This window comes from Serratia sp. BIGb0234, from assembly GCF_024809915.1.
GTDB lineage: Bacteria > Pseudomonadota > Gammaproteobacteria > Enterobacterales > Enterobacteriaceae > Serratia > Serratia liquefaciens.
This window is the reverse complement of sequence record NZ_JANUEI010000007.1, coordinates 173,015-226,999: the sequence shown is the minus strand read 5'-3', so window position 1 is coordinate 226,999 and position 53,985 is coordinate 173,015. Positions and strand designations below refer to the sequence as shown.

General features: G+C 54.3%; 69 protein-coding genes and 1 pseudogene (2 of these 70 only partly in view). 14 read left to right on the top strand and 56 right to left on the bottom strand.

Annotated features, from left to right (window positions below; translation table 11 throughout):
- The 38 genes from M2407_RS21955 to fkpA all read right to left on the bottom strand — a co-directional run.
- On the bottom strand, positions 1-951 hold the 5' portion of the coding sequence (locus tag M2407_RS21955) for a DNA-directed RNA polymerase subunit alpha (protein ID WP_002919219.1). It extends 39 nt beyond the left edge of the window; only the first 951 of its 990 coding nucleotides appear in the window; the start codon lies at positions 949-951; its stop codon lies off the left edge, out of view.
- Between the two features lie 25 nt (positions 952-976).
- Positions 977-1,597 carry a 30S ribosomal protein S4 gene (gene rpsD, locus M2407_RS21950; RefSeq protein ID WP_004951125.1) on the bottom strand — a complete coding sequence of 207 codons (621 nt, stop codon included), beginning with the start codon at positions 1,595-1,597 and terminating at the stop codon, positions 977-979.
- A gap of 30 nt (positions 1,598-1,627) precedes the next feature.
- On the bottom strand, positions 1,628-2,017 hold the full coding sequence (rpsK, locus tag M2407_RS21945; protein WP_004951128.1) for a 30S ribosomal protein S11: 390 nt from the start codon (positions 2,015-2,017) through the stop codon (positions 1,628-1,630).
- A 16-nt stretch (positions 2,018-2,033) separates the two neighbouring features.
- Positions 2,034-2,390: a 30S ribosomal protein S13 gene (gene rpsM, locus M2407_RS21940; protein ID WP_020837231.1), complete on the bottom strand. Its 357-nt coding sequence runs from the start codon at positions 2,388-2,390 to the stop codon at positions 2,034-2,036.
- Between the two features lie 146 nt (positions 2,391-2,536).
- On the bottom strand, positions 2,537-2,653 hold the full coding sequence (gene rpmJ, locus M2407_RS21935) for a 50S ribosomal protein L36 (RefSeq protein WP_002227352.1): 117 nt from the start codon (positions 2,651-2,653) through the stop codon (positions 2,537-2,539).
- Between the two features lie 33 nt (positions 2,654-2,686).
- The gene (gene secY / locus M2407_RS21930; RefSeq protein ID WP_004929740.1) at positions 2,687-4,018 is read right to left on the bottom strand and encodes a preprotein translocase subunit SecY; all 1,332 of its coding nucleotides are present in this window, start codon (positions 4,016-4,018) and stop codon (positions 2,687-2,689) included.
- A 7-nt stretch (positions 4,019-4,025) separates the two neighbouring features.
- The gene (gene rplO, locus M2407_RS21925) at positions 4,026-4,460 is read right to left on the bottom strand and encodes a 50S ribosomal protein L15 (RefSeq protein ID WP_020837232.1); all 435 of its coding nucleotides are present in this window, start codon (positions 4,458-4,460) and stop codon (positions 4,026-4,028) included.
- A gap of 3 nt (positions 4,461-4,463) precedes the next feature.
- Positions 4,464-4,643: a 50S ribosomal protein L30 gene (gene rpmD, locus M2407_RS21920; protein ID WP_004956161.1), complete on the bottom strand. Its 180-nt coding sequence runs from the start codon at positions 4,641-4,643 to the stop codon at positions 4,464-4,466.
- 6 nt (positions 4,644-4,649) lie between these two features.
- Positions 4,650-5,150 carry a 30S ribosomal protein S5 gene (rpsE, locus tag M2407_RS21915; protein WP_004956164.1) on the bottom strand — a complete coding sequence of 167 codons (501 nt, stop codon included), beginning with the start codon at positions 5,148-5,150 and terminating at the stop codon, positions 4,650-4,652.
- A gap of 14 nt (positions 5,151-5,164) precedes the next feature.
- The gene (rplR, locus tag M2407_RS21910) at positions 5,165-5,518 is read right to left on the bottom strand and encodes a 50S ribosomal protein L18 (RefSeq protein ID WP_020837234.1); all 354 of its coding nucleotides are present in this window, start codon (positions 5,516-5,518) and stop codon (positions 5,165-5,167) included.
- Between the two features lie 9 nt (positions 5,519-5,527).
- A complete protein-coding gene (gene rplF / locus M2407_RS21905; RefSeq protein WP_020837235.1) occupies positions 5,528-6,061 on the bottom strand; it encodes a 50S ribosomal protein L6 in 534 nt (177 codons plus the stop codon).
- Between the two features lie 14 nt (positions 6,062-6,075).
- Complete coding sequence (gene rpsH, locus M2407_RS21900; RefSeq protein WP_020837236.1) at positions 6,076-6,468, bottom strand: 30S ribosomal protein S8; 393 nt, start codon at positions 6,466-6,468, stop codon at positions 6,076-6,078.
- A 30-nt stretch (positions 6,469-6,498) separates the two neighbouring features.
- Positions 6,499-6,804, bottom strand: a complete 306-nt coding sequence (rpsN, locus tag M2407_RS21895; RefSeq protein WP_041415050.1) for a 30S ribosomal protein S14 — start codon at positions 6,802-6,804, stop codon at positions 6,499-6,501.
- A 13-nt stretch (positions 6,805-6,817) separates the two neighbouring features.
- Positions 6,818-7,357, bottom strand: coding sequence for a 50S ribosomal protein L5 (rplE, locus tag M2407_RS21890; protein ID WP_020837238.1), 540 nt, complete (start codon positions 7,355-7,357; stop codon positions 6,818-6,820).
- 14 nt (positions 7,358-7,371) lie between these two features.
- On the bottom strand, positions 7,372-7,686 hold the full coding sequence (gene rplX / locus M2407_RS21885) for a 50S ribosomal protein L24 (protein ID WP_020837239.1): 315 nt from the start codon (positions 7,684-7,686) through the stop codon (positions 7,372-7,374).
- 10 nt (positions 7,687-7,696) lie between these two features.
- Complete coding sequence (gene rplN / locus M2407_RS21880) at positions 7,697-8,068, bottom strand: 50S ribosomal protein L14 (RefSeq protein WP_020837240.1); 372 nt, start codon at positions 8,066-8,068, stop codon at positions 7,697-7,699.
- Between the two features lie 166 nt (positions 8,069-8,234).
- Positions 8,235-8,489: a 30S ribosomal protein S17 gene (gene rpsQ / locus M2407_RS21875; RefSeq protein ID WP_020837241.1), complete on the bottom strand. Its 255-nt coding sequence runs from the start codon at positions 8,487-8,489 to the stop codon at positions 8,235-8,237.
- On the bottom strand, positions 8,490-8,681 hold the full coding sequence (gene rpmC / locus M2407_RS21870; protein ID WP_004951169.1) for a 50S ribosomal protein L29: 192 nt from the start codon (positions 8,679-8,681) through the stop codon (positions 8,490-8,492). It lies immediately after the preceding gene.
- Entirely contained in the window at positions 8,681-9,091 is a 411-nt protein-coding gene (rplP, locus tag M2407_RS21865) for a 50S ribosomal protein L16 (RefSeq protein WP_004951171.1), read from the bottom strand. Before rplP ends, rpmC begins: the two co-directional genes overlap by 1 nt.
- Before the next feature lie 12 nt (positions 9,092-9,103).
- Positions 9,104-9,802 carry a 30S ribosomal protein S3 gene (gene rpsC, locus M2407_RS21860; protein ID WP_004951172.1) on the bottom strand — a complete coding sequence of 233 codons (699 nt, stop codon included), beginning with the start codon at positions 9,800-9,802 and terminating at the stop codon, positions 9,104-9,106.
- Between the two features lie 17 nt (positions 9,803-9,819).
- A complete protein-coding gene (rplV, locus tag M2407_RS21855) occupies positions 9,820-10,152 on the bottom strand; it encodes a 50S ribosomal protein L22 (RefSeq protein ID WP_002223844.1) in 333 nt (110 codons plus the stop codon).
- A gap of 14 nt (positions 10,153-10,166) precedes the next feature.
- The gene (gene rpsS / locus M2407_RS21850) at positions 10,167-10,445 is read right to left on the bottom strand and encodes a 30S ribosomal protein S19 (protein WP_004929772.1); all 279 of its coding nucleotides are present in this window, start codon (positions 10,443-10,445) and stop codon (positions 10,167-10,169) included.
- Between the two features lie 14 nt (positions 10,446-10,459).
- Positions 10,460-11,284, bottom strand: coding sequence for a 50S ribosomal protein L2 (rplB, locus tag M2407_RS21845; protein WP_020837243.1), 825 nt, complete (start codon positions 11,282-11,284; stop codon positions 10,460-10,462).
- 18 nt (positions 11,285-11,302) lie between these two features.
- Positions 11,303-11,605: a 50S ribosomal protein L23 gene (rplW, locus tag M2407_RS21840; RefSeq protein WP_004951179.1), complete on the bottom strand. Its 303-nt coding sequence runs from the start codon at positions 11,603-11,605 to the stop codon at positions 11,303-11,305.
- Positions 11,602-12,207: a 50S ribosomal protein L4 gene (gene rplD / locus M2407_RS21835; RefSeq protein WP_004929779.1), complete on the bottom strand. Its 606-nt coding sequence runs from the start codon at positions 12,205-12,207 to the stop codon at positions 11,602-11,604. The genes rplW and rplD overlap by 4 nt, the downstream gene beginning before the upstream one ends.
- A 10-nt stretch (positions 12,208-12,217) precedes the next feature.
- Entirely contained in the window at positions 12,218-12,847 is a 630-nt protein-coding gene (gene rplC, locus M2407_RS21830) for a 50S ribosomal protein L3 (protein ID WP_020837245.1), read from the bottom strand.
- A gap of 32 nt (positions 12,848-12,879) precedes the next feature.
- Positions 12,880-13,191 (bottom strand): 30S ribosomal protein S10, encoded by a 312-nt coding sequence (gene rpsJ, locus M2407_RS21825; protein ID WP_001181005.1) that lies wholly within the window; start codon positions 13,189-13,191, stop codon positions 12,880-12,882.
- A 385-nt stretch (positions 13,192-13,576) separates the two neighbouring features.
- Complete coding sequence (gene bfr, locus M2407_RS21820) at positions 13,577-14,041, bottom strand: bacterioferritin (protein WP_044554945.1); 465 nt, start codon at positions 14,039-14,041, stop codon at positions 13,577-13,579.
- Between the two features lie 74 nt (positions 14,042-14,115).
- Positions 14,116-14,310: a bacterioferritin-associated ferredoxin gene (bfd, locus tag M2407_RS21815; protein ID WP_013814795.1), complete on the bottom strand. Its 195-nt coding sequence runs from the start codon at positions 14,308-14,310 to the stop codon at positions 14,116-14,118.
- 130 nt (positions 14,311-14,440) lie between these two features.
- Complete coding sequence (gene tuf / locus M2407_RS21810) at positions 14,441-15,625, bottom strand: elongation factor Tu (protein ID WP_020828747.1); 1,185 nt, start codon at positions 15,623-15,625, stop codon at positions 14,441-14,443.
- A gap of 70 nt (positions 15,626-15,695) precedes the next feature.
- Positions 15,696-17,810 (bottom strand): elongation factor G, encoded by a 2,115-nt coding sequence (gene fusA, locus M2407_RS21805; RefSeq protein ID WP_020837250.1) that lies wholly within the window; start codon positions 17,808-17,810, stop codon positions 15,696-15,698.
- A gap of 97 nt (positions 17,811-17,907) precedes the next feature.
- A complete protein-coding gene (gene rpsG, locus M2407_RS21800; protein ID WP_020837252.1) occupies positions 17,908-18,378 on the bottom strand; it encodes a 30S ribosomal protein S7 in 471 nt (156 codons plus the stop codon).
- A 96-nt stretch (positions 18,379-18,474) separates the two neighbouring features.
- Positions 18,475-18,849 carry a 30S ribosomal protein S12 gene (gene rpsL / locus M2407_RS21795; RefSeq protein WP_004930426.1) on the bottom strand — a complete coding sequence of 125 codons (375 nt, stop codon included), beginning with the start codon at positions 18,847-18,849 and terminating at the stop codon, positions 18,475-18,477.
- A gap of 131 nt (positions 18,850-18,980) precedes the next feature.
- Positions 18,981-19,268 (bottom strand): sulfurtransferase complex subunit TusB, encoded by a 288-nt coding sequence (gene tusB, locus M2407_RS21790; protein WP_122080370.1) that lies wholly within the window; start codon positions 19,266-19,268, stop codon positions 18,981-18,983.
- 9 nt (positions 19,269-19,277) lie between these two features.
- On the bottom strand, positions 19,278-19,637 hold the full coding sequence (gene tusC / locus M2407_RS21785) for a sulfurtransferase complex subunit TusC (RefSeq protein ID WP_020837255.1): 360 nt from the start codon (positions 19,635-19,637) through the stop codon (positions 19,278-19,280).
- Positions 19,638-19,645: 8 nt separating this feature from the next.
- Positions 19,646-20,035 carry a sulfurtransferase complex subunit TusD gene (tusD, locus tag M2407_RS21780; RefSeq protein ID WP_401424200.1) on the bottom strand — a complete coding sequence of 130 codons (390 nt, stop codon included), beginning with the start codon at positions 20,033-20,035 and terminating at the stop codon, positions 19,646-19,648.
- Positions 20,029-20,757 carry a transcriptional regulator gene (locus tag M2407_RS21775; RefSeq protein ID WP_020837257.1) on the bottom strand — a complete coding sequence of 243 codons (729 nt, stop codon included), beginning with the start codon at positions 20,755-20,757 and terminating at the stop codon, positions 20,029-20,031. Before M2407_RS21775 ends, tusD begins: the two co-directional genes overlap by 7 nt.
- 401 nt (positions 20,758-21,158) lie before the next feature.
- On the bottom strand, positions 21,159-21,992 hold the full coding sequence (gene fkpA, locus M2407_RS21770; protein ID WP_020837258.1) for an FKBP-type peptidyl-prolyl cis-trans isomerase: 834 nt from the start codon (positions 21,990-21,992) through the stop codon (positions 21,159-21,161).
- A gap of 370 nt (positions 21,993-22,362) precedes the next feature.
- Here fkpA and M2407_RS21765 point away from each other — a divergent pair, with 370 nt between their 5' ends.
- On the top strand, positions 22,363-22,590 hold the full coding sequence (locus M2407_RS21765; RefSeq protein ID WP_020837259.1) for a SlyX family protein: 228 nt from the start codon (positions 22,363-22,365) through the stop codon (positions 22,588-22,590).
- 59 nt (positions 22,591-22,649) lie between these two features.
- Here the strand turns inward: M2407_RS21765 and slyD are convergent, their stop codons facing one another.
- From slyD to kefG, 4 genes are all read right to left on the bottom strand, one after another.
- Positions 22,650-23,246 carry a peptidylprolyl isomerase gene (slyD, locus tag M2407_RS21760; protein ID WP_020837261.1) on the bottom strand — a complete coding sequence of 199 codons (597 nt, stop codon included), beginning with the start codon at positions 23,244-23,246 and terminating at the stop codon, positions 22,650-22,652.
- A 121-nt stretch (positions 23,247-23,367) separates the two neighbouring features.
- Positions 23,368-23,571 carry a YheV family putative zinc ribbon protein gene (locus M2407_RS21755; protein ID WP_004951224.1) on the bottom strand — a complete coding sequence of 68 codons (204 nt, stop codon included), beginning with the start codon at positions 23,569-23,571 and terminating at the stop codon, positions 23,368-23,370.
- A gap of 14 nt (positions 23,572-23,585) precedes the next feature.
- Positions 23,586-25,394 (bottom strand): glutathione-regulated potassium-efflux system protein KefB, encoded by a 1,809-nt coding sequence (gene kefB, locus M2407_RS21750; RefSeq protein WP_048760541.1) that lies wholly within the window; start codon positions 25,392-25,394, stop codon positions 23,586-23,588.
- 2 nt (positions 25,395-25,396) lie between these two features.
- A complete protein-coding gene (gene kefG / locus M2407_RS21745) occupies positions 25,397-25,948 on the bottom strand; it encodes a glutathione-regulated potassium-efflux system ancillary protein KefG (protein WP_259219731.1) in 552 nt (183 codons plus the stop codon).
- Positions 25,949-26,081: 133 nt separating this feature from the next.
- Between kefG and M2407_RS21740 the strand changes: the two genes are divergently transcribed.
- Entirely contained in the window at positions 26,082-27,995 is a 1,914-nt protein-coding gene (locus M2407_RS21740; protein WP_020837266.1) for an ABC transporter ATP-binding protein, read from the top strand.
- Positions 27,996-28,026: 31 nt separating this feature from the next.
- Here the strand turns inward: M2407_RS21740 and tauD are convergent, their stop codons facing one another.
- The 6 genes from tauD to M2407_RS21710 form a co-directional block, all read right to left on the bottom strand.
- On the bottom strand, positions 28,027-28,875 hold the full coding sequence (gene tauD / locus M2407_RS21735) for a taurine dioxygenase (RefSeq protein ID WP_020837270.1): 849 nt from the start codon (positions 28,873-28,875) through the stop codon (positions 28,027-28,029).
- Positions 28,872-29,708: a taurine ABC transporter permease TauC gene (tauC, locus tag M2407_RS21730; RefSeq protein WP_129982623.1), complete on the bottom strand. Its 837-nt coding sequence runs from the start codon at positions 29,706-29,708 to the stop codon at positions 28,872-28,874. Before tauC ends, tauD begins: the two co-directional genes overlap by 4 nt.
- Positions 29,705-30,472 (bottom strand): taurine ABC transporter ATP-binding subunit, encoded by a 768-nt coding sequence (gene tauB / locus M2407_RS21725; RefSeq protein ID WP_020837273.1) that lies wholly within the window; start codon positions 30,470-30,472, stop codon positions 29,705-29,707. The genes tauC and tauB overlap by 4 nt, the downstream gene beginning before the upstream one ends.
- Positions 30,473-30,481: 9 nt before the next feature.
- Positions 30,482-31,477, bottom strand: a complete 996-nt coding sequence (tauA, locus tag M2407_RS21720; RefSeq protein ID WP_020837275.1) for a taurine ABC transporter substrate-binding protein — start codon at positions 31,475-31,477, stop codon at positions 30,482-30,484.
- A 226-nt stretch (positions 31,478-31,703) separates the two neighbouring features.
- Positions 31,704-32,486 (bottom strand): PhzF family phenazine biosynthesis protein, encoded by a 783-nt coding sequence (locus tag M2407_RS21715; protein WP_020837277.1) that lies wholly within the window; start codon positions 32,484-32,486, stop codon positions 31,704-31,706.
- A gap of 10 nt (positions 32,487-32,496) precedes the next feature.
- The gene (locus tag M2407_RS21710) at positions 32,497-33,099 is read right to left on the bottom strand and encodes a LysE family translocator (RefSeq protein WP_020837282.1); all 603 of its coding nucleotides are present in this window, start codon (positions 33,097-33,099) and stop codon (positions 32,497-32,499) included.
- A 119-nt stretch (positions 33,100-33,218) separates the two neighbouring features.
- Here M2407_RS21710 and M2407_RS21705 point away from each other — a divergent pair, with 119 nt between their 5' ends.
- The 3 genes from M2407_RS21705 to M2407_RS21695 all read left to right on the top strand — a co-directional run bounded on the left by M2407_RS21705 (position 33,219) and on the right by M2407_RS21695 (position 35,450).
- Positions 33,219-34,199 carry a hydrolase gene (locus tag M2407_RS21705; RefSeq protein ID WP_129941678.1) on the top strand — a complete coding sequence of 327 codons (981 nt, stop codon included), beginning with the start codon at positions 33,219-33,221 and terminating at the stop codon, positions 34,197-34,199.
- Positions 34,196-34,429 (top strand): YheU family protein, encoded by a 234-nt coding sequence (locus M2407_RS21700; RefSeq protein WP_020837285.1) that lies wholly within the window; start codon positions 34,196-34,198, stop codon positions 34,427-34,429. The genes M2407_RS21705 and M2407_RS21700 overlap by 4 nt, the downstream gene beginning before the upstream one ends.
- A 151-nt stretch (positions 34,430-34,580) precedes the next feature.
- A complete protein-coding gene (locus M2407_RS21695; RefSeq protein ID WP_020837286.1) occupies positions 34,581-35,450 on the top strand; it encodes a phosphoribulokinase in 870 nt (289 codons plus the stop codon).
- A gap of 36 nt (positions 35,451-35,486) precedes the next feature.
- Here the strand turns inward: M2407_RS21695 and M2407_RS21690 are convergent, their stop codons facing one another.
- Entirely contained in the window at positions 35,487-35,894 is a 408-nt protein-coding gene (locus M2407_RS21690) for an OsmC family protein (RefSeq protein WP_020837287.1), read from the bottom strand.
- Between the two features lie 379 nt (positions 35,895-36,273).
- Between M2407_RS21690 and crp the strand changes: the two genes are divergently transcribed.
- Together crp and M2407_RS21680 are read left to right on the top strand one after the other, a co-directional pair.
- A complete protein-coding gene (crp, locus tag M2407_RS21685) occupies positions 36,274-36,906 on the top strand; it encodes a cAMP-activated global transcriptional regulator CRP (RefSeq protein WP_004718520.1) in 633 nt (210 codons plus the stop codon).
- 54 nt (positions 36,907-36,960) lie between these two features.
- Positions 36,961-39,036: a YccS/YhfK family putative transporter gene (locus M2407_RS21680; RefSeq protein WP_142816265.1), complete on the top strand. Its 2,076-nt coding sequence runs from the start codon at positions 36,961-36,963 to the stop codon at positions 39,034-39,036.
- A 24-nt stretch (positions 39,037-39,060) separates the two neighbouring features.
- On the opposite strand, the gene M2407_RS21675 is transcribed toward M2407_RS21680, so the two are convergent.
- The 3 genes from M2407_RS21675 to M2407_RS21665 all read right to left on the bottom strand — a co-directional run bounded on the left by M2407_RS21675 (position 39,061) and on the right by M2407_RS21665 (position 42,622).
- Complete coding sequence (locus M2407_RS21675; protein ID WP_115060714.1) at positions 39,061-40,278, bottom strand: aspartate aminotransferase family protein; 1,218 nt, start codon at positions 40,276-40,278, stop codon at positions 39,061-39,063.
- Positions 40,279-40,409: 131 nt separating this feature from the next.
- Positions 40,410-40,985 carry an aminodeoxychorismate synthase component II gene (locus M2407_RS21670; protein ID WP_142816263.1) on the bottom strand — a complete coding sequence of 192 codons (576 nt, stop codon included), beginning with the start codon at positions 40,983-40,985 and terminating at the stop codon, positions 40,410-40,412.
- 110 nt (positions 40,986-41,095) lie between these two features.
- Complete coding sequence (locus tag M2407_RS21665) at positions 41,096-42,622, bottom strand: DUF853 domain-containing protein (protein ID WP_259219725.1); 1,527 nt, start codon at positions 42,620-42,622, stop codon at positions 41,096-41,098.
- A gap of 225 nt (positions 42,623-42,847) precedes the next feature.
- Here M2407_RS21665 and M2407_RS21660 point away from each other — a divergent pair, with 225 nt between their 5' ends.
- Entirely contained in the window at positions 42,848-43,117 is a 270-nt protein-coding gene (locus tag M2407_RS21660) for a hypothetical protein (protein ID WP_020837302.1), read from the top strand.
- A 56-nt stretch (positions 43,118-43,173) separates the two neighbouring features.
- A pseudogene (locus M2407_RS21655) lies at positions 43,174-43,341 on the top strand (type II toxin-antitoxin system RelE/ParE family toxin); the annotation flags it as partial.
- A 72-nt stretch (positions 43,342-43,413) separates the two neighbouring features.
- Here M2407_RS21655 and btsR read toward each other — a convergent pair.
- The 3 genes from btsR to ppiA all read right to left on the bottom strand — a co-directional run bounded on the left by btsR (position 43,414) and on the right by ppiA (position 46,555).
- Positions 43,414-44,139 carry a two-component system response regulator BtsR gene (gene btsR / locus M2407_RS21650; RefSeq protein WP_020837306.1) on the bottom strand — a complete coding sequence of 242 codons (726 nt, stop codon included), beginning with the start codon at positions 44,137-44,139 and terminating at the stop codon, positions 43,414-43,416.
- On the bottom strand, positions 44,139-45,824 hold the full coding sequence (locus tag M2407_RS21645) for a sensor histidine kinase (protein WP_046372487.1): 1,686 nt from the start codon (positions 45,822-45,824) through the stop codon (positions 44,139-44,141). Before M2407_RS21645 ends, btsR begins: the two co-directional genes overlap by 1 nt.
- Positions 45,825-45,985: 161 nt before the next feature.
- Positions 45,986-46,555, bottom strand: coding sequence for a peptidylprolyl isomerase A (ppiA, locus tag M2407_RS21640; RefSeq protein WP_020837308.1), 570 nt, complete (start codon positions 46,553-46,555; stop codon positions 45,986-45,988).
- Positions 46,556-46,912: 357 nt separating this feature from the next.
- Between ppiA and M2407_RS21635 the strand changes: the two genes are divergently transcribed.
- The 4 genes from M2407_RS21635 (at position 46,913) to tsgA (ending at position 51,007) form a co-directional block, all read left to right on the top strand.
- Positions 46,913-47,251, top strand: a complete 339-nt coding sequence (locus M2407_RS21635) for a PTS lactose/cellobiose transporter subunit IIA (protein WP_041415733.1) — start codon at positions 46,913-46,915, stop codon at positions 47,249-47,251.
- Positions 47,248-48,555 (top strand): 6-phospho-beta-glucosidase, encoded by a 1,308-nt coding sequence (locus M2407_RS21630; protein WP_198640140.1) that lies wholly within the window; start codon positions 47,248-47,250, stop codon positions 48,553-48,555. Before M2407_RS21635 ends, M2407_RS21630 begins: the two co-directional genes overlap by 4 nt.
- 96 nt (positions 48,556-48,651) lie before the next feature.
- A complete protein-coding gene (locus M2407_RS21625) occupies positions 48,652-49,629 on the top strand; it encodes a LacI family DNA-binding transcriptional regulator (RefSeq protein WP_115061143.1) in 978 nt (325 codons plus the stop codon).
- Positions 49,630-49,822: 193 nt separating this feature from the next.
- The gene (gene tsgA / locus M2407_RS21620) at positions 49,823-51,007 is read left to right on the top strand and encodes an MFS transporter TsgA (protein ID WP_020837315.1); all 1,185 of its coding nucleotides are present in this window, start codon (positions 49,823-49,825) and stop codon (positions 51,005-51,007) included.
- A gap of 60 nt (positions 51,008-51,067) precedes the next feature.
- Here the strand turns inward: tsgA and M2407_RS21615 are convergent, their stop codons facing one another.
- A complete protein-coding gene (locus M2407_RS21615; protein ID WP_020837317.1) occupies positions 51,068-52,336 on the bottom strand; it encodes a cytosine deaminase in 1,269 nt (422 codons plus the stop codon).
- Positions 52,337-52,639: 303 nt separating this feature from the next.
- On the opposite strand from M2407_RS21615, the gene nirB reads away from it, so the two are divergent.
- Positions 52,640-53,985: the 5' portion of a nitrite reductase large subunit NirB gene (nirB, locus tag M2407_RS21610; protein ID WP_259219722.1), read on the top strand. The gene runs 1,204 nt beyond the window's last position; 1,346 of the gene's 2,550 nt are visible here — the first part of the coding sequence; it begins with the start codon at positions 52,640-52,642; the stop codon falls past the right edge of the window.

Genomic DNA, 53,985 nt, shown 5'->3' with positions numbered 1-53,985 from the left:
GCGCATGCCCAGAGAAAGTCCACGGGAGGCCAGCACGTCTTTAATCTCAGTAAGAGATTTTTTACCCAGGTTCGGCGTTTTCAGCAACTCAACCTCGGTACGCTGTACCAGATCACCGATGTAGTGGATAGCTTCTGCCTTAAGGCAGTTAGCAGAGCGGACAGTCAATTCCAGATCGTCAACAGGGCGCAGCAGGATCGGATCGAACTCTGGTTTTTCTTCTTTAACTTCCGGTTGACGTACATCACGCAAGTCAACGAAGGCTTCAAGTTGTTCGGCCAGGATGGTTGCCGCACGGCGGATCGCCTCTTCAGGATCGATCGTGCCATTGGTTTCCATTTCGATTACCAGCTTGTCCAGGTCAGTACGCTGTTCTACACGCGCTGCTTCAACATTGTAGGCAATACGCTCTACAGGGCTATAGCATGCGTCAACCAACAGACGACCGATCGGGCGCTCATCTTCTTCCGAATGAATTCGGGCAGAAGCCGGCACATAACCACGACCACGTTGAACTTTGATACGCATGCTGATAGCAGCGTTTTCATCGGTCAGGTGGCAGATCACGTGCTGAGGCTTGACGATTTCGACATCACCATCATGGGTAATGTCGGCAGCGGTCACAGGGCCAATGCCAGATTTATTCAGGGTAAGAATAACTTCATCTTTGCCTTGAACTCTCACCGCCAGCCCTTTCAGGTTGAGCAGGATCTCCAGGATATCTTCCTGTACGCCTTCTTTGGTGCTGTACTCGTGCAGTACACCATCAATCTCAACCTCGGTCACCGCGCAACCCGGCATAGATGAAAGCAGAATACGGCGCAGTGCGTTGCCAAGAGTATGGCCAAAGCCACGCTCTAAAGGCTCAAGGGTCACCTTGGCGTGCGTCGAACTGACTTGCTCGATATCTACCAGGCGCGGTTTTAGAAACTCTGTCACAGAACCCTGCATTGTGTCCTCTCTTTGGTACTAAGCCTTACTTGGAGTAAAGCTCGACGATCAGGTGTTCGTTAATGTCCGCAGACAGATCGGTACGTTCAGGCATACGCTTGAACACGCCTTCCATCTTAGCAGCATCAACTTCAAGCCAAGTCGGCTTTTCACGCTGCTCAGCCAGCTCCAGAGAAGCTTTAACACGAGATTGCTTTTTAGCTTTCTCGCGGATGCTGACTACGTCATTCGGAGATACCTGATAAGAAGCGATGTTAACAACGCGACCATTTACCATAATTGCTTTGTGGCTAACCAACTGACGTGACTCTGCACGAGTAGCGCCGAAGCCCATACGGTAAACAACGTTGTCCAGACGACCTTCCAGCAGTTGCAACAGGTTTGCACCGGTGTTGCCCTTCAGGCGTGCTGCTTCTTTGTAATAGTTACGGAATTGACGCTCCAGAACACCGTACATACGGCGAACTTTTTGCTTCTCACGTAACTGTACACCATAGTCAGACAGACGCGGTTTACGCGCACCGTGTTGACCAGGCGGTTGCTCAATTTTACACTTGGTATCGATCGCGCGAACGCCAGACTTCAGGAACAAGTCTGTGCCCTCACGGCGGCTAAGCTTGAGCTTAGGACCCAAATATCTTGCCATTTTCTTTCTCCAACTAACCTAAAAGCAGCGTTATACGCGACGCTTTTTCGGCGGACGACAACCGTTGTGAGGGATAGGAGTCACATCAGTAATGTTAGTGATGCGGAAACCTGCGGCGTTCAGTGCACGAATAGTTGATTCGCGACCCGGACCCGGTCCCTTAACCATAACTTCCAGGTTCTTGATACCGTATTCTTTTACTGCGTCAGCACAACGCTCGGCTGCAACCTGAGCTGCAAACGGAGTTGACTTACGAGAACCACGGAAACCAGAACCACCGGCAGTTGCCCAACCCAATGCGTTACCCTGACGATCGGTAATAGTCACAATGGTGTTGTTGAAAGAAGCATGGACATGAGCCACGCCGTCAGAGACTTGCTTTCTTACACGCTTACGTGTACGAACAGGTGCCTTTGCCATTATTCAATCACCCTGATTATTTCTTGATCGGTTTACGCGGACCCTTACGGGTACGTGCGTTGGTCTTCGTACGCTGACCGCGAACTGGCAGACCACGACGATGACGCAAACCACGGTATGTACCAAGATCCATCAGACGCTTGATGCTCAGGGTAACTTCACGACGCAAATCACCTTCTACAGTGAATTTGGCGACTGCTTCACGCAGCTGTTCAATTTGCTCTTCAGACAGCTCACTGATCTTAACATGTTCAGCAATACCCGTAGCTGCACAGATAGACTGTGAGCGGGTTTTACCGATTCCGAAGATCGACGTTAAGGCGATTACGGTATGTTTATGATCAGGAATGTTAATGCCTGCTATACGGGCCACTATGCACTCCTACTATTTTATACGGCAACACCATTCTGAAAAGCCCGTTTTCAGGATACTCAAATAATGTTGCAGCTACATACAAAAGATTGGCTGGCTAATCTAGCCAGCTCAACCCAACTTTGCAAGAAAAATATGCGAGATAATCAGCCTTGACGCTGTTTATGCTTCGGCTCGGCGCTGCAAATCACACGAACGACACCGTTACGCTTAACGATTTTGCAGTTACGACATAATTTCTTGACGGAAGCACGAACTTTCATTTTTACTCTCCGTAACTTCTCAAACGCACCTGATTAGCGGTTATAGCCTTTCAGGTTTGCTTTCTTCAATGCAGACTCGTACTGACTTGACATCATCAGAGTTTGCACTTGAGCCATAAAGTCCATGATGACGACAACCACGATCAGTAGCGAGGTACCACCAAAGTAGAATGGTACTTTCATTGCATCACGCATGAACTCCGGGATCAGGCAGATGAAAGTAATGTACATCGCGCCCACCAGGGTTAAACGCGTCATTACTTTATCGATGTACTTCGCCGTTTGCTCTCCCGGACGAATTCCTGGTACGAAGGCACCGGACTTCTTCAGGTTATCTGCTGTCTCACGCGGGTTGAAAACCAACGCCGTGTAAAAGAAACAGAAGAAGATGATTGCAGACGCATAGAGTAACACATAAAGCGGTTGCCCTGGCTGCAAATACAGCGAAATCGTTGTCAGCCAGTTCCAACCGGTACCGCCCCCAAACCATGATGCAATCGTGGCCGGGAACAGAATAATGCTGGAAGCGAAGATTGCCGGGATTACCCCTGCCATGTTCACTTTCAACGGTAAGTGTGTGCTCTGTGCTGCATAAACACGACGACCTTGTTGACGCTTCGCATAGTTAACGACGATACGACGTTGACCACGTTCTATGAAAACAACGAAGAAGGTTACTGCAAACACTAATACTGCAACCAACAGCAACAGGAGGAAGTGCAGGTCGCCTTGCCGGGCTTGCTCAATAGTATGGGCCACTGCCGGCGGAAGTCCCGCTACAATACCTGCGAAGATAATGATCGAAATACCGTTGCCGATACCGCGCTCAGTAATCTGTTCGCCCAGCCACATCAGGAACATTGTCCCGGTAACCAGACTCACTACAGCAGTAAAGTAGAATGCAAAGCCTGGGTTTAACACCAGACCCTGCATACCAGGCATATTCGGCAGACCGGTAGCAATACCGATCGACTGGAATATGGCCAACACCAGCGTACCGTAGCGGGTGTACTGGCTAATCTTGCGACGGCCAGCCTCCCCTTCTTTCTTGATTTCTGCTAACGCTGGATGAACCACCGTTAACAGCTGGATAATGATCGATGCCGAAATATACGGCATGATCCCCAGAGCAAAGATAGAAGCACGGCTGAGGGCACCACCAGAGAACATGTTAAACATTTCAATGATAGTGCCTCTCTGCTGCTCAAGCAATTTGGCAAGCACAGTGGCATCGATACCAGGAATCGGAATAAAAGAGCCGATACGGAAGACAATCAGCGCGCCGATGACAAACAAAAGTCTGCGCTTCAGCTCGCCGAGCCCGCCTTTAGCACTTTGAAAATCTAATCCTGGTTGCTTAGCCATCTGCTACTTATTCCTCAATTTTACCGCCAGCAGCTTCGATAGCAGCACGAGCGCCTTTGGTGACACGCAGACCACGCAGGGTAACCGGACGAGCGATTTCGCCAGAAAGCATAACTTTCGCGAATTCGATCTGGGTACCAACAACGTTAGCGGCTTTCAGCGTGTTCAGGTCGATTACGTCGCCTTCAACAAGAGCCAGTTCAGACAGACGAACTTCTGCCGTGATCATAGCTTTGCGCGAGGTGAAGCCGAATTTCGGCAAACGACGATATAAAGGCATCTGACCACCTTCAAAACCACGACGTACGCCACCGCCAGAACGTGAGTTCTGACCTTTGTGACCACGACCAGCGGTTTTACCCAGGCCAGAACCAATACCACGACCTACACGCTTCGGCGCATGCTTGGCACCTTCAGCCGGAGACAGAGTATTTAAACGCATCTGTTACTCCTCAACTTTAACCATGTAGGAAACCAGGTTGATCATACCGCGTACAGCAGGAGTATCCTCGCGCTCTACGGTGTGACCAATACGACGCAGACCCAGACCGAGCAGTGTAGCTTTATGCTTCGGCAGACGGCCAATGGAGCTGCGAACTTGTGTTACTTTGATAGTCTTAGCCATGGTCAATTACCCCAGAATGTCTGCAACGGATTTACCACGCTTGGCAGCGACCATTTCAGGGGACTTCATATTTGCCAAAGCATCAATAGTTGCACGAACCACGTTGATCGGGTTGGTGGAACCATAAGCTTTAGCCAATACGTTGTGCACCCCAGCGACTTCCAGGACGGCGCGCATTGCACCACCGGCAATAATACCGGTACCTTCGGAAGCCGGCTGCATGAACACACGGGAACCCGTATGAGCACCTTTAACAGGGTGCTGCAGGGTGCCGCTGTTCAGCGCGACATTCATCATGTTGCGACGGGCTTTTTCCATCGCTTTCTGGATCGCTGCCGGAACTTCGCGTGCTTTGCCGTAGCCAAAACCAACGCGACCGTTACCATCACCAACTACTGTCAGTGCGGTAAAGCTGAAAATACGGCCACCTTTTACGGTTTTAGATACGCGGTTTACCGCGATCAGCTTTTCCTGCAGTTCGCCAGCTTGTTTTTCGATGTGAGCCATCTTAAACCTCTTCCTTAGAACTGAAGGCCAGCTTCACGGGCAGCATCTGCCAGTGCCTGGACTCGACCATGATATTGGAAACCGGAACGGTCAAAGGAAACTTTAGAGATCCCTTTTTCCAACGCGCGCTCAGCCAGAGTTTTACCTACGGCAGCTGCTGCGTCTTTGTTACCGGAATACTTCAGTTGCTCAGTGATAGCTTTTTCTAAAGTAGAAGCGGCTACCAGTACTTCAGAACCATTTGGAGCAATTACCTGTGCGTAAATGTGACGCGGGGTACGATGTACCACCAGGCGGGTTGCACCCAGTTCTTTGAGCTTACGGCGTGCGCGGGTCGCACGACGGATACGAGCAGATTTCTTATCCATAGTGTTACCTTACTTCTTCTTAGCCTCTTTGGTACGCACGACTTCGTCGGCGTAACGGACACCCTTGCCTTTGTAAGGCTCAGGACGGCGGTAGGCACGCAGATCTGCAGCAACCTGGCCAATAACTTGTTTATCAGCGCCTTTCAGCACGATTTCAGTTTGGCTTGGGCATTCAGCAGTAATACCTGCTGGCAGCTGGTGATCGACTGGGTGAGAGAAGCCTAAGGCTAAATTCACCACGTTGCCTTTAACAGCAGCACGATAACCAACACCTACCAGTTGAAGCTTCTTGGTGAAGCCTTCGGTAACACCAACTACCATTGCGTTCAGCAGAGCGCGCGTAGTACCCGCTTGGGCCCAGGCGTTAGCAAAACCTTCGCGCGGAGCGAAAGTCAGTGCGTTAGCTTCTTGCTTCACTTCAACGGCGTCGTGGACAGTACGAGTCAGCTCGCCGTTCTTACCCTTAATCGAAATAACCTGACCGTTGAGTTTTACCTCTACGCCGGCAGGAATGACGACGGGTGCTTTTGCAACACGAGACATTCTTTCCTCCCGAATTAAGCTACGTAGCAGATAATCTCGCCACCAAGACCTGCTTGGCGAGCTGCACGATCGGTCATAACACCTTTAGAGGTAGAAACAACAGCGATACCCAAACCGGCCATAACTTTTGGCAGCTCATCTTTTTTCTTATAGATGCGCAGACCTGGACGGCTGATTCGCTGAATGCTTTCTACCACTGCCTTGCCCTGGAAGTACTTCAGTACCAGTTCCAGAACAGGCTTGGCGTCGCCTTCGATTTTGAAATCTTCAATAAAACCTTCTTCCTTCAGCAGGTTGGCAATTGCCACTTTCAGCTTGGAGGAAGGCATGGTGACCGCAACTTTGTTCGCGGCTTGACCGTTACGGATACGGGTCAGCATATCCGCGATCGGATCTTGCATGCTCATCTGTCTTTACTCCCGTGATTCAATTGGTAATTACCAGCTAGCCTTTTTCAAGCCAGGTACTTCACCGCGCATAGCGGCTTCACGTAACTTGATACGGCTCAACCCGAATTTGCCCACATAACCATGTGGACGGCCAGTTTGGCGGCAGCGCTTACGCTGACGAGACGGGCTGGAATCACGCGGCAGAGTTTGCAGCTTGAGAACAGCATCCCAACGTTCTTCGTCGGACGAGTTCACACCAGAAATGATAGCTTTCAGTTCCTCGCGTTTTGCGCGGTACTTTTCAGCCAGTTTCACGCGAACGACTTCGCGTGCTTTCATTGATTGCTTAGCCATCAGTAACCCTGCCTTACTTACGGAACGGGAAGTTAAAAGCAGCCAACAGCGCGCGGCCTTCATCATCAGATTTCGCAGTAGTGGTAATGGTAATATCCAAGCCACGAACGCGATCGACTTTGTCGTAGTCGATTTCTGGGAAGATGATTTGCTCACGCACACCCATGCTGTAGTTACCACGGCCATCGAATGACTTAGCGGACAAGCCACGGAAGTCACGGATACGTGGAACAGCAATGGAAATCAGACGCTCAAAGAACTCCCACATGCGCTCGCCACGCAGAGTTACTTTACAGCCGATCGGATAGCCCTGGCGGATTTTGAAGCCTGCAACAGATTTGCGGGCTTTGGTGATGAACGGTTTTTGACCGGAGATTGCTGCCAGATCAGCTGCTGCGTTATCCAGCAGTTTCTTGTCAGCGATCGCTTCACCAACACCCATATTCAGGGTGATCTTCTCGACCCGAGGGACTTGCATGACAGAAGCGTAGCTAAACTCAGTCATGAGTTTTTTAACTACTTCGTCTTTGTAGTAATCATGCAGTTTCGCCATCGTATTACTCCAAATTACTTGATAGTTTCGCTGTTAGACTTGAAGAAACGGACTTTTTTGCCGTCTTCGAATCTAAAGCCTACACGGTCAGCCTTACCGGTAGCCGTATTGAAGAGAGCAATGTTAGAAACCTGAATTGCAGCTTCTTTTTCAACAATGCCACCTGGTTGGTTCAGGGCCGGAACCGGCTTCTGATGTTTCTTAACCAGGTTGATACCTTCAACAATGACCTTGCCAGCAGACAGGACATTTTTTACTTTACCGCGTTTACCTTTGTCTTTCCCGGTAAGCACGATAACTTCGTCATCACGACGGATTTTCGCTGCCATGGTTCGCTCCTTAGAGTACTTCTGGTGCCAGAGAGATAATTTTCATGAACTTCTCATTACGCAGTTCACGAGTTACCGGCCCAAAAATACGCGTACCGATAGGTTGCTCGCTGTTATTGTTCAAAATAACGCATGCATTACCATCGAAGCGAATGACAGAACCGTCCGGGCGACGTACACCCTTCTTGGTGCGCACCACTACCGCCTTCAGCACATCGCCTTTCTTCACCTTACCGCGAGGAATTGCTTCCTTGATGGTAATTTTGATGACGTCGCCGATGCCTGCGTAGCGACGGTGCGAGCCACCTAGAACCTTGATACACATTACGCGACGTGCACCGGAGTTGTCGGCCACGTTCAGCATAGTCTGTTCTTGGATCATGTTAGTGCTCCGCTAATGTCAACTACAACTTTAGGACCTATTACTAGGTCGTTGAAAAGCCCCATAACCGAGGGCGCAGCATTATAACACCGCTTCCAGAGTATGGGTAGAAAAAATAAACGGCTCATTTTCTGAGCCGTTTATTAAGTTAGAGCCAGCTACTCTATTACAGAATCGCTTTCTCTACAACGCGAACCAACGTCCAAGACTTAGTCTTAGACAGTGGACGGCATTCGCGGATTTCTACCACGTCACCGATACCACATTCGTTGTTCTCGTCATGTACGTGCAGCTTGGTCGTACGCTTGATGAATTTCCCGTAGATCGGGTGCTTCACCGTGCGCTCGATAGCAACAACCATGGATTTCTCCATTTTGTCACTAACAACACGACCCTGCAGAGTACGGATAATATCAGTCATTTACACACCCGCCTTTTCAGTCAGTAAAGTCTTAACGCGTGCGACATTACGACGCACTTGTTTCAACAGGTGAGTTTGTTGCAGCTGGCCACTTGCCGCCTGCATGCGCAAGTTAAATTGCTCACGCAGCAGGTTGAGCAGCTCAGTGTTCAGCTCTTCAACGCTTTTTTCACGCAGCTCTTGTGCTTTCATTACATCACCGTCTTAGTTACAAAGGTGGTTTTGATCGGCAATTTAGCTGCAGCCAGCTTGAATGCCTCACGGGCGACCTCTTCTGGTACACCGTCCATTTCGTACAGGACTTTCCCAGGTTGGATCAGGGCAACCCAATACTCCACGTTACCCTTACCTTTACCCATACGCACTTCGAGCGGCTTCTCGGTAATTGGTTTGTCCGGGAATACACGGATCCAAATTTTACCTTGACGCTTAACTGCACGAGTCATTGCACGACGAGCTGCTTCGATTTGACGAGCAGTCAGACGGCCACGGCCAACAGCTTTCAGACCGAAAGTGCCGAAGCTAACATCCGTACCCTGCGCCAGACCACGGTTGCGGCCTTTGTGCATCTTACGGAATTTTGTACGCTTTGGTTGTAACATCAGCGACTCTCCTTACTTGCGGCCTTTACGCTGCTGCTTTTTAGGTTGAGCAGCCGGTTCCGGTTGTTCAACTGCAGCCATACCACCCAGGATCTCACCTTTGAAGATCCATACCTTAACGCCGATTACACCATAAGTGGTGTGCGCTTCAGATGTGTTGTAATCGATATCCGCACGCAGTGTGTGCAACGGAACACGACCTTCACGGTACCATTCGGTACGCGCGATTTCAGCACCGCCAAGACGGCCGCTTACTTCAACTTTGATACCTTTAGCGCCAAGACGCATTGCGTTCTGTACAGCACGCTTCATAGCACGACGGAACATAACGCGACGTTCCAACTGTGAAGTGATGCTGTCAGCAACCAATTTAGCGTCAAGTTCCGGTTTACGGACTTCGGCGATGTTAATTTGCGCAGGAACGCCAGCGATATCCGCTACGACCTTACGCAGTTTTTCGACATCTTCGCCTTTCTTGCCGATAACGATGCCTGGACGAGCAGTGTGAATAGTCACACGGATGCTCTTCGCAGGACGCTCGATAACGATGCGAGAAACGGAAGCTTTCGCCAGTTCCTTAATCAGGAATTGACGAACTTTAAAGTCGCTGTCCAGGTTGTCAGCGAATTCTTTGGTATTCGCATACCAAGTAGAGTTCCAAGGTTTGACAATACCCAGGCGAATACCATTAGGATGTACTTTCTGACCCATTGCTAGTCTCCAGAGTCTCAGCGATCGGACACAACCACAGTAATGTGGCTGGTGCGCTTCAGGATGCGATCTGCACGACCTTTTGCACGCGGCATAATGCGCTTCATGCTTGGGCCTTCGTCTACGAAGATTTTCGTGACTTTCAGATCATCGATGTCAGCGCCATCGTTGTGTTCTGCGTTAGCAATGGCAGACTCCAGCACTTTCTTAACCAGACCAGCAGCTTTCTTGTTGGTGTAGGTCAGAGTTTCCAGAGCTTGCGACACTTTCTTACCGCGGATCAGGTCTGCAACAAGGCGAACCTTCTGAGCAGAAGAACGAGCGTGGCGATGTTTAGCGATAGTTTCCATCTCTTCCTCCTACCTTAGCGCTTTTTAGCTTTTTTATCAGCCGCATGGCCGCGATAAGTACGAGTCGGCGCGAATTCACCCAGTTTGTGACCGACCATTTCATCGGAAACGAACACTGGTACGTGCTGACGACCATTATGGACAGCGATGGTCAAACCGATCATGTTAGGAAAGATCGTTGAACGACGGGACCAAGTGCGCAAAGGCTTCTTGTCACCGCTTTCCACCGCTTTCTCTACCTTCTTCAGCAAGTGCAGGTCAATAAAAGGACCTTTCTTGAGAGAACGTGGCATGGCTTATCCTCTAATTATTTTTTGCTACGGCGACGTACGATGAACTTATCAGTACGCTTGTTGCTACGGGTCTTCTTACCTTTGGTCTGAACGCCCCACGGGGTTACCGGGTGCTTACCAAAGTTACGACCTTCACCACCACCGTGCGGGTGATCTACCGGGTTCATCGCCGTACCGCGAACGGTAGGACGAACACCACGCCAACGTGCAGCACCTGCTTTACCCAGAACGCGAAGCATATGTTCAGCGTTACCGACTTCACCCAGGGTGGCGCGGCAATCAACTGGAACTTTACGCATTTCGCCTGAGCGCAGACGCAGAGTTACGTAGGAACCATCACGTGCAACGATCTGAACGTAGGCACCAGCAGAACGAGCCATCTGGCCGCCTTTACCTGGTTTCATTTCTACGTTGTGAACCGTTGAACCCACTGGGATGTTGCGCATTGGCAGGGTGTTACCTACCTTGATTGCAGCATCAACGCCAGATTGGATCTGGTCACCAGCTTTCAGGCCTTTCGGCGCCAGGATGTAACGGCGTTCGCCGTCTTTGTACAGAACCAGCGCGATGTTCGCGGAACGGTTCGGATCGTACTCCAGACGCTCAACCACTGCAGCCACACCGTCTTTGTTGCGTTTGAAGTCAACCAGACGATAATGTTGCTTGTGGCCACCACCGATATGACGGGTGGTGATACGGCCATTGTTGTTACGACCACCGCTTTTGCTCAGTTTCTCAAGCAGCGGGGCATAAGGTTTACCCTTGTGCAGCTCAGGGTTAACCACTTTAACAACGTGGCGACGACCCGGAGATGTAGGTTTACATTTAACAATTGCCATTGTTCTTACTCCTCCGACTTACTCTGCGCCGCCGATGAAGTCCAGGTTCTGGCCTTCTTTCAGGGTGACGTAAGCTTTTTTCCAGTCGCTACGACGACCAACACGCTGACCGTGACGTTTCACTTTCCCTTTAACTACCAGGGTGTTCACGTCTTCGACTTCGACTTCAAACAGTTTCTGCACTGCAGCTTTGATTTCTGCTTTGGTCGCGTCTTTGGCAACTTTGAGTACGATGGTGTTGCTTTTTTCCATCGCAGCGGATGCTTTTTCAGATACGTGCGGTGCACGCAGCACTTTCAGCAAACGTTCTTCACGGATCATGCCAGCATCTCCTCAACTTGCTTCACAGCATCAGCAGTCATAACCACTTTGTCGAAGGCGATCAGGCTAACCGGGTCGATACCTGCTACATCGCGCACGTCAACCTTGTACAGGTTGCGAGCAGCCAGGAACAGATTCTCATCCAGTTCACCGGTCACGATCAGCACATCTTCCAGAGCCATATCTTTCAGTTTCTGTGCCAGCAGCTTAGTTTTAGGCGCTTCTACAGAGAACTTCTCGACAACGATCAGACGATCTTGACGTACCAGTTCGGACAGGATGCTTTTCAGCGCGCCGCGGTACATCTTTTTGTTTACTTTCTGACTGTGGTCCTGAGGCTTAGCAGCAAAGGTCACGCCACCTGAACGCCAGATCGGGCTCTTTACAGAACCTGAACGCGCACGGCCGGTACCTTTCTGGCGCCACGGTTTTTTACCGGAACCAGTCACTTCAGCGCGGGTCTTCTGAGCACGGGTACCTTGACGGGCACCTGCTGCATAAGCAACAACAACCTGGTGTACCAGCGCTTCGTTGAAATCACGACCGAAGGTAGTTTCGGAAACAGTCAGCGCGCTTTGCGCGTCTTTCAATACTAATTCCATTGCTATCCCCTTACGCCTTCACAGCTGGTTTAACGATCAGGTTGCCACCGGTTGCGCCCGGTACAGCACCCTTAACCAGCAGCAGGTTGCGCTCAGCGTCAACACGTACTACGTCCAGGCTTTGAACGGTTACACGCTCGTCACCCAGGTGGCCAGCCATTTTCTTGCCTTTGAACACTTTGCCCGGAGTCTGGTTCTGACCGATAGAACCCGGAACGCGGTGAGACAAGGAGTTACCGTGGGTAGCGTCTTGGGTACGGAAGTTCCAGCGCTTAACTGTGCCAGCAAAACCTTTACCTTTAGAAGTACCGGTAACATCGACTTTTTTAACTTCAGCGAAGATTTCTACGCTGATGTTTTGACCTGCAGTGAACTCTTCACCTTCTGCAAGGCGGAATTCCCACAGACCACGGCCAGCTTCAACGCCAGCTTTAGCGAAATGGCCCGCTTCCGGTTTGGTCACACGGTTAGCTTTTTTGCTACCAGTGGTAACCTGAACGGCACGGTACCCGTCGTTTTCCAGGTCTTTAACCTGAGTCACGCGGTTCGCTTCAATTTCAATCACGGTTACTGGGATAGAAACGCCATCTTCAGTGAAGATACGAGTCATGCCCACTTTTTTACCGACTAAACCAATCATTGTTTCAACCTCTCAATCGCTCAATGACCTGATTAACCCAGGCTGATCTGCACGTCTACACCGGCAGCCAGATCCAGACGCATCAGAGCATCAACGGTTTTCTCGGTTGGCTCAACGATGTCAACCAGACGCTTGTGAGTGCGAATCTCGTACTGATCACGCGCGTCTTTGTTAACGTGCGGAGAGATCAGAACGGTAAAGCGCTCTTTGCGAGTTGGCAGCGGGATCGGACCACGGACTTGCGCACCAGTGCGCTTTGCAGTCTCGACGATTTCCGCGGTTGATTGATCGATAAGACGATGATCAAACGCTTTCAGGCGGATACGGATTCTTTGGTTCTGCATGAGACCAGAGCTCCAATTATTTATAAACGTAAATAATTACTCCTCACACCCATTTCGATTGATGGGGGAGTGTAATCGTCAACATATAACCCCCATATCGGGAGTATTGTTCGAAGAGCAGAAAGTCCTGCCTATCGACTGATTCGCTAAAATCAGGCTTACCAAGATTAGGTAAGCCCGCGCATTATACGCAAAACAGAGCGAGAAGCAAGGCACAGATGGAAATATGCTCAGGATATCGGCATTTTTTACCGGCGGGTAACTAACGGGTGAAAACCGAGGGGGAAATTCGTCGGGATTAGGGTAAAGCTTTGTCGCTGCTCCCCTGCCCTGCCGGAGAAACTCATGCCGGCAGGAGAACATCGTTGTAAAAGGTATTTATTGCCTACAACTGAGCTTGGGCATAGTTCTGGATACCCAGACGCGCTATCAAATCCAGTTCAGTTTCCAGCCAGTCGATATGTTCTTCTTCATCGGCCAGAATTTCTATCATCAGGTCACGGCTGACATAGTCATGGATAGAATCAGCATAGGCGATGCCTTCACGCAGATTCTTGGCGCCATCCAATTCCAGGGCCAGGTCCGAACGCAACATTTCTTCGATATCTTCGCCAATGTTCAGCTTGCCGAGATCCTGCAAATTCGGAAGGCCTTCCAGAAACAGGATACGCTCGATATAACGATCGGCATGCTTCATTTCGTCGATCGACTCGTGGTATTCCTTTTCATTGAGGCGTGTTAGCCCCCAGTTCTTGAACATTCGGGCGTGCAGGAAATATTGATTGATGGCAACCAGCTCGTTACCGAGCAGTTTGTTGAGATGAGCAATGATCTTTTTATCGCCTTTCATAGGTAAATCCTCCTGGCCAGTTCTAAAAGTGTAGAAGCTGTAAGCCAAGAGTCAAAAAATAACCTTACCTTTAGTTAGGCAACTTCGTGCATTGGGATAATGGTTCCGCTTTCCTCCACCATAATCTGTCTTGCCTGACGAATGCACTTTCCGCAATCGGTACCAATCGGCACAAGTTCACGCAGTTGTTTCATGGTATGCGGGTTGTGCTGACGCACGGCTTTACGGATCGCTTTGTCAGTCACGGCATTACACAGACATACGTACATAAGAGACTCACTTCTTAACCAATTCTGTAAGTCTAAATAGGAATGCTTTTTATTTCAATTAAGATTTGAGCAAATTGCATAAAAAAAGGGCACCGAAGTGCCCTCTTTTGTGTCGAAAAATTATTCGCGATTAAGCGATAACTTTAGCAACAACACCAGCGCCAACAGTACGGCCGCCTTCACGGATTGCGAAACGCAGGCCGTCGTCCATCGCGATTGGGTGGATCAGGGTAACAACCATGTTCACGTTGTCACCTGGCATTACCATTTCAACGCCTTCTGGCAGTTCGATGGTACCGGTCACGTCAGTTGTACGGAAGTAGAACTGTGGACGGTAGCCTTTGAAGAATGGAGTATGACGACCACCTTCTTCTTTGCTCAGGATGTACACTTCTGAGTCGAACTTGGTGTGTGGCTTGATTGAACCTGGTTTAGCCAGTACCTGACCACGTTCGATGTCTTCACGCTTGATACCACGCAGCAGAACACCAACGTTCTCACCAGCACGGCCTTCGTCCAGCAGTTTGCGGAACATTTCAACGCCAGTACAGGTAGACTTAACGGTGTCTTTGATACCAACGATTTCAACTTCTTCGCCAACTTTAACGATACCGCGCTCAACACGACCGGTAACAACGGTACCACGACCGGAGATGGAGAAAACGTCTTCGATTGGCAGCAGGAACGGCTTGTCGATAGCACGCTCTGGTTCTGGGATGTAAGAATCCAGGTAACCAGCCAGCTCGATGATTTTAGCTTCCCACTCAGCTTCGCCTTCCAGTGCTTTCAACGCTGAACCACGAACAACTGGCAGGTCATCACCAGGGAAGTCGTAAGCAGACAGAAGTTCACGAACTTCCATTTCTACCAGTTCCAGCAGCTCTTCATCATCAACCATGTCACATTTGTTCATGAATACGATGATGAAAGGAACGCCAACCTGACGACCCAGCAGGATGTGCTCACGGGTCTGAGGCATTGGGCCGTCAGTCGCAGCAACAACCAGGATAGCGCCGTCCATCTGAGCAGCACCGGTGATCATGTTTTTAACGTAGTCGGCGTGCCCTGGGCAGTCAACGTGCGCGTAGTGACGAGTCGGGGTGTCATACTCAACGTGAGAAGTGTTGATGGTGATACCACGAGCTTTTTCTTCTGGCGCGTTATCGATCTGGTCGAAAGCACGTGCAGAACCGCCGTAGGTTTTAGCCAGAACGGTGGTGATTGCTGCAGTCAGGGTAGTTTTACCGTGGTCAACGTGGCCGATAGTACCAACGTTAACGTGCGGTTTGGAACGTTCAAATTTTTCTTTAGACACGGCTATATTCCTTACTCTTATGCTCTCCCCTCATGGAGAGAGCACTGATCAATGTGTTAAACCCGAAAGCTTATTTACCACGGGCTTCAATAACGGCCTGAGCGACGTTGTTCGGCGCATCATCGTACTTCAGGAACTCCATGGAGTAAGAAGCACGGCCTTTGGTCAGAGAACGCAGTTGAGTTGCGTATCCGAACATCTCGGACAACGGAACTTCAGCGTGAATCTGAACGCCAGTAGCGTTGGATTCCTGACCTTTCAGTTGACCACGACGACGGCTAAGGTCACCGATGACGTCACCAGTGTTCTCTTCCGGCGTTTCAACTTCAACCTTCATGATAGGCTCAAGCAAAACAGGTTTTGCTTTCTTAAAGCCATCTTTAAAGGCGATAGAAGCGGCCAGTTTAAACGCCAATTCGGAGGAGTCAACATCGTGGAAAGAACCGAAATGCAGACGCACACCGAGATCAACTACCGGATAACCAGCCAGTGGACCAGACTTAAGCTGCTCCTGGAGGCCTTTATCAATGGCAGGGATGTATTCCGTTGGGATCACACCGCCTTTAATGTCATTGATGAACTCGTAACCTTTCGGATTTGAGCCCGGCTCCAGTGGGTACATGTCGATCACAACGTGACCATACTGACCACGACCACCAGACTGCTTGGCGTGTTTACCTTCGATATCGGTAACTTTCGCGCGAATCGCTTCACGGTAAGCAACCTGAGGTTTACCCACGTTAGCTTCAACGTTGAATTCACGCTTCATGCGGTCAACCAGGATATCCAGGTGAAGTTCACCCATACCTGCGATGATAGTCTGACCTGATTCTTCGTCAGTCCATACGCGGAATGATGGGTCTTCCTTCGCCAGACGGCCCAGAGCCAGACCCATTTTTTCCTGGTCAGCTTTGGTTTTTGGTTCAACTGCAACGGAGATTACCGGCTCAGGGAACTCCATACGCTCCAGAATGATCACGTGGTTTGGATCACACAGAGTGTCACCGGTAGTCACGTCTTTCAGACCGATTGCTGCAGCGATGTCGCCCGCACGAACTTCTTTGATCTCTTCACGCTTGTTAGCGTGCATCTGAACGATACGGCCCAGACGCTCACGAGCAGCCTTCACTGAGTTCAGAACGGTGTCACCGGAGTTAACGATACCGGAGTACACGCGGAAGAAGGTCAGGTTACCCACGAATGGGTCGGTAGCAATTTTAAATGCCAGAGCAGCAAACGGCTCTTCATCGCTAGCGTGACGCTCAGCCGGAGTATCTTTACCGTCGTCCAGGATACCGTTGATTGCAGGGACGTCAATTGGGGATGGCAGGTAATCAATTACCGCATCCAGCATCGCCTGCACGCCTTTGTTTTTAAAGGCAGAACCACAGGTAACCAAGATGATTTCGTTGTTCAGCACGCGCTGACGCAGAGCAGTCTTGATTTCTTCCTCGGTCAGCTCTTCGCCGCCCAGGTACTTGTCCATCAGCTCATCTGAAGCTTCAGCTGCAGATTCAACCAGGTTCTGGCGCCATTCTTCAGCCAGCTCTTGCATGTCAGCAGGGATGTCTTCGTATTCGAAGGTCACGCCAGCATCAGCTTCGTTCCAGTTGATCGCTTTCATTTTCACCAGGTCAACAACACCGGTGAATTTCTCTTCTGCGCCGATAGCCAGCTGCAATGGCACTGGATTCGCGCCCAGACGAGATTTGATCTGACCAACAACTTTCAGGAAGTTAGCACCCATGCGGTCCATTTTGTTAACGAACGCGATGCGTGGAACTTTGTATTTGTTAGCCTGACGCCATACAGTTTCAGACTGAGGCTGAACACCACCTACAGCACAGTAAACCATTACAGCGCCATCAAGAACACGCATGGAACGTTCTACTTCGATGGTGAAGTCAACGTGTCCTGGGGTGTCGATGATGTTTACGCGGTGCGGCTCAAACTGCTTGGCCATACCAGACCAGAAAGCAGTAGTCGCTGCAGAAGTGATGGTAATACCACGCTCCTGCTCCTGTTCCATCCAGTCCATGGTGGCAGCGCCGTCATGAACTTCACCGATTTTGTGGTTTACACCGGTGTAGAACAGAATACGTTCGGTAGTGGTCGTCTTACCGGCGTCGATGTGGGCGCTGATACCGATATTACGGTAGCGCTCAATGGGTGTTGTACGAGCCATTTGATTCCTCTATTGCCTTAGGCGTTCAAGTTCGGTTAACCCAAGCGGGTTGGCTTCTTGAAGCGCCCGCTTGGTTAGCATAACTACTGCGTGGCAATTACCAGCGGTAGTGGGCGAACGCCTTGTTAGCTTCGGCCATACGGTGAACGTCTTCACGCTTCTTAACAGCAGAACCTTTGTTCTCAACTGCATCAGAAAGCTCGTTCGCCAGGCGCAGAGCCATGGATTTATCACCGCGTTTACGAGCAGCATCAACGATCCAACGCATTGCCAGAGCATTACGACGGACCGGGCGAACTTCAACTGGCACCTGATAAGTAGAACCACCAACGCGGCGAGACTTAACTTCTACAGTCGGGCGAACGTTGTCGAGGGCTACTTCGAAAGCTTCCAGGTAATCTTTACCAGAACGCTGAGCCAGGGTCTCCAGCGCGGTATAGACGATTGCTTCTGCAGTAGATTTTTTACCATCTACCATCAGGATGTTTACAAATTTGGCCAACAGTTCGGATCCGAACTTAGGATCTGGCAGGATTTTACGTTGGCCGATTACGCGACGACGTGGCATGGAAATACTCCGTTGTTAATTCAGGATTGTCCAAAACTCTACGAGTTTATTTTGACATTAAAGTGAAAATGTTTGGCCTTACTTAACGGAGAACCATTAAGCCTTTGGCTTCTTCACGCCGTACTTGGAACGAGCTTGCTTACGGTCTTTAACACCGGAGCAGTCAAGTGCACCACGAACGGTGTGGTAACGCACACCTGGCAAGTCTTTTACACGACCGCCACGGATCAGGATCACGGAGTGTTCCTGCAGGTTATGACCTTCACCGCCGATGTAGGAGGTAACTTCAAAACCGTTAGTCAAACGCACACGGCATACTTTACGCAGTGCGGAGTTTGGTTTCTTAGGAGTGGTGGTATATACGCGAGTACATACGCCACGTTTCTGCGGGCAGGCTTCCAGCGCTGGAACGTTGCTTTTAGCAGCCTTCACAGAGCGTGGTTTGCGTACCAGCTGATTAATTGTTGCCATTAAAAAGCTCCTGGTTTTTGCTTCGTAAACACGTGATAAATCCCCTCGTATGCACTACTGGCAAAGTACGAGGACGCAGAATTTTATGGCTGAGTAGTAGAGGTGTCAAGAAATATACAACATCACTCTCATCACCAGGCCATTTGGCTGCGATGTTTTTCGGTTAATTCAACGAAGTGATTATAGCCGATGACAGTGATTTTGTGTGAAAAATGACCAGACACCCCTCTGGCATCCAGGTCGTTCTGCAGCGCATAAAGGGATATGGGGGCATTGAGCAGCAATTCAAGGTGCACGCTACCGGCCAGGCCAGCCAGCACGCCATCCTGCAACAACAACAGGTCATCACCCGGTGCGGTCAAACGCAGCAGCGCGGGCAAATCACATTGAGTGGGGGAACGGCTAAGGGTATACAGCATCAGGATTTCCTAAAATGTCATCACCACGTCATAGCTGGCCAGTTGGCGACTCAGCGCATCCGGTGCCAAAATCTCGGCGTCCAGCACCCAGTCGGTCACCTGGCTCAGGCCGCGTTCCTGTAGCGATGCCTGGCAAAGATAACACTGTTCAACGTCATACAGCGGCAGCACGCCAAAAGTGGCAATGTAATTGCGCGCCAGAATTTTTTCCGGTTGCTGCCCCGGCATAATCTGCAACACGCCGTCACCGATAAAAAACACGCCCAGATCTTCGCTCAGCGCCGAAGTGGCTAACAACGCATCCAGACCTTCCCTGCCGCTGGCGCTGCCGTGTGGACTCTGGGTAAAAACAAAAGCGACTCGTTTCATAAACTCTCTCAGAACTGCACCAGGCGGTCACAGCTCAGCGAAGCCTCCGCCAGCGCGCCCAGCCCGCTAAGGGTAAAACCCGGCTGAAGATTGGCGCAGGGCAATCCTTGCTGTGCGGCTTCCTGCTCATCGGTCACACCGCGCCGCAGCGCCGCAGCCACGCAAACGTTGAGCTCAATGCCATGCTGCTGTGCCAACTGCACCCAACCCCGTACCAAATCGAATTCATCGCTGGCCGGTGCAGTCAGTTGATTGGCGTTCAACACCCCTTCACGGTAAAAAAACACGCTGGAGAGGCGGTGTCCCTTGACCAGCAAAGCCTGCGCGAACTGATAGGCGCTGCTGGCCTGTTGAGTGCCGTAAGCCGGACCGGTGACCAAAAGGCAGTAATTCAGCATCCGCGCTCAGTTCCCAACAGATCGCCGCTTTTGAACTGGCGGATGTACAGATACACGGTGTGTTTTGAGATATTCAGACGGTCCGCCACCTGATTAATGGCGTCCTTGATATCAAAAATGCCCTTCTCATAGAGATTCAGCACTACCTGGCGGTTTTTGGCATTGTTGGAGACATTACGATCGGCATTAACTTCCTCAATGGTAAACTCCAGCGTCTGCGCCACCAGATCGTCAACGGAAGACGCAAAGTTGACCGAGGGTGCCACGTCCTGAGTTTCCGGCGGCATAAAGGTCTGCATCACCTGGGAGAAAGGCACGTCGAGGTTCATGTTGATACACAACAAACCGATCACCCGCTGCTCGCGATTGCGGATGGCGATAGTCACCGACTTCATCAACACGCCGCTCTTGGCACGGGTAAAATAGGCCTTGGACACGCTGCTGTCATCGCCGGCCATGTCATGCAACATGCGCAGCGCGAGGTCAGTGATCGGCGAACCGATCTGCCGCCCGGTATGCTCACCGTTCGCAATCCGTACCGCCGAACATTTCAAATCTTCCAAAGCATGCAGCACGATTTCACAGTGCCCGCCGATCAACATCGCCAGGCCGTCAACAACCGCTTCGTAAGACTTCAGGATTTCATGATCCGTCTGAGTAAACGGACGTTCATTCAGCAAATCAAGTTCGCTGGCTTCGCTGGATAAAAGCGAATTAGACATCGAAAATACCACCCTCAAAGATCGCCTGTGCCAGGGGGCGCAGCTAAAACTGCTCGTGCGGGTTCCTTTCCACAGGCGGCACACCCTTGAAGTTACGCGGGATGGGCTGGCTGATATCAGTCTGAAACAGCACGACGAGCGTCCGCAGGCCGAGATGACCAGGAACAGTTTTAGGTACACGCCCTAAGGGGCAGGCGCATGACTCATAAGTCCGGATTATTAGTCTAGCAAAACAGCCAGAGTAAAGTCCTTGCGTTTGCGCGTGGTATTGACGTTAAGCCCGATGCCCGGCAGGCGTCAAGCGATCAGTGGGCAGGAAGCGAAAGTTAGCGCTGATTTGGCGGATTAAAATGAACACCGCCGCGAGGGAAGCTCGCGGCGGTGTGGGGACTCAGACAGGCTTATTGCGCTTTGGCGTCTGCCGCTGCGTCAGCCGGCTTCTCAGCCTTGGCATCCGCTTTAGGAGCGGCTTTCACATCCAGCAGTTCAACGTCGAACACCAGTGTGGAGTTGGCCGGGATGCCCGGAACGCCAGTTTTACCGTAGGCCAGCGCCGGTGGGATAACCAGCTTGATTTTGCCGCCTTTCTTGATGTGTTTCAGGCCTTCAGTCCAACCTGGGATCACGCCGTCCAGACGGAATGACAGTGGCTCACCACGGGTGTAGGAGTTATCAAACTCGGTGCCGTCAGTCAGGGTGCCTTTGTAGTTTACTACAACGGTATCGCTGTCTTTAGGCGCAGAACCGGTACCTGGCTTCTCTACCTGATACAGCAGGCCGGACTCGGTTTTCTTCACGCCTTTTTCTTTCGCGAAGGTGTCGCGGTACTTGGTGCCTTTCGCTTCGTTATCTTTCGCGTCCTGCTCCATCTTCGCCTGAGCGGAAGCCTTCACGCGCGCTTCAAAGCTCTGCAGGGTTTTTTCGATATCTGCGTCGTTCAGCTTGCTCTTGTTGGCGAAAGCGTCCTGAACGCCTGAGATCAGCTGGTCTTTGTCCAGTTTGATACCCAGTTTTTCTTGCTCTTTCAGCGAGTTGTCCATGTAACGGCCCAGGGATGCGCCCAGTGCGTAAGCCGCTTGCTCGTCATCGTTCTTGAACTTGCCGGTGCTTGGTGCTGCGTCTGCGGCTTTAGCTGCTTCTGCCGGTTTAGCTGCATCGGCAGCCATGACCTGGGTCGCATTCAAAGCAAAAGCCATGGTGGTTGCCAGAAGCGTGACTTTAAACAAAGATTTCATCCATTTCTCCAGTGTCTGAAGCGGTGCCCCAAACAATCATTAAGTAAGATAACCGGGCTACTATAGCTGTCCGAAACAAAACAAAACAGTCACACAGGTAACCAATCGAGTCAAAGTGTGACTCCAGCTTTAAACAGAAGTTTCGTTTAATGTGCTACCCATATGATAAGTCAGATTTTTCCTGCGCCCGTGGTATCCACAGTAACAAAAACCGCCACACCGAGCGCTCTATTTTTCAGCACTTTACACAGTGCACCCGCGTTTTCCGTCTGCCCCCGCACACGGCGGGGTGAAATAGCGCAGCGCAAAGCCGTCGGCAGCTGTTACCATAGCGTCAGATTCAGGATTTAACCGCGTCAGAGGTAGCATCATGCACAACGCCGATATCCAAAGCCTGTTACTGCGGCTTGAAGAACTGGAAAGTCGTCAGGCCTTTCAGGAAGTCACTATTGAAGAGCTCAATCAGACCGTGGTGAAACACCAGCTTGAAATGCTGAAATTGCAGGATCACCTGCGCGTGCTGACCGACAAGCTGCGATCGACCCAAACGTCGATGATCGCGTCGCAGTCGGAAGAAACGCCGCCGCCACATTATTGATAAGCCATAAAAAAGGGCAGCCTGAGGGCCGCCCTTTTTTTGCCGTTACTGCGCCGCGATTAGTGGCAGCCGCAACCGCCGTTACCACAACCGCCTTTCTTGGCCTGACCGTGATCATGCGCGTGGTCATGGTCGTGATCGTGGCCATGGCCGCCGCAGCAACCTTCACCGTGTTCGTGGTGATGATCGTGCTCGCCGTGTACGTGGCCGTGCGCCAATTCTTCAGCGGTAGCTTCGCGGATCGCGACAACTTCTACGTTGAAGTTCAGGTTCTGACCAGCCAGCATGTGGTTACCGTCAACCACTACGTGATCGCCGTCCACTTCGGTGATTTCGACCGGCACTGGGCCCTGATCGGTGTCAGCCAGGAAACGCATGCCAACTTCCAACTCGTCAACGCCCATAAAGACGTCTTTCGGCACGCGCTGCACCAGGTTTTCGTCGTAGTTGCCGTACGCATCGTTAGCGCCAACGTTAACGTCAAAACGATCGCCCGCTTCGTGGCCTTCGAGTGCTTTTTCCAGACCTGCGATCAGAGAACCATGCCCGTGCAGATAGTCCAGCGGCGCACTCACCGGAGACTCATCAACCAACACACCGTCTTCTGTACGTACTTGATAAGCCAGGCTGACCACCAAGTCTTTTGCTACTTTCATGATATCTCCTACCGTTGGATACTTGGACGCAGCCGTCATGAGGCCGCGCCTTTACCGGACAGATTGTATCGGAAATCTGCCCCGCTGTACCCTCCAGCATAAAAAAACGCGCTCGATAACGCTATTCCGGATGGAAAATACCGATCACCTGCTCCTGCGGCCGGACGTGCTTTTCCACCTGCTGTTCGGTCTGCCGCTGATGATGGCCGCACTTGACGCATTCCACCACTTCGACCTGGTCTTCACGCCAAACGGCCAGCGTATCCATAGCCTTACAGCTTGGGCAGACCGCCCCGGCGATAAATCTTTTCCGTGTTGCAGACATCTCAGTGCTCCAAATTATTCGTATTCATCCCAGCCGTCGAACTGGCGACTCTCTTTTTGCATTTCCCGGTGGAAAAGTTCTTCCAGCTCGCGCCGCGCTTCCTTCACGCGGGAAATTTGCGCCACATCACCGTGATGCGGCGGCATCAGCTCACGCAACATCCGCATATCCAATCGACGGAAGTGCTGCTGTGCGCGATAGGCCTGATGAGGATGCATGCCCAGTTCCATCAGTGCCTTGCGCCCCAGTTCCAGCGCACTGGAAAAAGTTTCGCGACTGAACTGCTTGACCCCTGCCTGCAACAACTCATGCGCTTCCACACGGCCGCGCGCCCGCGCCAAAATACTCAGCTCGGGAAAATGCTGCTGGCACAGGCGGACAATTTCCATGGTGTCTTCCGGCTCATTACAGGTGATCACAATCGACTTTGCCTTCGCCGCGCCGGCCGCACGCAGCAGCTCCAGCTCGGTGGCGTCACCGTAATACACCTTATAACCATAGCGCCGCAGTACGCCGACGGCGCTGACATCGCGCTCCAGGACGGTAATGCGCATCTTGTTGGCCATCAGCAGGCGGCCGATCACCTGGCCAAAACGTCCGAAGCCCACGATGATCACCTGCGGATCGTCGTCTTCCACATACGGGGTCTCTTCGTCCTCATCCCGGGCGTTATAACGGCGCACCAGGATGCGATCGATAATTTGCATCAGCAGCGGCGTAGTCATCATCGACAGGGTCACCACCACCAGCAACAGCGCAAGCTGATCGGGCTGCAACACCTTCTGCGCCCCCGCCGCCGAAAACAGCACGAAGGCAAACTCTCCGCCCTGACTGAGTACCCCGGCAAACTGCAAGCGCACCGAGCTGCGCAGGCCAAAAATGCGCGACAGCGAGTACAGCACCCCTGACTTAATCGCCACCAACAGCACCACGCCCAGCAGCACTTCGGCCAGATGGGTATAGAGTACGCCGATATTCAGCGCCATGCCCACCGAGATAAAAAACAGCCCCAGCAGCAGCCCTTTGAAAGGCTCGATGGAGATTTCCAGCTCGTGGCGATATTCGCTTTCGGCCAGCAGCACGCCGGCGATAAAGGTCCCTAGCGCCATAGAAAGACCAAGGGCATCCATAAACATCGCCGCCCCCAGCACCACCAGCAGGGCGGCAGCGGTGAAGATTTCGCGAACTCCGGAAGAGGCGATATAGCGAAACAGCGGACGCAGCAAGAACCGTCCGCCGATCAGCATGCCGCCGAATGCTGCCACCTTGAGTGCAATTTGTGCCCAATCATCGCTGCTGCCGCCGGCTCCGGCCAGGATCGGGATCAGCGCCAACGCCGGGATCACCGCCATATCCTGGAACAGCAGCACCGAGAACCCCAACTGGCCGCCTTCGTTGCGGTTCATGCCCTTCTCGCGCATCAGTTGCAGCGCCATCGCGGTTGAGGACATCGCCAGCCCGATACCGCCAATCACGGCGGCCTGCCAGGCAAAATGCGTCAGATAAAGCAGCGCGCCCAGCACGGCGGCGGTGATCAGCACTTGCCCGGCACCGACGCCAAAGATTGAGCGCCTGAGTTCCCACAGCTTGCTCGGGTTCAGTTCCAGCCCGATGATAAACATCAGGAATACCACGCCCAATTCGGAAAAGTGCAGGATCTCGTCGACGTCGCGAATGAAACCCAATCCCCAGGGGCCAATGGCAATACCGGCAATCAGGTAACCCAGCACCGCGCCAATCCCCAGGCGTCGGGCAATCGGCACCGTGACCACGGCGGCGAACAGAAACAGTAAAATTGCGGTCAGTAACGTTGAGCCTTCCATGTTTACCTTCCTCCGTGCGGCAACGGGTTACGCAGCCAGTCGCCATACGCCGTGGCATGGTTTTCCAGCACTTCCGGCTTTTGACGGCGCGCCCAATACACCAGCATCGGCGTCAGCCAGTGCATATGACACATGGCGGCGGTCAACTCAAACGGCCGCAGAATATCTTCCATCGGGTAGCGGTTATAACCGCCGGTACGATAGGCCCCCTCCGGTTCCCCGGTGGTGATCACCGAACGCCAATACTTTCCCGCCAGCGCATTGCCGCCCATGCCGCTGGCAAAACCACGCGACAGCACGCGGTCCAGCCACTCTTTCAACAGGGCCGGACAACTGTAGGTATAGAGAGGATGTTGAAAAACAATGACCTGATGTTCACGCAGCAGTTGTTGTTCGTGGTGAATATCGATAAAAAAATCAGGATAGTGCGCGTATAAATCGTGCACGGTGACATGTTCCAACTGCTGTGCCGGTCGAAGCAAAACCCGATTCGCGACCGAGTCCTGGGATTCCGGATGGGCATACAGCAGCAAGACCTTGGGCAGCTGCGACATCATTCCCCTCCAAAGCGTCGTCAGGGTAGCGGTTTTCCGTTACCATGCTCCGCAAAGACTAATAATAGGACAGTCTGTGTCCTGTTAACTTAGAATCCATTCAATTTAACATACTCTGAACATACGGCGCTTTATGATTGTATTCTCCTCGCTACAAATCCGACGCGGCACCCGCGTCCTGCTGGACAACGCCACGGCGACGGTTAATCCAGGTCAGAAGGTCGGCCTGGTGGGTAAAAACGGCTGTGGCAAATCTACGCTGCTGGCCTTGCTAAAGGGTGAGATGGCCGCAGACGGCGGCAGCTACACCTTTCCAAGCAACTGGGCCCTGGCCTGGGTAAACCAGGAAACGCCGGCGCTCGACGTGCCGGCACTTGAGTATGTTATCGACGGCGACCGCGAATTCCGCCAGCTTGAAGCCGACCTGCAGCTGGCAAACGACAAAAACGACGGCCACGCCATCGCCACGCTGCACGGCAAGCTGGATGCCATCGACGCCTGGACCATACGCTCCCGCGCCGCCAGCCTACTGCACGGCCTGGGGTTCTCCAACGAACAGCTGCTAAATCCAGTCAGAGCCTTCTCGGGCGGCTGGCGTATGCGCCTGAACCTGGCGCAGGCGCTGGTGTGCCGTTCTGATCTGCTGCTGCTCGACGAACCGACCAACCACCTGGATTTGGACGCGGTGATCTGGCTGGAGCGCTGGTTGAAAGGCTACCCTGGCACGCTGGTGCTGATTTCGCATGACCGCGACTTCCTGGATCCGATCGTCGATAAAATTCTGCATATCGAACAAGAGACCATCAACGAATACACCGGCAACTACTCCTCGTTCGAACGTCAGCGTTCGACCAAGCTGGCCCAGCAGCAGTCGCTGTACCTGAACCAGCAAGAGAAAGTGGCGCATCTGCAAAGCTATATTGACCGCTTCCGCGCGCAGGCCACCAAGGCCAAGCAGGCGCAGAGCCGTATCAAGATGCTCGAACGCATGGAACTGATCGCCCCGGCCCACGTGGATAACCCGTTCAGCTTCAGCTTCCGCCAGCCGGAAAGCTTGCCAAACCCGCTGCTGCGTATGGAGAAGGTCAGTGCCGGCTACGGCGACAAGGTGATCCTGAACTCGATCAAGCTGAATCTGGTGCCCGGCTCACGCATTGGCTTACTGGGCCGTAACGGCGCCGGCAAATCGACCCTGATCAAAATGCTGGCCGGTTCGCTTGAACCGTTGAGCGGTGAAATTGGCCTGGCAAAGGGCATTAAACTGGGTTACTTCGCCCAGCATCAGTTGGAATTCCTGCGGGCCGATGAATCGCCTCTGCAGCACCTGAGCCGCATCGCCCCACGTGTGCTGGAACAACAGCTGCGCGATTACCTTGGCGGCTTTGGTTTCCAGGGCGATAAGGTCACTGAAGCCACCGAGCGGTTCTCTGGCGGCGAGAAAGCGCGGCTGGTATTGGCGCTGATCGTCTGGCAGCGCCCCAACCTGCTGCTGCTCGATGAACCGACCAACCACCTGGATCTGGACATGCGTCAGGCGCTGACCGAAGCGCTGATCGATTTCGAGGGTGCGTTGGTGGTGGTCTCGCACGACCGTCACCTGTTGCGCTCTACCACGGACGATCTCTATCTGGTGCATGATGGCCAGGTGGAAGTGTTCGAAGGCGATCTGGACGACTATCAGCAATGGCTGAGCGACCTGCAACGTCAGGAAAACCAGCAGGACGCCCCGGAGAAAGAGAACAACGGCAACAGTGCGCAGGCACGTAAAGACCAGAAGCGTCGCGAAGCCGAGTTCCGCAGCCAGACTCAGCCACTGCGCAAGCAAATTGCCAAGCTGGAACAACAGATGGAAAAACTGGGCGCCGAACTGGCGGCGGTAGAAGAGAAGCTGGCGGACTCCGCGCTGTACGACATCAGCCGCAAGGCCGATCTGACTCTCTGCCTACAGCAACAAAGTCAGGCCAAGTCCGCCTTGGAAGAAACGGAAATGACCTGGCTGGATGCGCAGGAGCAGTTGGAACGCTTTACGCAAGAGTTCGAATCCTAAGGGCTACGGGGCGGCCTGCCGCCCCTGCATGTCACCCCTTGTAAAAGGGTTTATCCCCCAAGATGGTCGCACGGTGCATAATGCGCCGCTGTGGCAGATAATCCGCGTTGGCGTAATGTTGCGTCACGCGGTTATCCCAAATGGCGATGTCATTTTCCTGCCAGCGCCAGCGCACCTGGAACTCCGGCTTGGTAATGTGAGCAAACAGGAAGTTCAGCAGCGCGTCACTTTCCTTCGGTGCCAAATCAACAATTCTGGTCGTGAAACCTTCGTTGACGAACAGCGCCTGCCGGCCGCTGACCGGGTGGGTACGTACCACCGGGTGCAACAGCGGTGGGTTTTTCTGTACCGCCAACTGCCAGCGCTGATGTTCCTCTTCGCTGCCGCGGTGCTTGTATTCCGGGAATGATTTGGTGAAGTCATGCTCCGCCTGCAGGCCCGCCAACAACTGCTTAAAAGGGGCAGACAAGGCTTCATAAGCTGCGATACCGCTGGCCCACAGCGTATCACCGCCGGTGGTAGGCAGTGTTTTCGCGGCCAAAATCGCCCCCAGCGGTGGGTTTTCGATAAAGGTCACGTCGGTATGCCAGTTATCGTTGTCCGGCGGATTATTGTCATGGGTATCCAGCACGATAATCTCTTTCACATCGGCGGCTTGCGGGTAAACCGGATGGATGTGCAGATCGCCAAAGCGGCCGGCCAAATTACGCTGTTGCAACGGCGTGATCGGCTGATTGCGCAAGAACAGCACCTGATGTTTGAGCAACGCGTGGTAGAGCTGCTCGAATTGACCGTCGCCCAGCGGGCGCGCCAAATCAACATTCTCCACCAGCGCACCGATATAAGGCCCCAACGGGGTGATACTCAAACGTTCGTTCATTGCTGTACTCCATGCCACGGGGTCAATCGGCGCTGCAAGGCACGCAGCCCCAGTTCCAGCCCAAATGCAATAATCGCAATCACACCGATACCGGCCAGCACCACATCGGTGGCCAAAAACTCTCCGGCGGATTGCACCATAAATCCCAGACCGCGCGTGGCGGCAATCAGTTCTGCTGCGACCAGCGTCGACCAGCCGACCCCCAGCCCAATACGGATACCGGTTAAAATCTCCGGCAAGGCGCTCGGCAGCACCACAAAACGCAGCACCTGCCAGCGGTTGGCGCCCAGCGCGCGCGCCGCGCGCGCCCGAACCTGAGCCACGCTACGCACTCCCGCCACGGCGGACAGCGTCACCGGGGCGAAAATCGCCAGATAAATCAGCAGGATCTTCGAAGTTTCACCGATGCCGAACCAAATCACCATCAGCGGTAAATAGGCCAGCGGCGGCACCGGGCGATAAATTTCAATCAGCGGATCGAGAATGCCGCGTACCGTATCGTTCAGCCCCATGGCAATACCCACCGGCACCCCGATAATCACCGCGGCCAGCAACGCAACCAGGATGCGCCCCAGGCTGGCGGCCAGATGCTGCCATAGCGTGGCATCCATAAAACCCTGCGGGCTGGCTATGGTGATCAACTGATGCAGCACCTGCTGCGGCGCCGGCAAGAACAACGGGCTGATCAGGTTCAACGCGGTCACGCCCCACCAAATAGCCAGCACCACCAACAGGGTGGTGCTGCTCAACCAGACGTTGCGTGGCACGCTAAAGCGTCGCGGTGCCGCAGCCTTCGGCTGGGCAACCTCTTTAAGGGCAGAATGCAGGCTCATAACAAGGCCTCACGCTGTTGGAAGACTTTACCCAGCACGTATTCGCGCTGGGCGATAAATTCAGGATCAGACTTGATCGAACGGCAAGGCTCACCGTCGGCATAGCGTTGGCCGAAATTCAGCGCCAGACGCTCCACCACCTGCCCCGGCCCCGGCGACAGCAGCAGCAGCTCACTGGCAAGGAACACCGCCTCTTCAATATCGTGGGTAATCAACAACACCTGCTTGCCGGTATCCCGCCAGATGGTCAGCAGCAGTTCCTGCATTTGTTCACGGGTGAAAGCATCCAATGCACCGAACGGCTCATCCAGCAACAGCAAACGCGGATTGGCCGCCAGTGCGCGAGCTATGCCCACGCGCTGGCGCATGCCACCGGAAAGCTGCCAGATGAAGTGCTGATCATAACCGGCCAAACCGACGCGCTGTAACATCTGCAGCGCCACTTCACGACGCTGCGGCTTGCCGACTCCGGCCAGCTGCAAGCCAAATTCGACGTTATCCACCACGTTACGCCACGGCAGTAAACCTTCATGCTGGAACACCACGCCCCGCTCGGCTCCGGGGCCTTTTACGGGAACTTCGTCAAGCGTGATGCTGCCAGCTGAAGGCTCGATAAACCCGGCGATCAAATTCAGCAGCGTGGTTTTGCCACAGCCCGAAGGGCCAAGCACCACCACCAGTTGTCCAGCGTCAATCTGGAACGAGACGTCGCGCAGCGCAGGACGCCCCTGGTACTCTGCTGAAAGATGGTTAACGTTTAGCATTCTGCTCCCTTACGACTGCGGCGCAGCCTGCACCTGTTTCACAAAGCGATCGGTGACATAGGCACTGTAATCGCTGTCGACCTGGGGAATTTTGCCCTGCTGTTTGAGGAACTCGGCGGTGTCATGAATGGCTTTGTCCACCGGCTGACCAAGCTGGGTGATCTGTTCGGCGACCGGCAGGTAAGTATTGCCCTGCACCAGCACCGGTATCTGCTCTTCCGGCACGCCGCTCAACCGGGACAGCGTGCTGAGGTTGCCCTTGTCCTTCAGCCACTGTTCCGGCTGCGCCAAATAGGCTTTTTGGGCGTTCAGTGCGCTGGCGGCAAAGGCCGTCACCACTTCAGGATGCTTCTCGGCAAAGTCCTTGCGCACTACCCAAACGTCGAGCGTCGGGGCGCCCCATTGTCCGACCTGGGCGGAATCCGTCAGCACCTTGCCCTGTTTGGCCAACTCATTGACCACCGGAGCCCAAACATAGGCGCCATCGATATCACCGCGCTGCCAGGCCGCGGCGATGGCCGGCGGTTGCAGATTGAGGATTTTGACCTGCTCTGGCTTGATACCCCAGTGCTTCAGAGAAGCCAACAGGCTGTAGTGCGTGGTTGAGATAAAGGGTACGGCGATGCGCTTACCGATCAGATCCTGCGGGCTTTTAATCTCTTTTTTCACCACCAGCGCTTCGGAACTGCCGAGCTGGGAGGCGATCAAAAACACTTCGATAGGCAGTTTTTGGCTGGCGGCCACCGCCAATGGGCTGGAACCGATGTTGCCAATCTGGACATCCCCGGAAGCCAATGCGCGCAGCACGCTGGAGCCACTGTCGAATTTGCGCCAGTCAACGGTAGCGCCGGACTGTTTGGCGAAGCTGTTTTCCGCCTGCGCCACCTTGGCGGGTTCCGCCGAAGTCTGGTAGGCCACGGTCACGTCCACCGCATAGGCGCTGGCTGTGCCGAGTGACAACGCCAGTAGTACCGCGCTGCGTAATGCAAAGAGTTTGCTCGCCATGATCGCTCCGTTGATAAAAGTCTGTTCAGTTGCTGACAGTTTTATCCGAGCGTTGGCGAGCTATAAAAGAATAAAAAACTCTGCGTTATTACTTATGGGAATATTTAATCAAATCATCCCGATGTGGCGGAATCCCTCCAGGGAATCTTTTAGGGGCCCGCGTCAGTGTTCTCACATTAAGATAAAAAGTCACGGGCGGTGGCTGGTTGAAACGAACCCCATCTGCTTACAGGCTCAGTTCGCCACGCAAAAAAATCTGCGCATAGCCGCCTATCAGGGTACGGTCGCCTTTCAGTTCGCAGAACAGCTCACCGCCGCGCGCCGAAATCTGCCGCGCGTGTAATTGATGGCGGCCGAGACGGGCGCTCCAGTAAGGCATCAACGTGCAGTGTGCAGAGCCGGTAACCGGATCCTCACCGCCGTCCAGCGTGAAATAGCGCGAAACGAAATCCACCGTTTCGCCCGGTGCGCTGGCGATCACCGCGCGCCCGGCCAAAGTAATCAACGCCGGGATATCCGGCTGCAACGCTCGCACCTGCGCTTCGTTTTCCAGCACCACCAGCAGCGCATTGGCTTGCCACACTTCCTGCGGTTCAACGCCCAATAGCGCGCTCAGCCCGGCAGGCGTCGCGATTTTTTGCGGCGGTCGGGACGGAAAATCTAGGATCAAGCGTTCGCCATCTTCGGCGTCGCGCTTAACGTACAAATCACCGCTTGCCGAACGGAAACGGATATCCTGCAACGCCGGATTGACCGCGCTGAACATCACGTGCGCCGCCGCCAGCGTGCCGTGGCCGCACAGATCCACCTCACGATGGGGAGTAAACCAGCGAATGGCCGACATATCGCCATCGTCCCAGACGAAGCTGGTTTCAGGCAGGCTCAGCTCATTGGCGATCGCTTGCATCTCGGCGGTCGACAACGGCTGTTTCAGCAGGCATACGCCGGCCGGATTGCCGCGAAGCCCTTCGCCGGTGAAGGCCACTACGTGGAAGTAATTTTCTGCCATCCGCAACTCCTTAATGCCAGATGAGTAACACACAGGCCGCCGTCAGCAGCCCCATAGACAGATTAAAGATGATCCAGGCCTTTTTGCTGCGTAACAGGCGGCCAATCACCGTGCCGAAGCCGAGCCAAATCACCCCGGCAACGATATTCACCACCAAAATGCCCAGCGAGATCGCCACAATCGACGTGTTGTACCTGTCGCCTGCCAGGCTAAAACTGGCCACCGCCCCCAGCGCCATCAGCCAGGCCTTGGGATTAAGGAACTGCAACAGCCAGCCCTGATACAAGCGTATCGGTTTGGGCGGCGCCACGTCGGTCTCCAGCTTTTCATAGGCGGCAGTGGCCACTTTCCACGCCAGCCATAACAGGTACAGGCTGCCGAGGATTTTCAGCACCAGGTGCAGCGCAGGATAAACCAGGATCAGGCTGCCGACCCCGAACGCCACCAGCAGCAATATACTTTGCATCCCCAGCATGATGCCTATCATCAACAGCAGCGAGCGCATAAAACCAAAATTGGCGCCGGAGGTGGTCAGCAACATATTATTAGGGCCTGGCGTGATTGCGGCGACCCACAGGAAGCCTAACATCGAAAGAAATAAACTCGGTTCCATGAGGTGGGTGCTCCTCACCCAGGGTGATTTTTTGCAGTATTATTGTCAGTTCAGGATAGTGAAGCTAACAGCGCACTATTAATCCCACAATAGCCGCCAATAAGATTTTTACTCAGGTTATGCATGAATCCTTTCGCCCTTTGACCGGGGCCAGTAATCCGCATCTGCAGACGCTGCTGCCAAGGCTGGTGCGCCGCCGCGTGCAGCTAAAACCACATTGGCAACGGCTGGAATTGCCCGACGGCGACTTTGTCGATCTCGCCTGGAGCGAAGATCCGGCTCAGGCTGCCGGCAAGCCGCGCGTGGTGCTGTTCCACGGACTGGAAGGCAACTTCTACAGCCCCTACGCTCACGGTCAACTCAACGCCTGGCGTGAAAAAGGCTGGCTTGGCGTGGTGATGCATTTTCGCGGCTGCAGCGGCGTGCCGAACCGCAAGCAGCGCATCTATCACTCCGGAGAAACGGAAGATGCGCGTTTCTTCCTGCAGTGGCTGCGCGCAACCTACGGTGAAGCCCCCACCGCCGCGGTCGGGGTCTCGCTCGGCGGCAACATGCTGGCCTGCTACCTGGCACAGCAGGGGGCGGACAGTCTGCTGCAGGCGGCTGTCGTGGTTTCAGCACCGCTGATGCTGGAGCCCTGTTCGTGGCGTATGGAACAAGGCTTTTCGCGCGTTTATCAGCGCTATCTGCTTGGGCAACTCAAACAAAATGCCACCCGCAAGCTGCTGCACTACCCTGACACGTTGCCGCTCAAGCTGCCGCAGCTCAAAGCGTTGCGCCGGATCCGCGACTTTGATGACGCCATTACCTCGCGCATTCACGGCTTCAGCGACGCCAGTGATTATTATCGCCGTTGCAGCGCCCTGCCGCTGTTGCCGGCGATCCAGACGCCGTTATTGATCATCCATGCCAAAGACGATCCCTTTATGACCGACGAAGTGATCCCCGAGGTCACCACGCTGCCGCACAACATTGAGTATCAGTTGACCGAGTTTGGCGGCCACGTCGGTTTTGTCGGCGGCACCTTGAAACACCCCCAAATGTGGCTGGAATACCGTATTCCATCCTGGCTTTCCCCTTATCTGGACACAACCACGTGATTATCCCCTGGAAAGAACTGGAAACTGAGACCCTAAACAGCCTGATCGAGTCCTTTGTGTTACGCGAAGGCACCGACTACGGCGAGCACGAACGCTCGCTGGAACAGAAAGTGGAAGACGTGCGCCGCCAGTTGAAAAACGGCGAGGTGCTGCTGGTTTGGTCAGAACTGCATGAGACCGTCAACATCATGCCGCGCGGCCAGTTCCGCGCCGGGCAGGAAGAAATTTAGTGGCGTTCGGTTCTATGACTGACGGAAAAAATCAGGTAACAATGGGTTATTGCAAACCAACGCGCGGAATTTTGCCCTTGGCGAAAGGGCGTCAAACAGACCAATAATCATATCTGACGCCTGCGCATTTAACACGGAGTGACCTACCACCATGTCCGCCAAACATCCTGTTATCGCAGTGACCGGCTCCAGCGGGGCCGGCACCACCACCACCAGCGTGGCGTTCCGTAAAATCTTTCAGCAGTTGAACATCCGCGCCGCCGAGCTGGAAGGCGACAGTTTCCACCGCTACACCCGGCCGGAAATGGACGCGGCGATCCGCAAAGCGCGCGATCTCGGCCGCCATATCAGCTATTTCGGCCCCGAAGCCAATGACTTCGGCCTGCTGCAACAAAGCTTTCTCGACTACGGCAAAAACGGCACCGGTCGCTCACGCAAGTATCTTCATACCTACGATGAAGCGGTACCCTATAATCAGGTTCCCGGCACTTTCACCCCATGGGAAGCCTTGCCGGCGCCGACCGATGTGTTGTTCTACGAAGGGCTCCACGGTGGCGTCGTGACCGAACACATCGACGTGGCCAAACACGTCGATCTGCTGGTCGGCGTAGTACCGATCGTGAACCTGGAATGGATCCAGAAGCTGATCCGCGATACCGGTGAACGCGGTCACTCCCGCGAAGCGGTAATGGATTCGGTGGTTCGTTCGATGGAAGACTACATCAACTACATCACGCCGCAGTTCTCACGTACCCATATCAACTTCCAACGGGTGCCGACGGTAGACACCTCCAACCCGTTCGCCGCCAAGGCTATCCCTTCGCTGGACGAGAGCTTTGTGGTGATCCACTTCCGCGGGCTGGACCAGATTGACTTCCCTTATCTGCTGGCAATGCTGCAGGGATCTTTTATCTCGCATATCAATACGCTGGTGGTGCCGGGTGGCAAAATGGGGCTGGCGATGGAACTGATCATGGCGCCGCTGGTGCAGCGACTGCTGGAAGGAAAAAAAATCGAGTAATCTACGGGGCGCGGTACAACCGCGCCCCTTTATCCGTTACGCCAGGTCGCGGATTTCAAAACTGTGGGTCACGCTGGCGGCTTTGCTCAGCATCAGTGAAACCGAACAGTACTTCTCAGCTGACAGGTTGACCGCACGTTCCACGATCTTGTCGCTCAAATCTTTGCCGGTCACGATAAAATGCAGGTTGATGTGGGTAAACAACCGTGGCGCTTCTTCGCGGCGTTCAGAGGTCAGCTTCACCTCGCAATCACGCACGTCGTTGCGTCCTTTTTGCAGGATCGACACCACATCGATAGCACTGCAGCCCCCTACTGACATCAGCACCATTTCCATCGGACTGGGCGCTTTATCACCAGCGTTGCCGTCCATCAATACCTGATGGCCAGACGCGGATTCACCCAGAAACGTCAACCCTTCCACCCACTTAACTCTTGCCTGCATGCTGGTCACTCCGGTTAATTTCTTAAAATCAGAGTACGCTTTCGCATAGAAACTGGCAACGGAACCTGATGCTAATCATGCTGAAGCGAGACAACACGAGACACCCGCCTCACTCTGTGCTACAAACAGAGCCGCAATAAATCTTTCCGGGACACTGATTTCAGGGAAACTCCCAGGGAAAGGCTCCTTTACCGGTATGTTAACAGAATGTAGCTTGCAGCTCTCCCGGCAAGTTAATATGCTAGAGCGACAGCGTATATTTATGACACGCCTCAAAACCTGCTGATAGCCACCATTAAAACAACGGCGACAGCACGTTTTACAGGGAACTCTGACCCCTGTGACACAAGGCAGCGATAACAACAGAGGATAACAGCGAATGGTTCTCGGCAAACCGCAAACAGACCCTACTCTCGAATGGTTCCTGTCTCATTGCCATATCCACAAATATCCATCCAAAAGTACGCTGATTCACCAAGGTGAAAAAGCCGAAACGCTTTACTACATCGTCAAAGGCTCCGTCGCGGTGCTGATTAAGGATGAAGAAGGTAAAGAGATGATCCTGTCCTACCTTAACCAGGGGGATTTCATCGGCGAGCTTGGATTGTTTGAAGAAGGTCAGGAGCGTAGCGCCTGGGTTAGGGCGAAGACCGCCTGTGAAGTGGCTGAAATTTCCTACAAGAAATTCCGCCAGCTGATTCAGGTAAACCCGGACATCCTGATGCGCCTGTCTGCCCAGATGGCAAACCGCCTGCAGATAACCTCTGAGAAAGTGGGTAACCTCGCCTTCCTGGACGTTACGGGCCGCATCGCGCAAACCCTGCTGAACCTGGCGAAACAGCCTGATGCCATGACCCATCCGGATGGCATGCAGATTAAAATCACCCGTCAGGAAATTGGCCAGATCGTCGGTTGCTCTCGTGAAACCGTGGGTCGTATTCTGAAAATGCTGGAAGATCAAAACCTGATCTCCGCTCACGGCAAAACTATTGTCGTTTACGGCACCCGTTAATCACTGAAAAAACGGCGCGATAATTCGCGCCGTTTTTTTATGCCCCGATTTATCATGTGGCGCCGACTGATTTATCATCCGGAAGTCAACTATGCACTGCGACAAACGCTGGTGCTGTGCCTGCCGGTTCTGCTCGGGCTGCTGATCGGCCAACTGCAATACGGCCTACTATTTTCCCTGGTTCCCGCCTGCTGCAACATCGCCGGGCTGGACACGCCCCACAAACGCTTCTTTAAACGCCTGATCGTCGGCGGCTCGCTCTTTGCGCTTAGCAGCCTGCTGCTGCAACAGGCACTGCTGTGGCAAGTACCGCTGCCCGCATTGATGCTCGGTCTGGCACTGTTGCTTGGCGTCAGCGGCGAAATCAGCCCACTGCACGCCCGCCTGCTGCCCGCCGCGCTGGTTGCCGCCATCTTCTCCCTCAGCATGGCCGGTACGGTGCCGCTTTGGCACGCGCCGGTGTTATATATCGTGGGTACCGCCTGGTACGGCCTGTTTACCTGGTTCTGGTTCAAGCTGTGGAAAGAGCAACCGATGCGCGAGTCGCTCAATCAGCTCTATCTGGAGCTGGCGGACTACTTCGAAGCCAAATATTCGCTGTTGACCCAGCACACCGATCCGCAGACCGCCTTACCACCGCTGCTGGTGCGCCAGCAAAAGGTCATGGACCTGATCACCTTGCTGTATCAGCAGCTTAATTTTCTGCCCCATGCCAGCAATCTCGAACAAAAGCGCCTGCAACGCACCTTTCAGGTCGCGCTGGATTTGCAGGAACATATCACCGTCAGCCTACACCTGCCGGAAGAGGTCCAAAAGCTGGTAGAGCAGAGCCAGGCCGAAGCCATTATCCGCCGCAATGCACAGGTGATTGCCAATCGGCTGCGCACGGTAGCGCACGATATCCTCTATCATCAGCATTCTCAGCGTTTCAACATGGAGCATGAGCTGGCAGCCCTGGAAAAAGTGGCGGCGCAACACCCGGACAACCCGGTCGGCCAATTCTGTTATTACCACTTCAGCCGCATCGCCCGCCTGCTGCGCACCCAGCACCCACTCTACCGACGCGATCTGATGGCCAATCAAAACCGTCTGCCATTCTGGCCCGCGCTGGTCAGTTACCTGTCGTTCAAATCCAACGCCCTGCGCAATGCGGCTCGGCTGGGAGTCACCCTGGCGGCGGGCAGCAGCCTGGGCATGATTTTCAATCTGCCAAAACCTTACTGGATCTTGCTGACCATCATGCTGGTGAGCCAAAACGGCTACAACGCCACCCGGGTACGCATCCAGCACCGTGCGCTCGGCACCCTGGTTGGGTTGGTGATTGCCGCCGGATTACTGCAACTGCAGTTGCCCGAGGCTGAGACGCTGGGCGTGATGCTGGTGATCACGCTGCTGGCCTATCTGGTTTCACGTAAAAATTACGGGCTGGCGGTAATTGGCTTTACGGTGACGGCGGTTTACACCCTGCAACTGTTGGCACTGAACGGCACCCACTTCCTGGTACCGCGCCTGATCGACACGCTGATCGGCTGCGTGCTGGTGTTCGGCAGCACCATCTGGCTGTGGCCACAGTGGCAAAGCGGTCTGCTACGCAAGAACGCCCATCAGGCGTTGGAAAACGATCAACAGGCGCTGCGCCTGTTGCTGGAAGAGCAAGAACCCGATCCCAGCGCGCTGGCTTATGCCCGCATGCAGGTCAATCAGGCGCACAACGCGCTGTTCACCTCACTCAATCAGGCGATGCAGGAGCCGGGATTTGAATCGAGCTACCTGGCAGATATGCGCCTGTGGGTTACGCACAGCCAGTTTATTGTCGAACACCTGAATGCGATGACCATTCTGGCTCGCGAGCACTATATGCTGACGCCAAAGCTGGCGGAGGAGTATCTGCAGTCTTGTGAAATCGCGCTGCAAAGCTGTCAGCAGCGGCTTGAATACGACGGGCCGAGCAGTGGCAACGGCATTATGCAGCCACCGGATTTGCAGCCGGATATGCCGGTGACTGAAATGGAACGCCATCTGCGGCGGATTTTGTCCCACCTGAGCGTCATGCACACCATCTCGTCACTGGCCTGGCGCCAGCGTCCGCACCATGGTATCTGGCTGAAGCGCAAACTGCGCGATCAATAAGGGCACCCTCGGTGCCCTTATGCATTAAGCGCCAATCACGTCCTGCACGGCCAGTTCAAACAGCGCCATCCCTTCGTCAATATCCTCGGTTGCTACCACCAGCGAAGGCGCAAAACGGATCACATTTGGCCCGGCATTGAGGATCATCAACCCGCGTGCAGCGGCGGCAGTCAGGAAATCACGCGCCTTGCCGTGGTAATTTTTCGTCAATTCGGCACCAATCAGCAGGCCCATGCCGCGAATATCGCTGAAAACACCATATTTCTCGCCAATCTGTTTTAACGCCTGCACGTACAGTCCATGACGCAGTTCAATGCCACTGAGCACTTCCGGTGTATTGATCACGTCCAGCGCCGCCTCCGCCACCGCGCAGGCCAACGGGTTGCCGCCGTAGGTGGTGCCATGGGTGCCCACCTGCATCACCGAGGCAATCTCTTCGGTGGTCAGCATCGCGCTAACCGGGAAACCACCGCCAAGCGCCTTGGCGGTGGTCAGGATGTCTGGCGTCACGCCATAGTGCATATAGGCGAACAGTTTGCCACTGCGCCCCATGCCACTTTGCACTTCGTCGAATACCAGCAGCGCCTGATGCTGGTCGCACAGTTCGCGTACACCCTTGAGGAAGTCGGCGTCTACCGGGGTAATCCCCCCCTCACCTTGGATCGGCTCCATTACCACCGCGCAGGTATGGTCGTCCATCACCGCTTTCACCGCGGCCAAATCGTTGAACGGCACGTGTACGATATCAGCCGGTTTCGGCCCAAAGCCGTCGGAATATTTGGCCTGTCCGCCGACGGAGACGGTAAACAGCGTGCGGCCGTGAAACGCGTTATAGAACGCGATGATTTTGGTTTTGTACGGACTGTGGCGGGTAATCGCATAATGACGCGCCAGTTTGAAGGCAGCTTCGTTAGCCTCTGCGCCGGAATTGGCGAAAAACACCCGATCGGCAAAGGTGGCGTTAATTAGCTTGGTCGCCAGGCGCAGCGCCGGTTCGTTGGTGAACACGTTGCTGGTATGCCACAGGGTTTCGCCCTGCTGTTTCAGCGCCTCAACCAACGCCGGGTGGCAGTGCCCCAACGCCGTCACCGCAATGCCGCCGGAGAAATCGATGTACTCTTTCCCTTGCTGGTCCCATACGCGGCTGCCTTTGCCCCTGACCGGGACAAACTGAGCAGGTGCATAAACAGGCAGGATAACCTGATCAAAGGTGCTGCGGGTTACTGCAGATTTTTCGGTCATTATGGGGTCCACCCTGAAAGTAACTCAGTTTTTTAATGGCAATTGAATGAAAATATAATCACAAAATATGCATAAAAAACCATTAAAGGGCAAACGCAAATCACCTTGGCGACTAAAAAAAATCTAAATAATTAACTTTTAAGGAAATTATCCAACAGCTGATGCCCCTGTTCGCTGAGAATGCTTTCTGGGTGGAACTGTACCCCTTCCAGCGCCAACTGCCGGTGGCGGATGCCCATGATCTCATCACGTACGCCGTCGCGTTCGCTCCAGGCGGTAACTTCAAAACAGTCCGGCAAAGTAGCAGCTTCAAGCACCAACGAATGGTAACGGGTAACGGTCAGCGGGTTGTTCAACCCGCGAAAAACACCGCTGTCGAGATGGCGGATCGCCGAGGTCTTGCCGTGCATCACCTCGCGGGCGCACACCACCTTGGCACCGAATGCCTGCCCCAGCGCCTGGTGCCCCAGACAAACGCCGAGGATCGGCAGCTTGCCGGCAAAATGTTGGATGGCGGCTAATGAGATACCGGCTTCATTCGGGGTACAGGGCCCAGGAGAGATCACCAGACGCTGCGGCGCCAGCCTTTCGATATCGGCCAGTTGCAGCTCGTCGTTACGCTTCACCAGCACCTCCGCGCCTAATTCGCAAAAGTACTGGTAAAGGTTATAGGTAAAAGAGTCGTAGTTATCGATCAACAGCAGCATAGTGTTTCCAACAGACATCATCGCAATCGCAGGGGCGAATATGCCGCCCCGATTTACACGGGCGCAGTATACAACGCCCTCACGATACTGCCGCTACCGATAATTTCAGCTTACTTCTTGCGACCGCCCATGATCGAGCCCAGCACGCCGCGCAGGATCTGTCGACCGAGATCGCGTGCCATGCTCTTGGCGGCGGTTTGAACTATGCCGTCGCGCTTGCCGCCGCGTGGGCCGGTAGAGCCGAACAGAATATCGTTCAGGCCGCCCATCAGGCCGCCACCCGCCTGCTGCTGCGCCTGGGGTTGCTGCGCCGGTTGGCCCGCTTGCGGTGCACCGACGGTGGCGAAACCTTCCGCAGACAGCTTCTCGTAGGCGGACTCGCGGTCCACCATATCCTCATAACGACCGTACAGCGGCGATTTATTGATCGCACTGTTCAGCCCTTCCGCCCCCAGCATGCCCATCTTGGATTCCGGCGCGATCACCATCGCCCGTTCCACCACGTTTGGCCGCCCTTTTTCGTCGAGGAAAGAAACCAGCGCCTCGCCGACACCTAGCTCGGTGATCGCCGTTTCCGCATCGAAGACCGGATTGGCGCGCATGGTTTGCGCCGCGGCTTTCACCGCTTTCTGATCGCGAGGGGTAAAGGCGCGCAGCGCGTGCTGCACGCGGTTGCCTAACTGACCGAGCACGCTGTCCGGAATGTCGAGCGGGTTTTGGGTAACAAAGTAGATGCCGACACCTTTGGAACGGATCAGGCGTACCACCTGTTCGATTTTCGTCAGCAGCGCCGCCGGTGCGTCGTTGAACAGCAGGTGAGCTTCGTCGAAGAAGAACACCAGCTTCGGCTGCTCCGGATCGCCCACTTCCGGCAGGTGTTCGAACAGCTCGGCCAGCAGCCACAGCAGGAACACCGAATAGAGTTTCGGCTGATTAATCAGCTTGTCCGCTGCCAGCAGGTTGATGATGCCGTGGCCGTTGGCGTCGGTTTTCATCAGGTCATTGATGTCCAGCATCGGCTCGCCGAAGAACTGGTTTGCCCCCTGCTCTTCCAGCGTCAGCAATCCGCGCTGGATAGCGCCGACCGAAGCCGAAGAGATATTGCCATATTGGGTTTGGAACTGTTTGGCGTTGTCCCCAACGTACTGCACCATGGCGCGCAGATCTTTCATATCCAACAGCAGCAGCGCATTGTCGTCGGCTATTTTGAACACCAGTTGCAGCACGCCGCTTTGAACTTCGTTCAAATCCAGCAAGCGGGCCAGCAGCAACGGCCCCAGATCGGAAACGGTGGCGCGGATCGGGTGGCCCTTCTCGCCATAAATGTCCCACGGAATAATAGTGCAGGCCTGCGGCTGCCAGTCAGTGACGCCAATTGCCGCCAAACGCGCCTGCAGCTTCTCGGAAGGCACGGCTTCGGTACCAATACCCGACAGGTCTCCCTTTACGTCAGACAAAAAGACCGGCACACCAATGCGCGAAAACTGCTCGGCCATTTTTTGCAGCGTCACGGTTTTACCTGTCCCGGTCGCTCCGGTGATCAGACCATGGCGGTTCGCCAATGCCGGCAGGATAACCAGATCCTGTACCGGTTTCCCGTCTTTCATCGCTTTGGCGATAATCCGTGCTTCACTCATTTTCTTTTCCTTGGACGCGACGCAAAAAGCGCCTGTTGATGTCAATAAAGCTATAAGGGGGACTTAACCCCGTCAAGGACAAACAAAAATCGGCCCCTTAACCCGCCAACTGGACAGGTAAATTTAGGATTCCGCTTAGCCCATTGCAGCCATGCCATAACCCACTTGAACAATAAAACACCGGTGATATAGTAAGCAGTACGTTGTATATACGAGGTATTTACCATGTCTGAATCTACCGTGGTTATCCGCGTGGATGACGAGTTAAAAATAGCTTTTGCCAGTGCGGCCAAAGCAGCGGATCGAACGGCATCTCAGCTTTTACGCGATTTCATGCGAGATTTTGTCAGTCGACAATCGCAGCAAAAAGAGTATGAACAGTGGTTGCAGGAGAAGGTCGATTTAAGCCGAAAAGCGCTCCAGGAAGGAAGAGTGGTTGATAATGAGGACGTTGAGGCTTATTTCGCCGAGCGCAGGGCAAAATCAATGCGGTAAAACGATAAGGAAATATCGTGAAGCTAAAGTGGACGGATCCCGCAATTGCTGACCGTATGGCAATTTATGACTATCTTGCGTCAAAGAACCCGATAGCTGCCGCAGAGATTGATGCTTTGATTTCTGCGGCGGCAAGCCAACTATCCCGAAACCCATCAAGTGGCAAAGTGGGCCGGGTTTCAGGTACACGTGAATGGGTCATTCATCATTTTTACCTACTGATTTATGAAGTAAAAAATGACCTTCTTATTATTTTGGCAGTCGTACATTCCCGCCGGCAATGGCCAAAGGATTCATCACCCCCGCAGCCCCAGCTCCTCTTTCAAGGCTTTCAGATAGCGGCGGCTGACCGGGACTGGCTCCCCAACCGGCATGATCATTTCCGCAGCGCCGCCCTCATCGAAGCGAATTTCACGCACCTGCTCCAGATTGACCAAATACTGACGGTGGCAGCGTACCAGCGGTGTCCGCAGCTCCAGCGTTCGCAGCGTCAGCTCGGTAAAACATTCCATGCCGTCATTACGCACCACAAATACGCCACTCAGTCGCGAACGTATCGCTACTACCTCGTCAAAGCGCAGCAAATAGATGCGACTGTGGCCGGTACAGGGGATGTATTTCAGGTAGCCGGCGCTTTCGTCCAGCGCGGCGATGTTTTGCTGCCCACGCTGTTGCTGCAGGCGCTGCAGCGTTTTGCTCAGCCGCTTCGGCTCCGCCGGTTTCAACAGGTAATCAAACGCATGCTCTTCAAAGGCCTGCACCGCGTATTCGTCATAGGCAGTCAGGAACACGATATGCGGCATGCGATTAGGGTCGAGCATGCCTACCATCTCCAACCCGGTAATGCGCGGCATCTGAATATCCAGAAACACCACGTCCGGCTGCAGGCGATGGATCCCGCTGATGGCTTCTATCGCATTGGCGCATTCGCCGACAATGCTGATGCCCTCTTCCGCTTCCAGCAAATGTCGTAGGTTATCGCGTGCAGACGGTTCATCATCGACAATCAGTACGTTTAACATCAGGCAGCCCTCGCCAAGGGTACATTGAGCGTAATGCGGGTGAATGTTTGTGGCTCACAGGCCACCCGTACGCCATAGCCGTCGCCGTAGCGTACGCGAATACGTTTATCTACCAGGTTCATTCCCAACCCGCTATTGTTCGGCAAAGGTTGGTACAGACCCGCATTGTCGGTCACCTGCAATAACAGACAGCCGTCTTCGAGCCGAGCGCCAATATCTATACGCCCGATGCCCAGCAACTGCGAAGTGCCGTGCTTGATGGCATTCTCAACGATTGGTTGCAGTGAAAAGGCCGGCAGACGTACCGCCAACAGCTCTTCCGGCAGCGATACCGCAATCTCCAGCCGATCGGCAAAACGCGCCTGTTCGATCTGCAGGTAGGCGTTAACGTGCTCAAGTTCGTCTGCCAGGCTGACTTCGTCGTCCGAACGCTTGAGGTTTTTGCGGAAAAAGGTCGAAAGGTACTGCACCAGCTCACAGGCCCGGTCCCCGTCACGACGGATCACCGCCACCAGCGTATTCAGGGCGTTGAACAGGAAATGCGGATTGACCTGCGCATGCAGCAATTTGATTTCCGACTGCGCCAGCAGCTGCGTGTGGCGCTCATACTGGCCTGCCATGATCTGTGCGGATAACAGGTTGGCGATACCTTCACCCAGCGTGCGGTTGATGGTGCTGAACAAACGGCTCTTCGGCTCGTAGAGTTTGATGGTGCCAATCACCCGCTGGTTCTCACCGCGCAACGGGATCACCAGCGTCGAACCCAGTTTGCAGTTGGCGTTGATCGAGCAGCTGTAGGAAAGCTCATTGCCGTCGGCGTAAACCACTTCGTTGTTGTCGATCGCGCGGTGCGAATGCTTTGATGAGATCGGCGTGCCCGGCAGGTGGTGATCGTCGCCGATGCCGATAAACGCCAGCAGCTTCTCACGGTCGGTTATCGCGACCGCACCAATCCCCAACTCCTGATAAAGCACCCGCGCCACTCGCATACTGTTTTCCTGATCGAACCCCTGGCGCAAGATGCCTTCGGTACGTTCGGCAATTTTCAGTGCCTTGGCGGAGAACGCGCCGGTGTATTTCTCGAACATCGCCCGCCTGTCCAACAGGATCTGCATAAACATCGCCGCCCCCAGCGTGTTAGCAATCAGCATTGGCAAAGCAATGTGTTCCACCAGCCGCAGCGCCTCGTCAAACGGCCGTGCAATCGCGAGGATAATCGCCATTTGCAGCACTTCGGTCACCAATGCCACCCCGGCGACAAACAAGGGGTTAAACAGCAGGTCGATACGCCGCCGGCGCATGGCGATGCTGTGCACCAGCCCGCCCACCAACCCTTCCGCCACGGTAGAGACCGCACAGGCGATGTCGGTCATGCCGCCCAGCGTGTAGCGATGCAAGCCCCCGGTCAAACCCACCAGGAACCCTACCGAAGGCCCCCCCAACAGGCCGCCCAGCACGGCGCCGATCGCGCGAGTGTTGGCAATCGATCCTTCGACATGCAGCCCGAAATAGGTGCCCATGATGCAAAACACCGAGAAAATGACGTAGCACAATAGCTTGTGCGGCAGGCGGATAGTCACCTGTGTCAGCGGAATGAATAACGGGGTTTTACTCAGTAAATAAGCAATGACAAGATAGACGCACATCTGCTGTAGCAGCAGCAGAACCTGGCTAAATTCAAACATGGCAGCAGCTCATCCCTTAACAAAACAGATGCAGAACGCCGGGTTTCCGGTCTGATTATAAGCTGGCGATTAAAGCATGCGACGGGGAAAAAAACAGTGATGCAGGCAAGGCTTCCGGGGAAAGCAATGCAGCCGGCCCACCGGGGGCCGGCGCAAAATCATTATGGCAGCACTTTCGCTGACAGAATGACGATAGGTTTACTTGGAACGTTTTGGTATGGCCCCACGTTGCCGGTCGGCGCCTGGGAAATTTTATCTACCACGTCCATGCCTTTAACCACCTTGCCAAACACCGCGTAACCGAAATCGCGCTGGCCGTGATCCAGGAAGGCGTTATCCGCCACGTTCAGGAAGAACTGGCTGGTAGCACTGTCTTTATCGGCGGTACGCGCCATCGAAATAGTGCCACGCAGGTTACGCAGGCCATTATCCGCTTCGTTCTTGATCGGTGCCTGAGTGGATTTTTGCTGCATATCGGCAGTAAAGCCGCCGCCCTGAACCATAAAGCCCGGGATCACGCGGTGGAAAATAGTGTTGTTGTAGTAGCCGCTGTTCACGTAGTCGATGAAGTTCTTGGTGGAAACCGGAGCCTTCTGACTGTCGAGCGCCAATTCGATATTCCCTGCTGAGGTGGTCAGCATGACATGAGTTTCACCGGCAGCGAGCGCAGCGGGTGCCATTGCTGTCAGGGAACACAGCGCAACGAGGGTCACTAAAGTACGTTTGAACATTAACGGGTCCTTTCTCTAAGAGACAAACAACGGAAAAGCGCTTTGATTCTAAAGAGCTGAACCTGCGAGTGCCAGCCATTTACCTATATTTACGCAATTGTGGGACTTATCTCAGCCAGCCCCGAATTTTACTGCCAAAAGTATGATCGCCTTAGACCTTTTTGCCAACTGCATCACGCATTTTTTGCCCTTTTTACGCCTTGCTCGCTTTTTGCGACACAACTCCCGGTTTCATTTCCTGTTCCGGTTAATCTAAAGAAATGAGAGCGCTCTCATTTTAAGAATGACAGCGAAAATAACGAATATCCGCCGGCACTGCCGCCGCGCAATAACAGGAGAAATAATGTGAGTGAACTGATGACTGAAATCAGCCCCGATTTTGAAAGCACCATCATGGAGCTGCTGGTGTTCTCCGGTGGTGCCCGCAGCAGTGCGTTGATGGCCTTGCAGCAGGCACGTGCCGGTGACTTTACCGCCTCAGCCAAGCACATGGCCGAGTCCAAACAATCGGTGAAAAAGGCGCATCTTATCCAGACCCAACTGATCGGCATGGATGAAGGCTGCGGCAAACTGGCCATCAACCTGATTACCGTTCATGCCCAGGATCATCTGATGAACGCCATGGTGATCCAGGATCTGGCGGATGACATGATTGAACTCTACCGCCGCCAGGCCCAGATGGAGGTTCGCGCATGAGCGCCTTGAAAATCGCCGTGATCGGCGGCGGCAGCAGTTACACGCCAGAATTGGTTGATGGGCTGATCCAACGTATCGAAGAACTGCCGGTGACCGAACTGGCGCTGGTAGATGTTGAACCCGGCCGCGAAAAGGTAGAGATCATTGCCGCGCTGACCGAACGCATGCTGGCACGCCATGGCCTGGAGCAGGTCAAAGTCAGCGTGCATTTCGAGCTGGATGAGGCTATTCGGGACGCGAGCTTCGTCCTGACCCAGTTCCGCGTCGGCCAGTTGCCGGCACGCGCCGCCGACGAGCGCTTGGGGCTGAAATACGATCTGATAGGCCAGGAAACCACCGGCGTCGGCGGCTTTGCCAAGGCGCTGCGCACCATACCGGTGATGCTGGATATCGCCCGCAGAGTGGAAAAACTGGCGCCGGATGCCTGGATCATCAATTTCACCAACCCGGCCGGCATCGTTACCGAAGCGGTCTCACGTTACACCAAAGCGAAAATCATCGGGCTGTGTAACGTACCGATCAGCATGCACCATATGATTGCCAACATGCTGAAAAGCCCTTCTCAAGAAATACAGCTGCAATTTGCCGGGCTGAACCATATGGTCTGGGTTCATCAGGTGCTGCAAAAGGGGCAAGACGTCACCGGTAAGGTGATCGACATGCTGTGCGATGGTGCCGCGTTGACCATGAACAACATCAAGGAAGAGCCTTGGCAGCCGGACTTCCTGCGCGCCGTGGGGGCAATCCCTTGCCCGTACCACCGCTATTTCTACCAAACCAAAGAGATGCTGGCCGAAGAAATTGCCGCGGCGGCCGAGCGCGGCACCCGTGCCGAGCAGGTGATGAAAGTAGAGAAAGAGCTGTTTGAGCTGTATGCCGATCCACACCTCGACAGCAAACCGGAACAATTAAGTTTCCGCGGCGGATCATATTATTCGGAAGTCGCGCTGGAGCTAATTCGTGCGATCCATAATAATCTCGGCACGCAATTAGTCGTCAATACTGCAAACCGTGGTGCCATTCGCGGTTTACCGGACGATGCTGTGATAGAAACCAACTGTATTGTCGATGCTCAGGGCGCCCATCCGCTGACCTTCGGCACGCTGCCGGATTCCATGCATGCGCTGACTCAACAGGTGAAAGCCTACGAGCGTCTGACTATCGAAGCCGCAGTGCATGGCGATCGCCGTAGTGGTCTGCTGGCGTTGGTGACCAATCCGCTGGTCGGTAATGCCAATGTGGCCCAGCCGCTGCTGGATGAAGTGTTGGCGGTGAATGCGCCTTATCTGCCACAGTTTAAATAACCACCGGGCCAGCCGCGGTTGCTGATACATTGCTATAACTAATCTGTAGGGGGTCGATACGTCGACCCCATTTTTGTCGTAATCAGGAGTCGGATGATGGTGACACTGGAAGATGTCGCAGCCTTGGCGGGCGTGTCCCGCGCCACCGTGTCCCGCGTAGTGAATGGCGACACCAACGTTAAAGGGCAGACCCGCGAGAAAGTGGAACGCGCGGTGGCCCAGCTCGGTTACACCCCCAACCCTGCAGCACGCGCACTGGCCTCCAGCCACAGCAATACCCTCGGGCTGGTCACGACCTCATATCGCGGCGGCTTCTTCGGCGCGCTGATGGACTTCGTGCAAACCGAAGCAGAATCCCATGGCAAACAGTTACTGGTGACCCAGGGCCGCAACAGCGCCGAAAACGAATGGCAGGCGATTCAACGGCTGTTCAGTCTGCGTTGCGACGGTGTGATCCTCCATGTCCGCTTCCTCAGCGACGACCAACTGCGTCAGTTGGCAACAGAGCAACGCCCTTTTATCTTGCTCGATCGTCTGGTGCCCGGTCTGGAAGACCGCTGCGTCACTTTCGATCATCCGCGCGCCAGCCGCATGGCGACCCAACAGTTGATTGATGCCGGCCACCGACACATCGCCTGCATCAGCGGCCCCCGCGATCGCCCCTCCAGCCACTTGCGCCTGCAGGGATTTGAACAGGCAATGCAGGCTGCGCACATCAAACCGGTTGCCTGCGTCGAAGGGCTGTACGATTTGGAAAGCGGCTATCGCTGCGCCGATCTGCTGTTGCAAATGAAAACCACGCCTACCGCTATCTATTGCTGCAACGAAGAAATGGCCATCGGCGCGCTGCTGGCAATCAACGAACATCGCCTACGGGTTCCGCAAGATATCTCGCTGATCTGTTACGACAGCGGCGAACGTGCACCTTTCGTTCGACCGGCGCTGACCAGCGTACATTTCCCGATTACCGAAATGGCGCAATACGCGGCAAGGCGGCTGATTGATCCGACCACGCCAGAGGTCAGCTTCTCACCGATCGTCATCAGTCGAGATTCCATCGTGACGGTGAGCTAACAGATCACAAAAATATTTCACCACCGCTCATTCATTGCATCAAAAAATCGACAGCCATCACAAAAACTCCCGTTGTCTGTGCTAGGATCCGCTCCCTGGTGGCCTGATCGGGACTTTTTTCTGCTTTTGCCAGGAAAAGCCAGCGGCCTTATGCCAGTTTTAAACTCCTAACAGACATAATCAGGCCTATATAATGAATGACAGCAACCGTCTACGGCTTACCTGGATCAGCTATTTTTCTTACGCGCTGACCGGTGCTTTAGTTATCGTCACAGGGATGGTGATGGGGAACATTGCAGAGTACTTTAATCTGCCGGTTTCCAGCATGAGCAATACCTTTACCTTTCTTAACGCCGGTATTTTGATTTCGATCTTCCTCAATGCCTGGCTGATGGAAATCATCCCGCTGAAACGTCAATTGATGTTCGGCTTTGTGCTGATGGTGCTGGCTGTCGCCGGGTTGATGGTCGGCAAAAGCCTGACCATGTTCTCGTTGTGCATGTTCGTCCTTGGCGTGGTCAGCGGTATCACCATGTCGATAGGCACCTTCTTGATCACCCATATGTACGCCGGCCGCCAACGCGGTTCGCGCCTGCTGTTCACTGACTCCTTCTTCAGCATGGCCGGGATGATCTTCCCGATTGTTGCCGCAATGCTGCTGGCTCGTCAGATCGGCTGGTACTGGGTGTACGCCTGCATCGGCCTGCTGTATGTAGGTATCTTTGTGCTGACCCTGTTCTCCGAGTTCCCGGTGCTGGGCAACAAAGGCGCCGACGCCGGCCAGCCGGTAGCGAAAGAAAAATGGGGTATCGGCGTGCTGTTCCTGTCGATCGCCGCACTGTGCTACATCCTCGGCCAGCTTGGTTTCATCCAGTGGGTGCCGGAATACGCCACCAAGTCATTCGGTATGGATATCAGCCAGGCCGGTAAACTGGTGAGCGATTTCTGGACCTCATACATGGTGGGCATGTGGGTGTTCAGCTTTATTCTGCGCTTCTTCGATTTGCAGCGCATCGTCACCATTCTGGCCGCTTTGGCGACCGGTGCGATGTACATGTTCGTCAGCACCGACAATCCGGAACACCTGGGCTACTACATTATGGCTCTGGGCTTCGTCTCCAGTGCGATCTACACCACGTTGATCACTCTGGGCTCACTGCAGACCAAGGTTTCTTCACCGAAACTGGTTAACTTCATCCTGACCTGCGGCACCATCGGCACCATGCTGACCTTCGTGGTCACCGGCCCGATCGTAGCGAAAGGCGGCGCGCATGCAGCGCTGACTACCGCTAACGGCCTGTACCTGGCGGTATTCGTCATGTGTCTGCTGCTCGGTTTCGTGACCAAGCACCGCAGCCACGGTCACGTGACGCACTAACCTGCCGACGTGATGTAAAAAGGGCGCCTTGGCGCCCTTTTTTATGCTGCAACCGGTGCCTTAACGCCGGAAATCCACCTTCTCATCCTGTGCCAGATACAGCGTGGTTTCGGCTGGCTGAGTCTCGGCAATCACCGCCCCCTGCCGTATCGAATAGCGCACCGGCGTCTGTCGGCGCACCGCGTCAAAACCGCTTTCCGCCGGCAGAATCACCAGGTTGGCACTGTTCCCTGCCGCCAGGCCGTAATCGGTCAGGTTCAACGTCCGGGCGCTGTGGCTGGTGATCAGTTTCAGCCCGTCGTCGATCTGGCCGTATCCCATCAGTTGGCACACATGCAGCCCCATATGCAGCACCTGCAGCATGTTGGCGGTCCCCAGCGGGTACCACGGGTCGAACACATCGTCATGACCAAAGCAGACGTTGATATTCGCCTCCAGCATCTCTTTCACCCGGGTGATGCCGCGCCGCTTCGGGTAGCTGTCGAAGCGCCCCTGCAGGTGGATATTCACCAGCGGGTTAGCAACAAAGTTGATGCCTGACATTTTCAGCAGGCGGAACAGCCGTGAAGCATAAGCGCCATTGTAAGAGTGCATCGCCGTGGTATGGCTGGCGGTCACCCTGGCACCCATGTCCAGCTTCAGCGCCAGCGCCGCTACGGTCTCGACAAATCGCGACTGTTCGTCGTCAATCTCATCGCAGTGAACATCCACCAGCCGATCGTATTTCTGCGCCAGAGCAAACGCCTTGTGCAGCGACTCCACGCCGTATTCCCGGGTGAATTCAAAGTGCGGAATGGCCCCTACCACATCGGCACCCAACCGCAGCGCCTCTTCCAACAGGGCTTCGCCGTTGGGATAAGACATGATGCCCTCCTGCGGGAAGGCGACGATTTGCAGCGTAACCCAGGGGGCCACTTCCTGCTTCACTTCCAGCATCGCACGTAGCGCCGTCAGGGTCGGGTCCGAGACATCAACATGGGTACGCACGTACTGCACGCCGTTGGCGATCTGCCATTTCAGCGTCTGCCAGGCGCGTTGCTTGACGTCCTCATGGGTCAGCAGTGCCTTGCGTTCCGCCCAGCGTTCAATGCCTTCAAACAGGGTACCTGACTGGTTCCAGGCCGGTTGCCCGGCGGTTTGGGTGGTATCCAGATGGATATGCGGCTCGACAAATGCCGGCTGCGCCAGCCCGCCCTGCGCATCCAGCACGTCGTTGCGCCACTCCTGCCCTTCCGGCTGCGGCACGATATGAGCGATGCGCCCCTGTTCAATGGCCAGTTGCCACAGCCCTTCATGCCCGCTTAAACGCAGGTTATCGATAAACTTCAATGGACTCTTGGCCACGCTTCACCTCTGCTGTTCCAGCCTGTTTTATTCATCATACTGGCAGCGGATCAGACTGACAAAGCGCCCTTGCGGTTATTACCCCACCCCTTACTCCCAAATAAGTAGAATTCGCATTAACTGGCTCGTTTCAGCTAAAGGTGAATAAAAACCGCAACTTATCAAATATCGATAAAAATCATCCATATACCACATAAGAGGTATATGGAGGGGCGATTGATTTGCATCAATAAATTGCCCGTAGGGAGGAATAAGGTAACGCTAGGAAATCAGAATTTTGAGGCAATAATGAGCAGAGTCAAACTTGCTGTCATCGGTAACGGCATGGTCGGCCACCGATTTATCGAAGATCTGTTGGAAAAAGCAGACAAAGACCAGTTCGACATCACCGTATTTTGTGAAGAACCGCGCATCGCCTACGACCGCGTGCACCTGTCTTCTTATTTCTCCCACCACACCGCCGAAGAGCTCTCGCTGGTTCGCGAAGGCTTTTACGAAAAACAGGGCGTAAAAGTGCTGGTCGGCGAGCGGGCCATCACCATCAACCGCAGTGAAAAAGTTATTCACTCCAACACCGGCCGCACGGTGTACTACGACAAGCTGATCATGGCCACCGGCTCTTACCCGTGGATCCCACCGATCAAGGGTTCAGACAGCCAAGACTGTTTCGTTTACCGCACCATTGAAGATCTCAACGCCATCGAAGCCTGCGCACGCCGCAGCAAACGCGGTGCCGTAGTCGGTGGCGGCCTGCTCGGTCTGGAGGCCGCAGGCGCGCTGAAAAGCCTGGGCGTAGAAACCCACGTCATTGAGTTTGCGCCGGTACTGATGGCAGAACAGCTGGATCCGATGGGCGGCGATCAGCTACGTCGTAAAATCGAACGCATGGGCGTCAAAGTCCATACCGGCAAAAATACCCAGGAAATCGTCAACGGTGGGGAGCAGGCGCGCAAGACCATGCAGTTCGCCGACGGCTCCGCACTGGAAGTCGACTTTATCGTCTTCTCCACCGGTATCCGTGCCCAGGACAAACTGGCCCATCAGTGTGGGCTAGCCACCGCACGCCGGGGCGGTATCGTGATAAACGACAGTTGCCAAACTTCAGATCCGGACGTTTACGCCATCGGCGAATGCGCCTCATGGCGCGATCGCACCTTCGGCCTGGTTGCACCGGGCTATAAAATGGCACAGGTAACGGCTGACCATCTGCTGGGGCGCGAAAACACCTTCCTGGGCGCAGACATGAGCGCCAAGCTGAAATTGCTGGGTGTAGACGTCGGCGGCATCGGTGATGCCCATGGCCGCACCGAAGGGGCGCGCAGCTACGTTTATCTGGATGAAAGCAAAGAAATTTATAAACGCATCGTCGTCAGCGCAGACAACAAGACCCTGCTCGGTGCAGTGCTGGTGGGCGACACCAGTGACTACGGCAACCTGCTGCAGCTGGCGTTAAACGCCATCGAACTGCCGGAAAACCCGGACGGTCTGATCCTGCCGTCGCACGCAGGCAGCAAGCCGGCGATTGGCGTCGAGTCGCTGCCGGAAACCGCGCAAATCTGCTCCTGTTTCGACGTCAGCAAAGGCGATATCATCAAGGCGGTCAGCATGGGCTGCCACACAGTCGCCGCCATCAA

Coding starts and splice junctions, on each gene's coding strand:
- rpsE (WP_004956164.1), bottom strand. CDS start 5,150: ATGGCTCACATCGAAAAACAAGCTGGCGAACTGCAGGAAAAGCTGATC.
- crp (WP_004718520.1), top strand. CDS start 36,274: ATGGTTCTCGGCAAACCGCAAACAGACCCTACTCTCGAATGGTTCCTG.
- tauA (WP_020837275.1), bottom strand. CDS start 31,477: ATGGCGAGCAAACTCTTTGCATTACGCAGCGCGGTACTACTGGCGTTG.
- rpsG (WP_020837252.1), bottom strand. CDS start 18,378: ATGCCACGTCGTCGCGTAATCGGCCAACGTAAAATCCTGCCAGATCCT.
- rplW (WP_004951179.1), bottom strand. CDS start 11,605: ATGATCCGTGAAGAACGTTTGCTGAAAGTGCTGCGTGCACCGCACGTA.
- rplD (WP_004929779.1), bottom strand. CDS start 12,207: ATGGAATTAGTATTGAAAGACGCGCAAAGCGCGCTGACTGTTTCCGAA.
- M2407_RS21690 (WP_020837287.1), bottom strand. CDS start 35,894: ATGCAGGCAAGAGTTAAGTGGGTGGAAGGGTTGACGTTTCTGGGTGAA.
- rplN (WP_020837240.1), bottom strand. CDS start 8,068: ATGATCCAAGAACAGACTATGCTGAACGTGGCCGACAACTCCGGTGCA.
- rpsL (WP_004930426.1), bottom strand. CDS start 18,849: ATGGCAACAATTAATCAGCTGGTACGCAAACCACGCTCTGTGAAGGCT.
- rpsK (WP_004951128.1), bottom strand. CDS start 2,017: ATGGCAAAGGCACCTGTTCGTACACGTAAGCGTGTAAGAAAGCAAGTC.
- M2407_RS21660 (WP_020837302.1), top strand. CDS start 42,848: ATGTCTGAATCTACCGTGGTTATCCGCGTGGATGACGAGTTAAAAATA.
- btsR (WP_020837306.1), bottom strand. CDS start 44,139: ATGTTAAACGTACTGATTGTCGATGATGAACCGTCTGCACGCGATAAC.
- M2407_RS21635 (WP_041415733.1), top strand. CDS start 46,913: ATGACTGAAATCAGCCCCGATTTTGAAAGCACCATCATGGAGCTGCTG.
- M2407_RS21630 (WP_198640140.1), top strand. CDS start 47,248: ATGAGCGCCTTGAAAATCGCCGTGATCGGCGGCGGCAGCAGTTACACG.
- rplR (WP_020837234.1), bottom strand. CDS start 5,518: ATGGATAAGAAATCTGCTCGTATCCGTCGTGCGACCCGCGCACGCCGT.
- tauB (WP_020837273.1), bottom strand. CDS start 30,472: ATGCTAAACGTTAACCATCTTTCAGCAGAGTACCAGGGGCGTCCTGCG.
- M2407_RS21670 (WP_142816263.1), bottom strand. CDS start 40,985: ATGCTGCTGTTGATCGATAACTACGACTCTTTTACCTATAACCTTTAC.
- M2407_RS21765 (WP_020837259.1), top strand. CDS start 22,363: ATGCACAACGCCGATATCCAAAGCCTGTTACTGCGGCTTGAAGAACTG.
- M2407_RS21705 (WP_129941678.1), top strand. CDS start 33,219: ATGCATGAATCCTTTCGCCCTTTGACCGGGGCCAGTAATCCGCATCTG.
- rpmD (WP_004956161.1), bottom strand. CDS start 4,643: ATGGCTAAGACTATCAAAGTAACACAAGTTCGCAGCTCCATTGGCCGT.
- rplO (WP_020837232.1), bottom strand. CDS start 4,460: ATGCGTTTAAATACTCTGTCTCCGGCTGAAGGTGCCAAGCATGCGCCG.
- rplF (WP_020837235.1), bottom strand. CDS start 6,061: ATGTCTCGTGTTGCAAAAGCACCCGTCGTCATTCCTGCCGGCGTAGAG.
- kefB (WP_048760541.1), bottom strand. CDS start 25,394: ATGGAAGGCTCAACGTTACTGACCGCAATTTTACTGTTTCTGTTCGCC.
- tusD (WP_401424200.1), bottom strand. CDS start 20,035: ATGCTGAATTACTGCCTTTTGGTCACCGGTCCGGCTTACGGCACTCAA.
- slyD (WP_020837261.1), bottom strand. CDS start 23,246: ATGAAAGTAGCAAAAGACTTGGTGGTCAGCCTGGCTTATCAAGTACGT.
- M2407_RS21755 (WP_004951224.1), bottom strand. CDS start 23,571: ATGTCTGCAACACGGAAAAGATTTATCGCCGGGGCGGTCTGCCCAAGC.
- rplX (WP_020837239.1), bottom strand. CDS start 7,686: ATGGCAGCGAAAATCCGTCGTGATGACGAAGTTATCGTGCTTACCGGG.
- rplB (WP_020837243.1), bottom strand. CDS start 11,284: ATGGCAATTGTTAAATGTAAACCTACATCTCCGGGTCGTCGCCACGTT.
- fusA (WP_020837250.1), bottom strand. CDS start 17,810: ATGGCTCGTACAACACCCATTGAGCGCTACCGTAATATCGGTATCAGC.
- bfr (WP_044554945.1), bottom strand. CDS start 14,041: ATGAAAGGCGATAAAAAGATCATTGCTCATCTCAACAAACTGCTCGGT.
- M2407_RS21675 (WP_115060714.1), bottom strand. CDS start 40,278: ATGACCGAAAAATCTGCAGTAACCCGCAGCACCTTTGATCAGGTTATC.
- bfd (WP_013814795.1), bottom strand. CDS start 14,310: ATGTACGTATGTCTGTGTAATGCCGTGACTGACAAAGCGATCCGTAAA.
- tsgA (WP_020837315.1), top strand. CDS start 49,823: ATGAATGACAGCAACCGTCTACGGCTTACCTGGATCAGCTATTTTTCT.
- fkpA (WP_020837258.1), bottom strand. CDS start 21,992: ATGAAATCTTTGTTTAAAGTCACGCTTCTGGCAACCACCATGGCTTTT.
- kefG (WP_259219731.1), bottom strand. CDS start 25,948: ATGTCGCAGCTGCCCAAGGTCTTGCTGCTGTATGCCCATCCGGAATCC.
- tusC (WP_020837255.1), bottom strand. CDS start 19,637: ATGAAACGAGTCGCTTTTGTTTTTACCCAGAGTCCACACGGCAGCGCC.
- rplC (WP_020837245.1), bottom strand. CDS start 12,847: ATGATTGGTTTAGTCGGTAAAAAAGTGGGCATGACTCGTATCTTCACT.
- rplV (WP_002223844.1), bottom strand. CDS start 10,152: ATGGAAACTATCGCTAAACATCGCCACGCTCGTTCTTCTGCTCAGAAG.
- M2407_RS21710 (WP_020837282.1), bottom strand. CDS start 33,099: ATGGAACCGAGTTTATTTCTTTCGATGTTAGGCTTCCTGTGGGTCGCC.
- rpsS (WP_004929772.1), bottom strand. CDS start 10,445: ATGCCACGTTCTCTCAAGAAAGGTCCTTTTATTGACCTGCACTTGCTG.
- M2407_RS21680 (WP_142816265.1), top strand. CDS start 36,961: ATGTGGCGCCGACTGATTTATCATCCGGAAGTCAACTATGCACTGCGA.
- rpsN (WP_041415050.1), bottom strand. CDS start 6,804: ATGGCTAAGCAATCAATGAAAGCACGCGAAGTCGTTCGCGTGAAACTG.
- secY (WP_004929740.1), bottom strand. CDS start 4,018: ATGGCTAAGCAACCAGGATTAGATTTTCAAAGTGCTAAAGGCGGGCTC.
- ppiA (WP_020837308.1), bottom strand. CDS start 46,555: ATGTTCAAACGTACTTTAGTGACCCTCGTTGCGCTGTGTTCCCTGACA.
- rplE (WP_020837238.1), bottom strand. CDS start 7,357: ATGGCGAAACTGCATGATTACTACAAAGACGAAGTAGTTAAAAAACTC.
- M2407_RS21695 (WP_020837286.1), top strand. CDS start 34,581: ATGTCCGCCAAACATCCTGTTATCGCAGTGACCGGCTCCAGCGGGGCC.
- rpsD (WP_004951125.1), bottom strand. CDS start 1,597: ATGGCAAGATATTTGGGTCCTAAGCTCAAGCTTAGCCGCCGTGAGGGC.
- tauD (WP_020837270.1), bottom strand. CDS start 28,875: ATGAACGAACGTTTGAGTATCACCCCGTTGGGGCCTTATATCGGTGCG.
- rpmJ (WP_002227352.1), bottom strand. CDS start 2,653: ATGAAAGTTCGTGCTTCCGTCAAGAAATTATGTCGTAACTGCAAAATC.
- M2407_RS21715 (WP_020837277.1), bottom strand. CDS start 32,486: ATGGCAGAAAATTACTTCCACGTAGTGGCCTTCACCGGCGAAGGGCTT.
- rpsC (WP_004951172.1), bottom strand. CDS start 9,802: ATGGGTCAGAAAGTACATCCTAATGGTATTCGCCTGGGTATTGTCAAA.
- rpsJ (WP_001181005.1), bottom strand. CDS start 13,191: ATGCAGAACCAAAGAATCCGTATCCGCCTGAAAGCGTTTGATCATCGT.
- rpmC (WP_004951169.1), bottom strand. CDS start 8,681: ATGAAAGCACAAGAGCTGCGTGAAAAAAGCGTTGAAGAGCTGAACACT.
- rpsH (WP_020837236.1), bottom strand. CDS start 6,468: ATGAGCATGCAAGATCCGATCGCGGATATGCTGACCCGTATCCGTAAC.
- M2407_RS21740 (WP_020837266.1), top strand. CDS start 26,082: ATGATTGTATTCTCCTCGCTACAAATCCGACGCGGCACCCGCGTCCTG.
- tusB (WP_122080370.1), bottom strand. CDS start 19,268: ATGCTGTATACCCTTAGCCGTTCCCCCACTCAATGTGATTTGCCCGCG.
- tauC (WP_129982623.1), bottom strand. CDS start 29,708: ATGAGCCTGCATTCTGCCCTTAAAGAGGTTGCCCAGCCGAAGGCTGCG.
- M2407_RS21665 (WP_259219725.1), bottom strand. CDS start 42,622: ATGAGTGAAGCACGGATTATCGCCAAAGCGATGAAAGACGGGAAACCG.
- M2407_RS21645 (WP_046372487.1), bottom strand. CDS start 45,824: ATGTTTGAATTTAGCCAGGTTCTGCTGCTGCTACAGCAGATGTGCGTC.
- M2407_RS21625 (WP_115061143.1), top strand. CDS start 48,652: ATGGTGACACTGGAAGATGTCGCAGCCTTGGCGGGCGTGTCCCGCGCC.
- rplP (WP_004951171.1), bottom strand. CDS start 9,091: ATGTTACAACCAAAGCGTACAAAATTCCGTAAGATGCACAAAGGCCGC.
- rpsQ (WP_020837241.1), bottom strand. CDS start 8,489: ATGACTGATATTATCCGTACTCTGCAGGGTCGTGTTGTTAGTGACAAA.
- M2407_RS21775 (WP_020837257.1), bottom strand. CDS start 20,757: ATGTCTAATTCGCTTTTATCCAGCGAAGCCAGCGAACTTGATTTGCTG.